Source organism: Paractinoplanes polyasparticus (genome assembly GCF_019710575.1).
In the GTDB taxonomy this organism is placed as follows: Bacteria; Actinomycetota; Actinomycetes; order Mycobacteriales; family Micromonosporaceae; genus Actinoplanes; species Actinoplanes polyasparticus.
In genome coordinates this window covers 390687-447402 of the sequence record NZ_JAHWFK010000001.1, presented here as the reverse complement: position 1 = coordinate 447402, position 56716 = coordinate 390687, and the positions used below count along the sequence as shown (strand labels likewise).

General features: G+C 70.7%; 54 protein-coding genes and 1 pseudogene (2 of these 55 only partly in view). 22 read left to right on the top strand and 33 right to left on the bottom strand.

From position 1 onward, the window contains the following. The 9 genes from KXC43_RS02105 to KXC43_RS02065 all read right to left on the bottom strand — a co-directional run. Nucleotides 1-1220, bottom strand: the 5' portion of a protein-coding gene (locus KXC43_RS02105; RefSeq protein ID WP_221374126.1) for a Na+/H+ antiporter subunit D. 289 nt of this gene lie to the left of the window's left edge; 1220 of the gene's 1509 nt are visible here — the first part of the coding sequence; it begins with the start codon at nt 1218-1220; the stop codon falls past the left edge of the window. Then, a complete protein-coding gene (locus KXC43_RS02100; RefSeq protein WP_221374125.1) occupies nt 1217-1621 on the bottom strand; it encodes a Na(+)/H(+) antiporter subunit C in 405 nt (134 codons plus the stop codon). Before KXC43_RS02100 ends, KXC43_RS02105 begins: the two co-directional genes overlap by 4 nt. A gap of 64 nt (nt 1622-1685) precedes the next feature. Then, nucleotides 1686-4508, bottom strand: coding sequence for a Na+/H+ antiporter subunit A (locus KXC43_RS02095; RefSeq protein WP_221374726.1), 2823 nt, complete (start codon nt 4506-4508; stop codon nt 1686-1688). 2 nt (nt 4509-4510) lie between these two features. Further along, entirely contained in the window at nt 4511-5155 is a 645-nt protein-coding gene (locus KXC43_RS02090; RefSeq protein WP_221374124.1) for a response regulator, read from the bottom strand. Continuing rightward, nucleotides 5152-6090, bottom strand: a complete 939-nt coding sequence (locus KXC43_RS02085) for a sensor histidine kinase (RefSeq protein WP_221374123.1) — start codon at nt 6088-6090, stop codon at nt 5152-5154. The genes KXC43_RS02090 and KXC43_RS02085 overlap by 4 nt, the downstream gene beginning before the upstream one ends. A 101-nt stretch (nt 6091-6191) precedes the next feature. Further along, entirely contained in the window at nt 6192-7169 is a 978-nt protein-coding gene (locus KXC43_RS02080) for an AraC family transcriptional regulator (RefSeq protein WP_221374122.1), read from the bottom strand. Between the two features lie 4 nt (nt 7170-7173). Further along, nucleotides 7174-7989, bottom strand: coding sequence for an NmrA family NAD(P)-binding protein (locus KXC43_RS02075; RefSeq protein ID WP_221374121.1), 816 nt, complete (start codon nt 7987-7989; stop codon nt 7174-7176). A gap of 96 nt (nt 7990-8085) precedes the next feature. Continuing rightward, nucleotides 8086-8745, bottom strand: coding sequence for an alpha/beta fold hydrolase (locus KXC43_RS02070; RefSeq protein ID WP_221374120.1), 660 nt, complete (start codon nt 8743-8745; stop codon nt 8086-8088). Next, the gene (locus tag KXC43_RS02065) at nt 8742-9143 is read right to left on the bottom strand and encodes a cupin domain-containing protein (RefSeq protein WP_221374119.1); all 402 of its coding nucleotides are present in this window, start codon (nt 9141-9143) and stop codon (nt 8742-8744) included. The genes KXC43_RS02070 and KXC43_RS02065 overlap by 4 nt, the downstream gene beginning before the upstream one ends. A gap of 178 nt (nt 9144-9321) precedes the next feature. On the opposite strand from KXC43_RS02065, the gene KXC43_RS02060 reads away from it, so the two are divergent. Next, entirely contained in the window at nt 9322-10098 is a 777-nt protein-coding gene (locus KXC43_RS02060; protein WP_308128931.1) for a (2Fe-2S)-binding protein, read from the top strand. Nucleotides 10099-10139: 41 nt separating this feature from the next. Here KXC43_RS02060 and KXC43_RS02055 read toward each other — a convergent pair whose 3' ends face one another. Next, a complete protein-coding gene (locus KXC43_RS02055) occupies nt 10140-10946 on the bottom strand; it encodes a Gfo/Idh/MocA family protein (protein WP_308128930.1) in 807 nt (268 codons plus the stop codon). A gap of 56 nt (nt 10947-11002) precedes the next feature. Here KXC43_RS02055 and KXC43_RS50440 point away from each other — a divergent pair. Further along, nucleotides 11003-11593 (top strand): annotated as a pseudogene (locus KXC43_RS50440) (substrate-binding domain-containing protein); the annotation flags it as partial. 189 nt (nt 11594-11782) lie between these two features. On the opposite strand, the gene KXC43_RS50435 reads toward KXC43_RS50440, so the two are convergent. Together KXC43_RS50435 and KXC43_RS02045 are read right to left on the bottom strand one after the other, a co-directional pair. Beyond that, nucleotides 11783-12544 carry a hypothetical protein gene (locus tag KXC43_RS50435; RefSeq protein ID WP_255643310.1) on the bottom strand — a complete coding sequence of 254 codons (762 nt, stop codon included), beginning with the start codon at nt 12542-12544 and terminating at the stop codon, nt 11783-11785. Between the two features lie 366 nt (nt 12545-12910). Beyond that, on the bottom strand, nt 12911-13117 hold the full coding sequence (locus KXC43_RS02045) for a hypothetical protein (RefSeq protein ID WP_221374118.1): 207 nt from the start codon (nt 13115-13117) through the stop codon (nt 12911-12913). A gap of 105 nt (nt 13118-13222) precedes the next feature. On the opposite strand from KXC43_RS02045, the gene KXC43_RS02040 reads away from it, so the two are divergent. The 3 genes from KXC43_RS02040 to KXC43_RS02030 all read left to right on the top strand — a co-directional run bounded on the left by KXC43_RS02040 (nt 13223) and on the right by KXC43_RS02030 (nt 17100). After that, on the top strand, nt 13223-13414 hold the full coding sequence (locus KXC43_RS02040; RefSeq protein ID WP_221374117.1) for a hypothetical protein: 192 nt from the start codon (nt 13223-13225) through the stop codon (nt 13412-13414). Further along, nucleotides 13411-14247, top strand: a complete 837-nt coding sequence (locus KXC43_RS02035) for a hypothetical protein (RefSeq protein WP_221374116.1) — start codon at nt 13411-13413, stop codon at nt 14245-14247. Before KXC43_RS02040 ends, KXC43_RS02035 begins: the two co-directional genes overlap by 4 nt. A gap of 102 nt (nt 14248-14349) precedes the next feature. Next, nucleotides 14350-17100 carry a peroxidase family protein gene (locus KXC43_RS02030; RefSeq protein WP_221374115.1) on the top strand — a complete coding sequence of 917 codons (2751 nt, stop codon included), beginning with the start codon at nt 14350-14352 and terminating at the stop codon, nt 17098-17100. A 108-nt stretch (nt 17101-17208) separates the two neighbouring features. Here KXC43_RS02030 and KXC43_RS02025 read toward each other — a convergent pair whose 3' ends face one another. After that, entirely contained in the window at nt 17209-18147 is a 939-nt protein-coding gene (locus KXC43_RS02025) for an LLM class F420-dependent oxidoreductase (protein ID WP_221374114.1), read from the bottom strand. A 78-nt stretch (nt 18148-18225) separates the two neighbouring features. Between KXC43_RS02025 and KXC43_RS02020 the strand changes: the two genes are divergently transcribed. The 6 genes from KXC43_RS02020 (at nt 18226) to KXC43_RS01995 (ending at nt 23343) form a co-directional block, all read left to right on the top strand. Then, nucleotides 18226-18759 (top strand): TetR/AcrR family transcriptional regulator, encoded by a 534-nt coding sequence (locus KXC43_RS02020; protein ID WP_221374113.1) that lies wholly within the window; start codon nt 18226-18228, stop codon nt 18757-18759. A 50-nt stretch (nt 18760-18809) separates the two neighbouring features. Further along, nucleotides 18810-19898 carry a M15 family metallopeptidase gene (locus KXC43_RS02015; protein WP_308128929.1) on the top strand — a complete coding sequence of 363 codons (1089 nt, stop codon included), beginning with the start codon at nt 18810-18812 and terminating at the stop codon, nt 19896-19898. Between the two features lie 122 nt (nt 19899-20020). Further along, nucleotides 20021-20386 (top strand): MBL fold metallo-hydrolase, encoded by a 366-nt coding sequence (locus KXC43_RS02010; RefSeq protein WP_221374112.1) that lies wholly within the window; start codon nt 20021-20023, stop codon nt 20384-20386. A 9-nt stretch (nt 20387-20395) separates the two neighbouring features. Next, nucleotides 20396-21610, top strand: coding sequence for an MFS transporter (locus KXC43_RS02005; RefSeq protein ID WP_221374111.1), 1215 nt, complete (start codon nt 20396-20398; stop codon nt 21608-21610). A gap of 60 nt (nt 21611-21670) precedes the next feature. Beyond that, on the top strand, nt 21671-22606 hold the full coding sequence (locus tag KXC43_RS02000; protein ID WP_221374110.1) for an ATP-binding cassette domain-containing protein: 936 nt from the start codon (nt 21671-21673) through the stop codon (nt 22604-22606). Next, complete coding sequence (locus tag KXC43_RS01995) at nt 22603-23343, top strand: ABC transporter permease (protein ID WP_221374109.1); 741 nt, start codon at nt 22603-22605, stop codon at nt 23341-23343. Before KXC43_RS02000 ends, KXC43_RS01995 begins: the two co-directional genes overlap by 4 nt. On the opposite strand, the gene KXC43_RS01990 is transcribed toward KXC43_RS01995, so the two are convergent. Beyond that, a complete protein-coding gene (locus KXC43_RS01990; RefSeq protein WP_221374108.1) occupies nt 23327-26332 on the bottom strand; it encodes an ATP-binding protein in 3006 nt (1001 codons plus the stop codon). The genes KXC43_RS01995 and KXC43_RS01990 overlap by 17 nt on opposite strands. A gap of 38 nt (nt 26333-26370) precedes the next feature. Further along, nucleotides 26371-27606 carry an aminotransferase class I/II-fold pyridoxal phosphate-dependent enzyme gene (locus KXC43_RS01985; RefSeq protein ID WP_308128928.1) on the bottom strand — a complete coding sequence of 412 codons (1236 nt, stop codon included), beginning with the start codon at nt 27604-27606 and terminating at the stop codon, nt 26371-26373. Nucleotides 27607-27851: 245 nt separating this feature from the next. Between KXC43_RS01985 and KXC43_RS01980 the strand changes: the two genes are divergently transcribed. Further along, complete coding sequence (locus KXC43_RS01980; protein WP_221374107.1) at nt 27852-28349, top strand: nuclear transport factor 2 family protein; 498 nt, start codon at nt 27852-27854, stop codon at nt 28347-28349. On the opposite strand, the gene KXC43_RS01975 is transcribed toward KXC43_RS01980, so the two are convergent. Both KXC43_RS01975 and KXC43_RS01970 read right to left on the bottom strand, forming a co-directional pair. Beyond that, nucleotides 28340-28816, bottom strand: a complete 477-nt coding sequence (locus KXC43_RS01975) for a macro domain-containing protein (protein ID WP_221374106.1) — start codon at nt 28814-28816, stop codon at nt 28340-28342. The two genes, KXC43_RS01980 and KXC43_RS01975, sit on opposite strands and share 10 nt — an antisense overlap. Further along, a complete protein-coding gene (locus tag KXC43_RS01970) occupies nt 28788-29042 on the bottom strand; it encodes a hypothetical protein (protein ID WP_221374105.1) in 255 nt (84 codons plus the stop codon). The genes KXC43_RS01975 and KXC43_RS01970 overlap by 29 nt, the downstream gene beginning before the upstream one ends. Nucleotides 29043-29114: 72 nt before the next feature. Here KXC43_RS01970 and KXC43_RS01965 point away from each other — a divergent pair, with 72 nt between their 5' ends. Further along, complete coding sequence (locus tag KXC43_RS01965; RefSeq protein WP_221374720.1) at nt 29115-29336, top strand: DUF6174 domain-containing protein; 222 nt, start codon at nt 29115-29117, stop codon at nt 29334-29336. Here KXC43_RS01965 and KXC43_RS01960 read toward each other — a convergent pair whose 3' ends face one another. From KXC43_RS01960 to KXC43_RS01950, 3 genes are read right to left on the bottom strand one after another with little or no spacing between them, the layout of a single operon-like run. After that, nucleotides 29337-30350 (bottom strand): glycoside hydrolase family 6 protein, encoded by a 1014-nt coding sequence (locus KXC43_RS01960; RefSeq protein ID WP_221374104.1) that lies wholly within the window; start codon nt 30348-30350, stop codon nt 29337-29339. It lies immediately after the preceding gene. Next, nucleotides 30350-32296, bottom strand: coding sequence for a radical copper oxidase GlxA (gene glxA / locus KXC43_RS01955; RefSeq protein ID WP_221374103.1), 1947 nt, complete (start codon nt 32294-32296; stop codon nt 30350-30352). The genes KXC43_RS01960 and glxA overlap by 1 nt, the downstream gene beginning before the upstream one ends. Further along, a complete protein-coding gene (locus tag KXC43_RS01950) occupies nt 32293-33972 on the bottom strand; it encodes a glycosyltransferase family 2 protein (RefSeq protein WP_308128927.1) in 1680 nt (559 codons plus the stop codon). Before KXC43_RS01950 ends, glxA begins: the two co-directional genes overlap by 4 nt. A gap of 281 nt (nt 33973-34253) precedes the next feature. On the opposite strand from KXC43_RS01950, the gene KXC43_RS01945 reads away from it, so the two are divergent. After that, nucleotides 34254-34508 (top strand): hypothetical protein, encoded by a 255-nt coding sequence (locus KXC43_RS01945; RefSeq protein WP_221374102.1) that lies wholly within the window; start codon nt 34254-34256, stop codon nt 34506-34508. Here KXC43_RS01945 and KXC43_RS01940 read toward each other — a convergent pair whose 3' ends face one another. Genes KXC43_RS01940 through KXC43_RS01930 form a run of 3 tightly spaced genes read right to left on the bottom strand, consistent with a single transcriptional unit; the run spans nt 34509 to nt 37307 of the window. Next, a complete protein-coding gene (locus KXC43_RS01940; RefSeq protein WP_221374101.1) occupies nt 34509-35492 on the bottom strand; it encodes a glycoside hydrolase family 6 protein in 984 nt (327 codons plus the stop codon). 34 nt (nt 35493-35526) lie between these two features. Next, nucleotides 35527-36807, bottom strand: a complete 1281-nt coding sequence (locus tag KXC43_RS01935) for a PQQ-dependent sugar dehydrogenase (RefSeq protein ID WP_221374100.1) — start codon at nt 36805-36807, stop codon at nt 35527-35529. Between the two features lie 59 nt (nt 36808-36866). Then, entirely contained in the window at nt 36867-37307 is a 441-nt protein-coding gene (locus KXC43_RS01930) for an Lrp/AsnC family transcriptional regulator (RefSeq protein ID WP_221374099.1), read from the bottom strand. Between the two features lie 53 nt (nt 37308-37360). On the opposite strand from KXC43_RS01930, the gene KXC43_RS01925 reads away from it, so the two are divergent. Genes KXC43_RS01925 through KXC43_RS01915 form a run of 3 tightly spaced genes read left to right on the top strand, consistent with a single transcriptional unit; the run spans nt 37361 to nt 40745 of the window. After that, nucleotides 37361-38512: a thiamine pyrophosphate-dependent enzyme gene (locus KXC43_RS01925; RefSeq protein WP_438870852.1), complete on the top strand. Its 1152-nt coding sequence runs from the start codon at nt 37361-37363 to the stop codon at nt 38510-38512. Next, nucleotides 38509-39498: an alpha-ketoacid dehydrogenase subunit beta gene (locus KXC43_RS01920; protein ID WP_221374097.1), complete on the top strand. Its 990-nt coding sequence runs from the start codon at nt 38509-38511 to the stop codon at nt 39496-39498. The genes KXC43_RS01925 and KXC43_RS01920 overlap by 4 nt, the downstream gene beginning before the upstream one ends. After that, entirely contained in the window at nt 39495-40745 is a 1251-nt protein-coding gene (locus KXC43_RS01915; protein WP_221374096.1) for a dihydrolipoamide acetyltransferase family protein, read from the top strand. Before KXC43_RS01920 ends, KXC43_RS01915 begins: the two co-directional genes overlap by 4 nt. An 18-nt stretch (nt 40746-40763) precedes the next feature. Here the strand turns inward: KXC43_RS01915 and KXC43_RS01910 are convergent, their stop codons facing one another. From KXC43_RS01910 to KXC43_RS01895, 4 genes are all read right to left on the bottom strand, one after another. Continuing rightward, on the bottom strand, nt 40764-41345 hold the full coding sequence (locus KXC43_RS01910) for a dihydrofolate reductase family protein (RefSeq protein WP_221374095.1): 582 nt from the start codon (nt 41343-41345) through the stop codon (nt 40764-40766). A 66-nt stretch (nt 41346-41411) separates the two neighbouring features. Then, nucleotides 41412-42251: a helix-turn-helix domain-containing protein gene (locus KXC43_RS01905; protein ID WP_255643308.1), complete on the bottom strand. Its 840-nt coding sequence runs from the start codon at nt 42249-42251 to the stop codon at nt 41412-41414. Between the two features lie 308 nt (nt 42252-42559). Then, nucleotides 42560-43162, bottom strand: a complete 603-nt coding sequence (locus KXC43_RS01900; RefSeq protein ID WP_221374093.1) for a Swt1 family HEPN domain-containing protein — start codon at nt 43160-43162, stop codon at nt 42560-42562. Further along, complete coding sequence (locus KXC43_RS01895; protein ID WP_221374092.1) at nt 43155-43814, bottom strand: DUF5343 domain-containing protein; 660 nt, start codon at nt 43812-43814, stop codon at nt 43155-43157. The genes KXC43_RS01900 and KXC43_RS01895 overlap by 8 nt, the downstream gene beginning before the upstream one ends. Before the next feature lie 597 nt (nt 43815-44411). On the opposite strand from KXC43_RS01895, the gene KXC43_RS01890 reads away from it, so the two are divergent. Next, on the top strand, nt 44412-44582 hold the full coding sequence (locus KXC43_RS01890) for a family 43 glycosylhydrolase (RefSeq protein ID WP_255643307.1): 171 nt from the start codon (nt 44412-44414) through the stop codon (nt 44580-44582). A gap of 28 nt (nt 44583-44610) precedes the next feature. Here KXC43_RS01890 and KXC43_RS01885 read toward each other — a convergent pair whose 3' ends face one another. The 6 genes from KXC43_RS01885 to KXC43_RS01860 form a co-directional block, all read right to left on the bottom strand. Then, nucleotides 44611-45366 (bottom strand): aminoglycoside phosphotransferase family protein, encoded by a 756-nt coding sequence (locus KXC43_RS01885; protein WP_221374718.1) that lies wholly within the window; start codon nt 45364-45366, stop codon nt 44611-44613. A gap of 57 nt (nt 45367-45423) precedes the next feature. Beyond that, nucleotides 45424-46245 carry a hypothetical protein gene (locus KXC43_RS01880; RefSeq protein ID WP_221374091.1) on the bottom strand — a complete coding sequence of 274 codons (822 nt, stop codon included), beginning with the start codon at nt 46243-46245 and terminating at the stop codon, nt 45424-45426. Next, nucleotides 46239-46592, bottom strand: coding sequence for an S-adenosylmethionine decarboxylase (locus KXC43_RS01875; RefSeq protein ID WP_308128926.1), 354 nt, complete (start codon nt 46590-46592; stop codon nt 46239-46241). Before KXC43_RS01875 ends, KXC43_RS01880 begins: the two co-directional genes overlap by 7 nt. 183 nt (nt 46593-46775) lie before the next feature. Continuing rightward, on the bottom strand, nt 46776-47729 hold the full coding sequence (locus KXC43_RS01870; protein WP_221374089.1) for a LacI family DNA-binding transcriptional regulator: 954 nt from the start codon (nt 47727-47729) through the stop codon (nt 46776-46778). Nucleotides 47730-47739: 10 nt separating this feature from the next. Further along, nucleotides 47740-50481: a glycoside hydrolase family 3 protein gene (locus KXC43_RS01865; protein WP_221374088.1), complete on the bottom strand. Its 2742-nt coding sequence runs from the start codon at nt 50479-50481 to the stop codon at nt 47740-47742. Nucleotides 50482-50642: 161 nt separating this feature from the next. Further along, on the bottom strand, nt 50643-51890 hold the full coding sequence (locus KXC43_RS01860; RefSeq protein WP_308128925.1) for an ROK family transcriptional regulator: 1248 nt from the start codon (nt 51888-51890) through the stop codon (nt 50643-50645). Between the two features lie 100 nt (nt 51891-51990). Between KXC43_RS01860 and KXC43_RS50430 the strand changes: the two genes are divergently transcribed. The 4 genes in view from KXC43_RS50430 to KXC43_RS50420 are tightly spaced (each overlapping or abutting the next) and all read left to right on the top strand, a layout consistent with a single transcriptional unit that may run on beyond the window. Further along, entirely contained in the window at nt 51991-53652 is a 1662-nt protein-coding gene (locus KXC43_RS50430) for a type 2 periplasmic-binding domain-containing protein (RefSeq protein ID WP_255643306.1), read from the top strand. Next, the gene (locus tag KXC43_RS50425; protein ID WP_308128924.1) at nt 53649-54608 is read left to right on the top strand and encodes an ABC transporter permease; all 960 of its coding nucleotides are present in this window, start codon (nt 53649-53651) and stop codon (nt 54606-54608) included. The genes KXC43_RS50430 and KXC43_RS50425 overlap by 4 nt, the downstream gene beginning before the upstream one ends. Next, complete coding sequence (locus tag KXC43_RS01850) at nt 54605-55546, top strand: carbohydrate ABC transporter permease (RefSeq protein ID WP_221374085.1); 942 nt, start codon at nt 54605-54607, stop codon at nt 55544-55546. The genes KXC43_RS50425 and KXC43_RS01850 overlap by 4 nt, the downstream gene beginning before the upstream one ends. Beyond that, nucleotides 55543-56716, top strand: partial view of a beta-galactosidase gene (locus tag KXC43_RS50420; protein WP_255643305.1) — the 5' portion only. 599 nt of this gene lie beyond the right edge of the window; only the first 1174 of its 1773 coding nucleotides appear in the window; the start codon lies at nt 55543-55545; the stop codon falls past the right edge of the window. Before KXC43_RS01850 ends, KXC43_RS50420 begins: the two co-directional genes overlap by 4 nt.

Here is a 56716-nt window from a genome sequence, read left to right as displayed (position 1 = left end):
AGCACGCCGCCGTCGGCCACGCCCGCCTGCACCAGCCCCAGCTTGCCGATGAAGCCGCTGAACGGCGGGATCCCGGCCAGGTTCAACGCCGGCACGAGGAACAGCACGGCGAGTACGGGGGACAGCTTGGCCAGCCCGCCCAGTTTGTCGAGGGCGGTGCTGCCGCCGCGCTTCTCGATGAGGCCGGCCGCCAGGAACAGCGTGGTCTGGATGGTGATGTGGTGGACCACGTAGAAGATCGCGCTGGCCAGCCCGAGCTGCGTGGCCAGACCCACCCCGAAGAGCAGATAGCCGATGTGGCTGACCAGAGTGAACGACAGCAGCCGCTTGATGTCCGACTGCGCCACCGCTCCCAGGATCCCGATGACCATGGTGAGCAGGCCCAGGACCAGCAGCACGGCGGCGGCCCGTCCGCCCGGGAACAGCAGCGTCTCGGTGCGGATGATCGCGTACACCCCGACCTTGGTCAGCAGGCCCGCGAACACCGCCGTGACGGGGGCGGGCGCGGTCGGATAGCTGTCCGGCAGCCACGAGGACAGCGGGAACACCGCGGCCTTGATGCCGAACGCGAGCAGGAGCATGCCCTGCAGGATCAGCCGCAGGCCGTCGGGCAGCGCGTCCAGCCGCTCGACCAGCTGCGCCAGGTTGAGCGTGCCGGTGGCCGCGTAGATGAGGCCGATCGCGGTCAGGAAGATGACCGACGAGAGCAACGAGACCACGACGTACGTCGAACCGGCGCGGATCCTGTTCTCGGTGCCCCCGATGGTCAGCAGCACGTAGCTGGCCACCAGCAGGATCTCGAACCCGACGTACAGGTTGAACAGGTCGCCGGCGAGGAACGCGTTGGTCACGCCGGCCGTCAGGATCAGGTAGGTCGGGTGGTAGACCGAGAGCGGCGTCTCCTCGTGGCCGTCGGCCATGCCCTGCCCGATCGAATAGACCAGCACGCACAGGGTCACCGCCGACGAGACCACGAGCATCAGCGCGGCCAGCTGATCGGCGATGAGCACGATCCCCAGCGGCGCCGACCAGCCGCCGACGGCGACGACCAGCGGTCCGTCCGTGGTCGAGATCCAGAGCAGGGCGCACGAGACGAGCACGGTGGCGGTCAGCACGGTGAGGCTGACCGTCCGCTGCGCGCGCGGCCTGCCCGCCATCATCAGCGTCAGCGCGGCTCCGAACAGGGGCATCACGACGGGCAGGGGAACCAGGAAGCTCATCGCGCGGCCTCGTGGTGGTCGGTGTCGTCCGTCCCGGAACCCTCGTCCCGCTCGGCCAGCCGCATGATCCGCTGGTCCTCGACGTCGTCCTGCACCTCGTCGTGGCCGGACATGGCCCAGCTGCGGTAGGCCAGGGCGAGCAGGAACGCGGTCATGCCGAGGGTGATGACGATGGCCGTGAGGATCATGATCTGGGGCAGCGGGTCGGCCATCTCCGCGTCGGACGCGCCGACGATCGGCGGGGCGCCGGCGTTGCCGCCCAGCAGGATCAACAAATTCACACCGTTGCCGAGCAGGATCATTCCCATCAGCACGCGGGTCAGGCTGCGTTCCAGCACCATCGAGACACCGGCCGCGAAGAGCACGCCGATCACCACGACGTAGACCAGATTCGGAGTCATGCTGAGCCTCCTGTGGTATGCCCTCCTGGCCCTACGAGCGCTCCGCTGACTCCGGTGCAGTCGCTCATACCGGCTCCCTCTGTCGTTCGATCGCCCGTCGTTCCGTCCGCGCCGCGACCTCGTGCTGGCGGTCCAGCTCGGCGCCGAGGCTGCGCAGGATCTCCAGCACCAGCGCCACCACGATCAGGTAGACGCCGATGTCGAAGAACGTCGACGTGGCGAAGTGGATGTGGCCGAGCACCGGCAGGTGGAAGTCGAGCAACGCGCTCTGCAGCACCTCGCCCCCGGCCACCAGGGCCGCCGCTCCGGTGCCGACCGCGGTCAGCAGGCCCGCCCCGAGCACCAGTCCGGCGTCGACCGGCGCCGCCGCGTTCAGCTCGCGCCGCCCGCCGGCCAGGTAGCGGGTGGTCAGCGCCAGCCCGGCCACCAGGCCGCCGGCGAAGCCGCCGCCGGGCGCGTTGTGCCCGCTGAAGAGCAGGTAGATCGAGAACAGCACGATCGTGTGGAACAACAGCCGGGCCACTACCTGCAGGATGATCGACTGGCGGCGGGCCTCGGGGTTGTCCCCGGCCCGCAGCCAGGGGCCGGGCTCCTGCACCTGCTGGTCGAGGTGGCCGTTGCCCTGTTCGGCCCGGCGGCGCTGCAAGGCCCCGGAGCGCCGGAAGATCAGCGACGCCACCCCGGTCGCGGCCACTACGAGCACCGAGATCTCGCCCATGGTGTCCCAGGCCCGGATGTCGACCAGCGCCACGTTCACGATGTTGTGGCCACCGCCGTACGAGACCGCGGGTTCCGCGAAGTCGACCGAGATCGGCATCGCGGTCCGGCCGCCGACCGCCACGTACGCCATCCCCGCGGCCACCAGACCGGTCGCCGCCGCGAGGGTCGTGCGCATGATGCGGCTGGCCCGCAGCGGCCGTGCCGAGAAGCGGACCGGCAGGCGGCGCAGCACCAGCACGAACATGACGATCGTGACCGTCTCGACCAGGAACTGGGTCAGCGCCAGGTCGGGCGCGCCGTGCAGCACGAACATGACGGCCACGCCGTAGCCGGACACCCCGAGCAGGATCATCGCCGTCAGCCGGCGCCGCGACCGGGCCGCGATCAGCGCCGAGCTGACCACCACGGCGCCCGCCACGAGTTGCAGCGGCGTGTCCCACAGCCGCAGACCGCTGGGCCAGGGCGCGACGAACACCAGTGTGCCCGCGCCGAACAGCACCAGGACGACCAGGATGATCCCGAGGGAGAAGGGCAGCGACCCGCGCTGGGTGGCCCCGGTGACCTCGACGGCGGCCCGGTCGACCGCGGACATCAGCCACTTGTAGACGGTTTCGGCGGCGGGCAGGCGCCGGCCCGGCCATGGGCGGCCCCGCAGCTGGACGGCGAACATGGTGCCGCCGGCCGCGAGGACGGCGCCCGAGAGCAGCAACGGCAGCCCGAACCCGTGCCACAGCGCGAGATGCTCCGTCTCGCCGGGAAATTGCGACGCGTACGGAGTGAGAACCCCGTCCAGCCATGAGGCGGCGACGCCCAGGCCGAGACCGGCCAGAGCCAGCAGCCCGGCCGGTGCGAGGAAGGCGAACCCGGGCCGCGGTGTCTGCAGTGGAGCGAACCCGGGCTTGGCCGCGAACGCGCCCCGGAGGAACCGCAACCCGTACGCCACGGTCAGCGCCGAGCCGGCGACGAGGGCCGGCAGCACCAACCGGTCCGTCGTGCCGCCGTGCTCGAACGCCGTGAACAGCGTCTCCTTGCCCACGAACCCGGCCAGCGGCGGCACACCCGCCATCGAGGCGACGGCCAGCCCGGCGATGACCGCGAGCACCGGCATCCGCCTGCCCAGCCCGCTCAGCTCGCGCAGATCGCGGGTGCCGGCCAGCCGGTCGACGATGCCGACGACCAGGAACAGGGCCGCCTTGAACAGAGCGTGCGCCAGCAGCAGGGCGGCTCCGGCGAGCGCGGCGGCCCGGCTCCCGGCCCCGAGCGCGATGGTCAGCAGGCCCAGCTGGCTCACCGTGCCGTACGCCAGAAGCAGTTTCAGATCGTGCTGGCGCATGGCGTTCCAGCCGCCCAGCAGCAGCGTGATGATCCCGGCCACGAGCGCGACCGGTCGCCAGGGCTCGGCCAGAGCCAGCAGCGGCCCGAGCAGACCCAGCAGGAAGACGCCGGCCTTCACCATCGAGGCCGCGTGCAGGTAGGCCGACGCGGGAGTGGGCGCGGCCATCGCGGCCGGCAGCCAGAAGCTGAACGGGAAGATGGCCGACTTGCTGAGCGCCCCGGCCAGGATCAGCACCGCCGCGGTGGCGCCGCCCGCTGGCAACGGGCCCTCGACGATCTCCGACCAGCGGTACGTGCCCGCACCGTGCCCGAGCAGGACGAAGCCGACCAGCATGGCCAGCCCGCCCGCGGTGGTCACGACCAGCGCCTGCATGGCCGCGCGGCGCCCGGCCGAGTGCTCGCCCGAGTGCCCGATCAGCAGGTACGAGAAGACGGTGGTGAGCTCCCAGAACACGTACAGCAGAACCAGGTCGTCCGAGACGACCAGGCCGGTCATCGCGGTGGCGAAACCGAGGAAGATGCCCGCGAACCGGCCCAGGCCCGGGTCGCCCTCGGTGAAGTAGCGGGCGCAGTACGCCAGCACGACTGCGCCGATGCCACTGACGATCAGCATCATCAGCCAGGACAGCGAGCCCATCCGCAGGGCCAGGTCCATGCCGAGATGCGGCACCCAGGGGTACGCCTCGGCGACCGGCGGCTTCTGCGTGGCGGTCCACACGAAGGTTCCGGCCGGCACGAGCGCCAGGCCGTAGAGAGCGCGGTTGCCGGCGTGACGGATCGCCACCGGGGCCAGCATCGCGGCCGCGGCGTGCAGAATCAGGACGACGAGCAGCATCACGGCTCGATCAGCCCGGCCCGGATCGCGTACCGGGTCAGTTCCTGCCGGTCCTTGAGGCCCAGCTTGGCCAGGATGTTGGAGCGGTGGCGCTCGACGGTCTTGACGCTGATGTAGAGCAGCTCGGCGATGTCCTTCGTCGAGTGGCCCTCCGCGACCAGCTTCAGCACTTCCTCCTCGCGTTCGGTGACGGGCCGCTCGGGGATCTCGGCGCCGGTGCGGGCGCGCTCCAGGTATTCGCGGATCAGCGCGGTCTCCGCCCCGGGGTACAGGAACGGCTCGTCGCGCATGGCGGCGTGGCAGGCCTCGACGAGGTCGCGGTCGGCGGCCGACTTGAGCACGTAACCGGCCGCTCCGACGCGCAGCGCCTCGAAGAAGAACTGCTCGTTGTCGTACATGGTCAGGATGAGGATGCGCAGCTCCGGATGGCTGCGGCTGAGCTCGCGGGCGGCCTGCAGGCCGGTCATCCGCGGCATCGCGATGTCGAGCACGGCCAGGTCGGGCGGGTCGGCGGCGGCCAGCGCCAGCGTCTCGGCGCCGTCGGCCGCCTCACCGATCACCTCGAGGTCGGGTTCGCTGTCGAGAATGAGGCGGACCCCGCGCCGCACGAGGGCGTGGTCGTCGGCCAGCAGGATGCGGATCATGCGGGCACCGTGAGCTGGACCGAGGTGCCACCGGGCGTCCCGGACTCCACGGACAGGTCGGCGCCGATCAGCAACGCGCGCTCGCGCATGCCGCGAATGCCCGCCCCCTCGGGCGCGCCCCGCAGTCCGCGGCCGTCGTCGCGCACGCACAGGCGGACGCCGCCGTCCTTCTGCCGGGCCAGCACCAGGTCGACGTGCTGGGCGGCCGCATGCCGGGCGGCGTTGGTCAGGCTTTCCTGGGCGACCCGGTAGAGCACCAGTTCGACCTCCTTCGGCAGGACGGGCAGATCGGAGCCGATCTGACGGCGCACGGCCAGGCCGGCCGTCGTGAACTCGCCGGCCAGCGCGCGCAGGGCACTGGCCAGGCCGAGTTCCTCGAGGACGCCGGGGCGCAGCCGGCGGGCGATGCGGCGGATCTCGTCGAGGCTGTTGCGGGTGCTCTCCTGAACCTGCAACAGCTGGTCACGCATGGGCTCGGGCGACGCCCGGGCGACCCGCTTCAGGTCGAGCAGCACGGCGGTCAGCGTCTGACCGATCTCGTCGTGCAGTTCCTGGGCGATGCGGTGACGTTCCGCCTCCTGGGCCGAGAGCGCGCGCCCGGCGCTGGACGCCCGTTCCGTCTCCAGTCGTTCCAGCATCGCGTTGAACGCCGTGATCAGCTGGGCGATCTCGCCCTGGCCGCGGGCCACCAGCCGGGTGCCCGGCCGCAGCAGGTCGATCGTGGTCATCACGCGGGTGAGCCGGGCCAGCGGCGACAGGCCCACGCGCAGCATCACCGCGTTGGCCACCAGCGTCACCGCCGTGCCGGCCAGGATGACGAGCGCCTCGGCCAGCCGGGCCGTCGCCGAGACGGTCACCGGGGCGAAGAGCAGCACGAGGGCCGCGACGGTGAGAACCGCCGCGTTCAACGAGAAGATGCGCCGGAACAGCGACACGCAGGCTCACCCGATCCCTGGAAGGAAAACGCTTCCTCCCGACCCTGCCTGGCCCGGGCCGGGTCTGCCATCGGGTCTGACACCCACATCGGGTGTTCAGGTCACGTGAGCCGCACCACGCGGGGCAGGGGTGACGGGTGGGGCGCGAGGGCGGGGCGGCGGCGGTACTCCTGCGGGCTGACGCCCCGTTCGCGCTTGAACGCCGTGCTCAGCGCGAAGGCACTGCCGTAGCCGACGCGCCGGGCCACCGCCTCCAGCGTCGCGTCACCCTGGCGCAGCAGGTCGGCGGCCAGGGTGAGCCGCCAGCCGGTGAGATAGGCCATCGGGGACTCGCCCACCACGTCGGTGAACCGTCGCGCCAGCGAGGCCCGGGAGACCCCCGTGCGGGCGGCCAGGGAGGCGACGGTCCACGCGTACGAGGGGTCGTCGTGGATGAGGCGCAGGGCCGGCCCGACCACGGTGTCGGTCTGTGCCCGCTGCCAGCCCGGGGCGTCGTCGTCCGGAGTGGCCAGCCACGAGCGCAGCACCGAGACCAGCACCAGGTCGAGCAGCCGGTCGAGCACCAGGTCCTGCGCGGGTTCGGTGCCGCTCATCTCGCGCACGAGCAGCTCGATCAGCGCCCGGTCGCCGGCCTCGGCCGGGCGGATCAGCAGGCCGGGCAGCGCGTCGAGCAGGCGCCGGCTGACCTCGCTGTGCATCTGGTAGGTGCCGCTGATCATCACGGTCGCGCCGTCCGGGGCCGCGCCCCACGTGCGGACGCCCTGCCCGGTCATCGTCATCTCGGTGCCGTCGGCCGACTCGCAGCGCTGGCCGGGGTGAATGATGATCTGGGGCGCGGTGCCGGGGGAGTCGGCCACCGCGTACGGCTCGGTACCGGTCACGACGGCCACGTCGCCCGGCTCGACGCGGACCGGGGTCGCGTGCTGCTTGAGGATCCAGGCCTCGCCGCGGACCAGCGTGATGAGCGACAGCGGCGAGCCGTCCTGAATCCGCAGCGACCACGGCGGATCCAGGACCGAGCGCAGCAGGAACGCCCCGCGGGCGCGAGGCCCGTCGAGCAGTCCGGTCAGCGCGTCCATCCGCTCACCGTACCTGCGGCACGCTCCACACTCCGGTTTCCGCGGCCCGCGCCGCGTACTCGGCGAAGTCGCGCGCCGGTCGGCCGAGCGCCTGCCGCACCCCGTCGGCCGGGGCGGCGTTGCGGCCGTCGAGGATGCCGCGGAACATGTCGCCCAGCTCCACCGGCAGCCCGGCGTCGCGCAGGATGCCCTCGTACTCCTCGTGGCTGATCGCCGTGTAGCGGATCTCGCGGCCCGAGGCCCGGCTGAGCTCGGCCGCGACCTCGGCGAACGTCAGCGCGCGAGGACCGGTCAGCTCGTAGTGCCGGCCCCGGTGCCGGTCCGGGTCGGTCAGCGCGGCCGCGACCACGTCGGCGATGTCGTCGGCGTCGACGAACGGCTCGGCCACGTCGCCCGCGGGCAGCCGGATGTCGCCGCCGGCGGCCGCACCGGCCAGGAAGTCCTCGCTGAAGTTCTGCGCGAACCAGCTGCACGTGACGATCGTCCAGCCCGTGCCCGAGTCCTTCACGCGCTGCTCGGCCGCCCGCGCGACGGGCTCGCCCCGGCCCGAGAGCAGCACCAGGTGCTCGACCCCGTTCGTGGCGGCCAGGTCGGCGAGGGCGCCCACCTTGCCGGCGGCGCCCGGCAGCCCGAGGTCGGGGTAGAAGGTGATGTAGACGGCCCGCTGCCCGTCCAGGGCGGCCGGCCAGCTGGACTCGTCTTCCCAGTCGAACCGGGTGTCGCTGTGGCGCGAGGCCACCCGTATGTCGGTGCCTTGCTGGATCAGGCGGTCGGCGACCCGCCGTCCGGTCTTGCCGGTTCCACCGATGAGAAGTGTCATGTGTCCAGTACAGCGGCGTTCGATGAGAGCCTGAATGGCTCAGAAGCGCACTACCATAAGCAAGACGCTCAGCGCCGTTCAGCGAACGCGTGACAATCACGTGACGATCAGCGACGCGACCTCCCGGACGGCGTCGGTGAACGCGGCAGGCGCCTCCTGTGGCAGGTTGTGACCGGCGTCGGGGACCTGCCGGTGCACCCGCGGGCCGGTGAAGCGGGCCGCGGTGGGGCTGCCGTCGGTGGCCGGGAAGTTGCCGTCGGCCGTGCCGTCCAGCGTCACCGCGGGCACGGTGATTGCCGGCAGGCGGCTGAGCGCGCCCTCGGCCCGCTCGTAGGCGGGAGCCCCGGCGGCGCGGCCCAGGCGGTGCCGGTACGAGTGGATGACGACATCGACGTAGTCCGGGTTCGCGAAGGCCTCGGCCGCCCGGTCGAGCTCACCCGCGCCGAACGTCCACTTCGGTGAGTTGCGGCGCCAGATCACCTCGGCGATGCCGCGGGCGTCCGCTCCCAGCGCGGCCTGCTGCCCCGAGCGGGGCGTCTCCGCGCTCAGGAACCGGGTCGGCCCGTGCCCGCGCAGGTAGGGCACGATCACCCGGTGACCCGCGGCGGCCAGCAGCGGCGCCACCTCGACACAGCTGTGGATGTCGTACGGGAAACCGTGCAACAGCAGGACCGGCGGCCCGTCCGAAGGCCCGGCCTCGTGATACGCGACCTCGAGCACATCGGTGGTGACGTGCCGCACCGGCAGCCCCGTCACCGGACGCGCCGGTCCCTGCGGGCGGCCAGCTCGTCGTCGTCGACCAGCACCAGCATCGGCTTCCCGGGGTCGCACAGCATCGTCACCGTGAACCGCACCGGCCCGTCGTCGCGGGCGTTGCCGTCCGAGTAGTGGATGACGTCGCCGCCCGGCTCCCAGAACGCCTCGCCCGCCTTGACCACCCGCGGCGCCTCGCCCTCCAGCTCGAAGAGCATCTCGCCCTCGAGCACGACCCCGAACGCCGGACCGGGGTGCCGGTGCGGCGGCGTGCCCGGGTCACCCGCCGGGTATTCGATGACGATGGTCATGGCGTGTGCGCCCGCCGGGATGAAGGGCGGCTGCGCCTCCTGCAGCACGGTCACCGCCGTCTGCCACGCGTCCGATCGCTTGTCACCCATCTTGGGACCTCCCAGCAGATTGCCGTTGTCCTCTGCTAGGACCGCGGTGCCGCGCTCGTTGTGACATCCGCCGGCCTACCGGGGGTGGCGCCGAGCCCGCGATCTCGGACTCGGCGTGCTTCCGTTGTCCACAGGCCGGCCTCGCGTCGGAACGGGACGGGCGGGTATAGGTCGTGGTGTGGAAGACGACGCCGCGCCGGTTCTCGCTGCGATCAGGGGCGCCTTCGGGACCAGCACGCGGCTGCCCGGCCTGGCATCCGACCTGGTAGTGGCCGATCCGGCGGGCTGGACGGCGGCCGATGGCGACGTCGAGCCGCTGCTTGCGGCTGCCCGGCGTCACTGGCACGCCCAGCCGCACGTGGCGGCCGCCCTCATGTGGAAGGCGTACTCCTACTGGCTGGCCGTCCCGGTCGCCTTCAGCTGGGTGGCGGCCCGCCGGGTCCCGCGCGTCGCCGCGTCCGACGTCCTGATCCGGCTCGACGCGCAACAGGCCCCGATCCGCCTCGGCCTGCGCACCGCCGTCCCGGCCGCGGTGCTGGCCTCCGACCCGCTCGCGTCCGGCCCGCTCGTCCCCGGCCCGGCGGTCTCGGTGGTGGCGGACGAGGCGGCGCTGCTGGAAGAGGTGCGGCGGGTGCTGCTGGACGAGCATGCCGAGCCCCTGATCGAAGCCGTTCAGCGGGTGGTCCGGGTCGGTCGACGGCCGCTGCTCGGGTCGCTGGCTTCGAACCTCGCGCACGCCACCCGGCACGCTGTCCGGGCCGTGCCGGGCGCCTCGGCCCGTGAAGTCGGGACGCTGCTGGACGGGCTCGGCCTGGACAGCCTGGTCGAATGGACCGCCGATCCGGCCGGGCTGGTCACGGTGCGGCGGCGGACGTGCTGCCTGGCCTTCACGCTGCCGCAGCCGCGACTATGCACGGACTGCTGCTTCTCGCCGGAGAAGATGGCCAGAGCCTGACCGGAAGCTCGAGGAAACCATCTCCGCGCTGACGGCCGACCTCACTTCGCCACCTCGACGACCCTTCCCGTACGGGCGGACTCGGCGGCGGCGAGGGCGACGGCCAAAGCGGCGCGGGCGTCCTCGCCGGTCACAGTGGACGGTGAGCCGGTCCGTACGGCGCCGGTGAAGGCGGCCAGTTCGGCCACATAAGCCCCGGCGAACAGTTCCTGGTCGCCCCGGGCGGTGTCGACCAGCCGGCCGGCCGGGCCCGGGAACGTCATCCCGGTGCGTCGCCCGTCGCCCATCGTGACCATGCCGCCCGAGCCCAGCACCTCGCCGCGGACGTCGTAGCCGTAGCTCGCCTCGAAGCAGGCCTCGGCCGTGCCGACCGCGCCGTTGCCGAACCGTGCGGTGACCACGGCGGTGCCGAGCAGCCCCTGGTCGCGCCAGGCCGGCTCGACCAGCGCGTCGGCGAAAGCGTGGACGTGCGTGACCTCCGACCCGGGGTTGAGGAACCGCAGCGTGTCGAAGTCGTGGATCAGCGTCTCCAGGAAGATCGTGCCGGGCGCGACCCGGGCCGGGTCGAAGCCGCCGGGATCGCGGGTCAGAGAGCGCAGCAGCCGCGGCGTGCCGACCCGCCCGTCCTCGACGAGCACCCGGGCCGCGACCCAGTCGGGCGCGAACCGGCGGTTGAACCCGACCTGGAGCACCACCCCGGCGGCCCGGGCGGTGTCGATGACCCGGTCGGCGTCGGCCAGGCTCAGCGCCATCGGCTTCTCGCAGAAGATGTGCTTGCCGGCGCGGGCCGCCGCGACCGCGAGATCGGCGTGGAAGCGGGCCGGCGCCGCGATGACAACAGCGTCCACTTCGGAGTCCGGCCACACCTGCTCCGGATCCGTGTACTCGCGGTGAATCCGAGGCGATCACCGGCCTGCTCCAGGACCGCTGCGAGGCTCTCATCCTGCTCGGCCCGCAGTCGTCGACCGCGAGCCTGATCCGGCTCGCGAGCCGGCTGCCGGTGGTCGCGCTGGCCCGGCCCGTACGCGACGCTGCCGTCGACGTCATCCGCAGCGCCGATGCCGACGGGCTGGCTCTCGCCGTCGACCACCTGGTGGGGCTGGGACACCGGGCGATCGCGCACATCGACGGTGGCCGGGCGCCCGGCGCCGCCGACCGCCGCCGCGGCTACCGGGAGGCGATGCGCCGCCACGGCCTCACCGGCCAGGTGCGGATCGTCCCGGGTGGGCTCACCGAGTCCGATGGGGCCGCCGCGGCGCGCACGCTGCTCGGCGACCCACCGACCGCGGTCACTGTCTTCAACGACCGCTGCGCCACCGGTGTCCTCGACGTGCTGTCGCGGGCCGGGATCGCCGTACCCGGCAGGCTCAGCGTCGTCGGCTACGACGACAGCAGCCTGGCCCGGCTGGCCCACGTCGACCTGACCACGATCGCCCAGGACGTCGCCGTTCTGACCCGCCTCGCGGTGGCCCGTGCGATCGCCCGCGTCGAGGGCGAGGCGGTCGACCGGCGAGAGGTCGTCGTCCCGCCGCACCTGGTCATCCGTGGCACTACCGCGCCTCTGGGGCCCCGAGGCGCAGAGCACGCCGCCCGGCTGATTCCGGCCGTTGACGCCGAGCCGGGGGAAGGCCCGGCCGTGGTGCCGAGGCGGCCAGGCACGTGCGAGGGCCGGCGCCGCGGCGCGTCACATGGCGGGTACGGCGACGGTGTGGCGGTGGGGGCGGGCGGTTGCGCGGCCCTGGGGGGCGGGCACGACGAGCGATGCGGCGAGGGCTGCCTCGCGGCGCAGGCTGCTGCTCGCGCGGCGGGCCGAGTCGGCGTCGTGCCAGGCGGCGCGCTCGGCGGCGACGGCCTGCTCGTAGCGCTGCCGCAGCCACGCCGCCGAGGCGCGGGTGATGACCAGCTGCTGCTCGACCGGGTGCAGACGGGCGTCCCAACCGGCCCGCTCGGCCACGGCGTCGGCCACCGCGGCGGCCGGCAGCTCGCCCCGACCGGCTGCGGCGGTCACCTCGCGGTGCAGGTAGCGCTGCCGGGCCGCGTACTCGTCGCAGGTCCGCACCGACCACGGTGTGCCCCAGGCCGCCGCCGAGGTGGCGGTGCGCAGCCGGGCGTCGGCTTCCAGCCAGGCGGTGTACGCGTCGTTCAGCTCGCCCTCGGACCGCTCCCACGCCTCCTGCCACCGCTGCGCATGGGCCTCGGCCCGCTCGGCCGCCACCCGTACCTCGTCGGCGAAGCGTGCCGTCTGCGCCGCCTCCTCGGCCTGTCGCCGCACGGCGGCGCCGTTGCCCCGTAGCGCCGCTACGAACTCCTGTGCCGCGTGCCGGGGACGGCGCATCGCCTCGGGGCTGCCCAGCAGCAGCAGGGCGGGGAAGGTGAGCAGCATCAGCGTGGCCCAGATGGCCATCGGCGCCGGCTCGGTCAGCAGCATTTCCGCAACCATGTTCATGGGAATCCGTCCTTCGGTGAAACAGGTCCAGGTGGTGCGCGGCCGTCCTGGTGGCGACGGCCGCCCGGTGCCGGCCGGCGGTGTCCGGCCGGCGGGGAGAGATCGGCGACCGTCGTCCCGACGGTCGACTGGGGCGGATGTTCGACCGCCGTTGTGCTCCGAGCTGTCGCTCCTCCGCCGGCCGCCGTCGTCGTCGATCTGACGATCCGGCAGGAGAGCGCCTTGGCGACCGGGCCGGGTAGGCGGCAACCGTCCTGCTTCGACGATCGGGCCGCACAGCCGGCTGTGCCGGAAGTCAGACCGGTGCGGCGAACGTCAGGGACGGGACGGCCGTGCCGGAGGCGGCGATCGCCGGAAGAGCGGCGGTCAGACGAATGCGGCCGGAGGCGCGCGGCAACCGCGGGCGCCCGCGGTGAACTGCGGCTGCCGGCCGGTCGGCCGATCGGCCGGCAGCGGCCGGGCCTCGACGGTGCTCAGCGGCGGCTCGAGCGGCCCGCGACGGCTGAGAACCGTGGCGACGGCGAGGACAGCGACGACGATCAAGATCGCCGTCAGCACTGCCACCGTCACCATGCGTACACCTTAGCCGCACTTTCCGGGGGTCGCTGGTCGCGCCTCGCCGGTGTTTCGGCTCCCGATCTTGAGGGTAGGGGGCAGAAACCGACAAAAGGAGCCGTCATGCCCGAGCTGAGCCTGTCGACCGACCCGGACAAGTACCCGCCCCTCGACCCGGGCGCACCGATCCCCGACGACCCCGGTGAGCTGGAGCCGGACAGCCCCGACCCGTTGCCCCCGGCGCCGGTCGAACCGATCGTGGAGCCGGACGTCGAGCCCGCGCCGGAGCCGGGTGGGGTACCCGAACCGGCTTGAGCCGCGCTGATATCTTCGTCGCCGTCACCGATCGGCACGAGTCGATCAGGGCGACTCAATTCGGGGGAAACATCATCATGAAGGTCAACTTCACCGGCGCGGTGGTCGTGCTCGCGTCAACCGCCCTGCTGGCCACCGGTTGCGCAGGTCAGAACGATGACAAGGGCGCCGCGGCACCGCCCGCCGCCCAGGCCACCTCGGCCGCGCCCGCCACCAACGGGGTCGAGGCGCTCGAGGCCGAGCAGATCCTGGACAAGGCCAAGGCCGCTCTCAAGAAGGCCGGCTCATTCCACATGAAGGGTGACATCGTCACCGACGGCGACAAGATGGGCCTCGACTTCAAGACCGACGGCACCAAGATCAAGGGCAAGCTGTCGATGGCCGGCCCGAGCGTCGAACTGCTCGAGGTCGGCGGCAAGCGCTACATCCGGCCCGACGCCGCGTTCTGGGGCATGAGCGGCGGCAAGGAGCAGGGCGAGCAGCTCGCGAAGCTCGTCGGCGACCGCTGGGTCGAGGTCAAGGCGGGCGACAAGGACACCGCCGACATGTTCGGCTTCTCCGACATCGACTCGATGCTCGACGCCGAGGGCAAGGTCACCAAGGGCCAGGTCAAGGACGTCAACGGCAAGCCCGCGATCGGCCTCGTCGACAACTCGAAGGACGGCGGCACGCTCTACATCGCCACCACCGGCGAGCCCTACCCGCTGCGCATCGAGAGCAAGGACGCGGCCGAGGGCGGCCTCGACTTCAGCGAGTTCGGCGCGGAGTTCGCCGACATCGTGGCCCCGGCCGCGAACGACGTCGTCGACCTCGAGAAGTTGATGGGTAAGTAAAACGACAGTTCCGCATGGCGCGGCGCCACTAGGGTTTCGGGTGGCCCGCGCGATCGGGAACCGCCCGTCGTCGCGGCCGCACTCCGAAGTGGAGGCGCGCGGATGTCGACGGTGACCAGGGCGCAGTGGCGCGAGGTTTATCTGGGTGGCTCGCCCGAGGCGGAACGGCGGATCTTCGACCGGGTGGCTCGGCAGATCATGCTGACCCAGCTGAAGAACCGCCCCACCCGGGACGCGCCGGTCGTGGCCGGTTTTCAGGCCAAGGGCACGTACGCGGTCGACGACGCCCACCTGCGTTTCGCCGACGACCTGCCGGCCGAGCTCCAGGTGGGATTCGCCCGGCCGGGCGCTGCCTATCGCACGTCGGTCCGGTTCAGCAACGCCGAGGGCCGCATCCTGGACGACCGCGAACCGGACCTACGCGGCGCCGCCCTGCGGATCACCGTCTCCGACGACGAGCAGCACGACCTGCTGATGACCAACGCGCCGGTGTCGCACGCCCGCGACGCCCGCCAGTTCGCCGAGTTCGCGGTGGCCACGGCGGGCGGCGGCGTGGGCCGCTACACCGGCCTGGCCAAGCTGGCCTTCGTGCTGGGGCCCGGCGAGACGGCCCGCATCGTGCGCAACGTGGTGGCGGCGCGCCGCCGCATCACCAGCGTGGCCACCGAGACGTACTGGAGCCGCACCCCGATCATGTGGGGCGGCCACCTCGCCGTCCAATATCTGCTGCGGCCGTTCCCCGACGCTCCCGAGGGCGGCGAGCGCGACGGGCCCGACTTCCTGACGTCCGAGATGGAAAACCGGCTGGCCGAGGGCGACGTCCGGTTCGAGCTGTGCGTGCAGCGCTACCGCAGTGACGACGAGACGCCGATCGAGGACGCGGCAGTCGATTGGCGTACGCCCGGAGCCCCGCCCGAACCGGTCGCCGTGCTCACCATCCGGGCCGGCTCGTGCGACAACCCGGTCGTGCACGGGCTGCGCTTCAACCCGTGGAACACCACGGACGACTTCCGGCCGCTGGGCAACCTCAACCGGGTGCGCAAGGCCGCGTACGACGCCAGCGCCGGCCACCGCGACCGGCAGCGCTGGCTCACCGAGGTGCCGGTTCGCAACCGCCTGGCGGGCGCGGCCATGCGTACGGTGTTCGGCGCGGTCAACCGTTTCCGTCCGTGGCACCGCCTGCCCGACGCCCTGGCCCTGCTGAATCTGGCGTCCCTGCGCGACGTGCTGCGCCGCGACAACCTGATCGACACCGGGGCGGTCGAGGCGCCTCCACGCGTACGGAGGGCGCCTCCGCCCATCACCGACGAGCAGCGAGAATTCCGTACGCACGAAGGCCGTTTCAACGATCTGGCCGAGCCGGACATGGGTGCGGTCGGAGCGGGATTCGGCCGCAACGTTCCCGCCGACCGCCGTGCCGACCTCGACAACGAACCGAATCCGGTGACGGTGAGCCGGGAACTGCTGCACCGTGAGACGTTCCGCCCGGCGACGACGCTGAACATCCTGGCCGCCGCGTGGATCCAGTTCCAGGTGCACGACTGGGTGGTCCACGCCCGCCACCCGCTCGGCGTCGACGACGTGCGCGTGCCGCTGCCGCCGGACGTGCCGGGCTGGGCGAACACGCCGGGCGGACAGCTCGAACCCGAGATGCGCATCGGCGGCAACGTCGACCCACCGGCCAACGTGGCATCACACTGGTGGGACGGCTCCGAGGTCTACGGCACGACTCCGAGCCTGCTGCTGCGCGACGGCCCCCGGATCCGGCTGAGCCCCGAGGGCTACCTGCCGGTCGACGTCAACGGTTCCGAGATCACCGGCTTCAACGAGGCCTGGTGGCTGGGGCTCGGCGGCATGCACACGCTCTTCGCCCGGGAACACAACCTGTTGTGCGACCACCTGAAGGACCGAAATCCCGGCTGGGACGACGAAAGGCTCTACCAGACGGCCCGGCTCATCGTGGCCGCCCTGATAGCGAAGATCCACACCGTCGAGTGGACCCCGGCCATGCTCGCCACCAACGTGCTCGAACGTGCCATGAACGTCAACTGGAACGGCGTGCCACCGCGGGACTGGCTGAGCCGGGCCGGCCTGTGGCTCACGGACGTGAACGCGTTGCGAGGCATCCCGAAGACGAACCCGGACCACCACGGGACGCCGTTCTCGTTGACGGAGGACTTCGTCACGGTCTATCGCATGCACCCGCTGATTCCCGACGACTACACGTTCCGCAGCGTGGACGGGGCCGAATTCGGCCACCGCAGCTTCACCGACCTGCAGGGCAGCCGCGCCGACGACGAATTGAGGGCGATGGGGCTGAGCAGCGTCCTCTATTCGTTCGGCACCGCCCATCCGGGAGCGATCACGCTGCACAACTACCCCCGGGCCCTGCTGAATCTGGAACGCGAGGGCGAGATGATCGATCTTTCCGTCGTCGACCTGGTGCGGAATCGTCGCCGCGGGGTGCCCCGCTACAACGACTTCCGCCAGGCCCTGCACCTGCCACGGATCAAGCGCTGGGAAGACCTGAACGAGGACCCCTCGACCGTGGCACGTCTGCGCGCCGTCTATCGCAGCATCGACGAGGTCGACACCATGGTCGGCCTGTTCGCGGAGACGCCGCCGCCGGGGTTCGCCTTCTCGGACACGGCGTTCCGGGTGTTCATCCTGATGGCTTCCCGGCGGCTGCAGAGCGACCGGTTCCTCACTGCCGATTATCGGGCTGAGGTCTATACGCAGTTCGGCCTTGATTGGATCGCTGAATCCACCATGGCCTCGGTGATTCGGCGGCACTGTCCTGATCTTGAGGGCGTTGTGCCGTCCAATGCTTTCAAGCCATGGTCGGGTTCTTGAAGGCCTCGGCTTTCCTGCGCTTGGGCGGCTGTGTGCGGCGGGCGCGCGGATCGTCCGCGCGCCCGGTCCGTGGTTGGTGCTGCCGACCCTGAGGCGGCTGTTGGAGCGTCAGCCCACCAGCGGCTTGAGGGCGGCACCGACTGCGGCGACCACGCCGGGGCGGTGGCCGTTGCGGATCAGGTTGATGCAGACGCCGTCGACGCCGGCGCCGAGGACGCGCTCCTGGATCTGCTCGGCCACCTGGTCGGGGGTGCCGAGGAAGGCGCGGTTGCGGCGGTCCTCGGGGATCGTCTCGCCGAGTTCCTTGGCCTCCTGCTCGGTCTCGCCGGCCATGCCCATGATCAGGAAGCTGGTGGCCAGCGTGGCCGGGTCGCGGCCGATCTCCTCGCAGCGCTGCCGCAGCACCGAGATCTTGTGGGGCAGCACGTCGAGGTCGCAGATGATGTTCATGTGGTCGGCGAACCGGGCGGCCAGCCGGAACGTCTTCTGCTCGCCCGAGCCGCCCAGCATGATCGGCACGGTGTCGCGTACGCGGGGATTGTTCATGGCGTTGCGGGCCTGGTACCACTGGCCGTCGAGGGACGCCTGCTCGCCGCGCAGCATCGGCGTGATGATCGTCAGGGCCTCCTCGAGCCGCTCGAAGCGTTGCCCGAACGTGCCGAACTCGAAGCCCATGTCGTGGTGCTCGCGCTCGAACCACCCGGCGCCGATGCCCAGCACGGCGCGGCCCTTCGAGACCACGTCGAGGGTGGTCACCGTCTTGGCCAGAAGCGCGGGATTCCGGTACGTGTTGCCGGTGACCAGGGTCGACAGCTGGACTGTCGAAGTGGCCGAGGCGAGCGCGCCCAGCGTCGTGTACGCCTCGAGCATGTTCGCCGACGGGTCGCCGATGCCCGGCAGTTGGTAGAAGTGGTCCATCACCAGCACGGTGTCGAAGCCGGCGCCCTCGGCCTCGCGGGCCTGCGCCGCGACCGTCTCGAACAGGTTCTCGTTCGGGACACCGGGATAGGTGAAGTTCGGGATCTGGTAGCCGAGCCGGATGGTCATTGTCTTCCCCGATGTAAGAGGTCTATCACTTCCGCTAATGTAAGAGCCTACTCACATGGACGCAAGGGGAGGGGGGATATGGGCTACCACCACGGCGATCTTCGAGCCGCGCTGATCAGAGCCAGCTTCGAGCTGCTCGCCGAGAGCGGTTTGTCGCGTTTTTCCGTGGCCGCTGTCGCCCGCCGCCTGAAGGTGAGCTCAGCCGCGCCCTACCGGCACTTCCCGGATCGTGCCCATCTGCTGAGCGCGGTCTCCGCCACGGCTGCCCACGATCTGCGAGAGGCAATGGTCGCGGCCGTCGCCCGGAACCCCGATGACGGCCTGGCCGCGGCCGCCGGGGCATACGTTCGTTACGTGGTCGGCACCGGCGCGGGCATCCACGTCATCTTCGCGGCGGAGCTGTACGAGGTGGCCGACGACTGCCGCCGCGAACAGACCCGGGCCCTGATGACCACCATGCTCGAGCTCACCGATTCCGACGTACGCCTGCTCGAGGCCACCCTCGCTGTCGCGCACGGCTACTCCTCCCTCGTCCTCGAGGGCTTCTTCACCAAGGACAGCGTCGACGACGTCGCCCAGCGGGCCGCCGACGCCGCGCGTGCACTTCAGTAGCAACCCGGCGGCACCCCGGCGGGCACCCGTCGGCCCGGAGTCTCTTCCGGGTGACGACACGACAGGAACTCCGACCGGATCCGCGGATTCGCTCCCGAGCCCGCCGGGCCATCACCGCACCGATCGTCGCGGCACTGGCCGTCGGCCTGGCGGTCACCGCCGGCCCGGTCCCGGTCCAGGCCGCTCCGCCCGTGGTGGCGCAGGAGTGGGGCTCGTTGATGTACCGCAGCCTCACCCGGCAGCAGACCCTGGCCACCCTCAAGTCGACCCTGACCATGCAGCAGACCGCCGCCGTGACCCGTACGAGGGAGGTCAGCCAGGCGACCGCGGCCCTCGCGGCGGCCCAGGCCCGGGTGACCCCTGCCGGCACTGCGGTCACGACCGCCCGGGCGCGGCAGGCCGCCGCGCAGACCGCACTGACCACCGCCAAGCAGAACCTGACCAAGGCGCAGAAGAAGCGGCCCGTCAGCAAGACGGCTGTGACCAAGGCCAGGAACACCGTGACCGCGGTGACCAAGGTTCTGACGGTGCGCCGGACCGAGACCCAGAAGGCGACCACCACGCTGGTCACCGCGCGGACGACCGTGCGTACGGCCGAAACGACCCTGACCAACGCGACCAACACCCGCGCGGCGCTGGCGGCGGCGCTCGCCGTCACCCGGAACCGGATCGCGACCCTGCCCACGGCCGGCGCCTACGCCGACAAGGCCGCCACGATCAGCCGGGACGTCGTCACTCAGACCCGCACCGGGTTCGTGGTCGCCGACACCATGACGGTCTACGGCACGACCGTGCACCGGAGCGTCGCGTACGCCTTCAAGCGCATGGTCGACGACGCCCGCGCCAACGGCATCGCCATCTCGGGCGGCGGCTTCCGCACGAGGGAGCGCCAGATCGAGCTGCGGAAGATCAACGGCTGCCCGGACGTGTGGAGCGCGCCGTCCTCGTCCTGCCGGGTGCCCACGGCCATTCCGGGGCGGTCGTTGCACGAGCTCGGCATGGCGGTCGACATCACCTCGGGCGGGAAGACCCTCACGCGGACCAGCCCGGCCTTCAAGTGGCTGGTGCTGCACGCCAAGGCGTACGGCTTCGTGAACCTGCCGTCCGAGCCGTGGCACTGGAGCATCACCGGCGGCTGAACACCGGTGTGACCCACGACTCCCGGGTGCCTCGCGTACCCGGGAGTTCGCCGGGCGCGAGCCGCACGCGAGCGCGACGAGTATCGGTGGTGCCCGATCCACGATCGTCACCTGGGGGAACCATGTCCACGACTGTTCGACGACGCCCTGACCATCGGGCCGGCGAGCACACCGTGCGGCTGGAGTATCCGGGCCCCAACCACGCCGAGGGCAACAGCTTCATCCACGCGCCCGGCCGGCGCGTCCTGATGCTGGTGGACGTCATCTTCGCCGGCTGGGTGCCGTTCTCGAACCTGTCGCTGTCGGCCTTCGTGCCCGGCGTGCTGCGGGCCCACGAGCAGGCGCTGTCCTACGACTTCGACCACTTCGTCGGCGGTCACGTGCGTCTCGGCGGCGCCGACGTCTTCACCCTGCCCAACGCCTGGGCCATGGCCGAGTCCCTGCGCCTCGACCTCAACTCGCTGGGCCCGTTCAGCACTGTCCCGTAGCCTGCCCCGGTGACGGAAGTCGTTCGGCGGACGGACTTCAGGCGGCGCTGGGCGGCCTACGCGACGAGCGAGTTCGGCAGCGCCCTCGGCTACTCGGCGCTGCCGATCGTCGCCGTGCTGGTGCTGGGCGTCGCCGACTTCCAGGTGTCGCTGCTGACCGTGCTGGCCGGCGTGGTCAGCGCGGTGGTGGCGCTGCCGCTCGGGCCGTGGATCGAGCACCACCGGAAGCTGCCCGTGATGGTCGCGGCCGACCTGGTGCGCTTCGCGGCGGTGGCGTCGGTGCCGGTGGCCGCCCTCGCCGGAGTGCTCAGCTACTGGCAGCTGTGCGTGGTCGCGGTGGCCCAGATGGCGGCCCGGCTGGCCTTCGACTCGGCCGGGGTGGCCCAGCTGCGTACGCTCGTGCCGGCACCCCACCGGGCCGAGGCGAACGGCAGGTTCGAGACGACGATGTGGGCGGCCAACGCGACCGGTCCACCCGTCGGGGGAGTGCTGATCTCGTGGCTGGGCGCCACCGCCACGATGGTCCTCGACGCGGTCAGCTTCCTGGCGTCGGCACTGATGCTGCGCGGCCTGCGCGACGCGGAGCCGGCGCCGCCACCACGCTCCGCCGAGCACCACTGGCGGCGGGAGATCACCGGTGGCTGGCGCTACATCTTCGGCCACCGCGGCCTGGCTCTGCTGTTCTGGAACTCGATGATCTTCGGGGGCTGCATCATGGCCCTCGTCCCGCTGCTGGCCGTCTTCGTGCTGCGTGACCTGGGCCTGCCGGCCTGGCAGTACGGCCTGATCAGCGGCGTCTCCGGGGTGGCCGGCGTCCTCGGTTCGCTGCTGGCCGGGCCCATCCGCCGGCGTCTGGGTGAGCACCGCCTGCTGCTGGTGGGCGGCGTCGGCCGCAACCTCTGGCTCGGCCTGATCGCGCTGGCGCCGGCCGCTCACACCGCGGGCTTCGTCCTGGTCGCCGCGGCCGAGTTCCTGATGGTGCTGTTCGCGGGCATGTTCAGCCCCACCTTCGCCACGTACCGCATGAACGCCACCGACGACGCCCACATGTCCCGCGTGGTGATGGCCTGGTCCATCACCAACAAGGTCGTGCAGCCGCTGTGCATCGCCGCCGCCGGCGCGCTGGCCGCCGTCACGAGCGCCCGAACCGCCATCGCCGTGCTGGCCGCGATCCTGCTGACGGGCATCCTCCTGCTCCCGTGGCGGGCCCCGGTCTCGCCGTGACAGGGGGCGTGTCAGAGGCGTGTCAGGACGGTGACAGGGCGGGCCGCGATCGTCTGACGCATGAGTTCAGCCATTGAGGTTTCGGGACTGCGCAAGGCCTTCGGGGACAAGGTGGTTCTCGACGGCATCGATCTGGTGGTGGAGGCGGGCACGGTCTTCTCGCTGCTCGGGCCGAACGGGGCCGGCAAGACGACAACCGTGAACGTGCTGGCCACTTTGATGGCGGCGGACGGCGGTTCGGTTCGGGTGGCCGGGCACGACGTGGCCGCCGAGACCAAGGCGGTGCGGGCGACCATCGGGGTCACCGGGCAGTTCGCCGCGGTGGACGAGCTGCTCACCGGGCAGGAGAACCTGCAGCTCATGGCCGACCTGCACCGGGTGGCCGACGGCAGGCAGGTCATCGGCCGGCTGCTCGAACGCTTCGACCTGGTGGAGGCGGGACCCAAGCTGGTCAACAGCTACTCGGGAGGGATGCGCCGCAAGCTGGACCTGGCCATGACGCTGGTCGGCGACCCGAGCATCATCTTCCTGGACGAGCCGACGACCGGGCTGGACCCGCGCAGCCGGCGCACGATGTGGGACATCATCCGGGAGCTGCTGGCCGAGGGCGTCACCATCTTCCTCACCACCCAGTACCTGGAGGAGGCGGACCAGCTGGCCGACCGGGTCGCCGTGCTCGACCAGGGCCGCATCGTGGCCCAGGGCACGCCGGACGAGCTGAAGCGCCAGGCGCCGGGCAGCCACGTCCGGTTGCGGTTCGCCGGCCCGGGCGACCTGGAGGCGGCGGCCCGGCTGTTCGCCGGCTCGACGCGGGACGACGAGGCCCTCACCCTGCGGGTGCCCGGCGACGGCGGCACGGAGCCGGTGCGGATCCTGCTCAATCAGTTGCACGACAACGCCCTGCACGCCGAGGACTTCTCCGTGCACACGCCGGACCTCGACGACGTGTTCCTTGCCCTGACCGGACGTCCGAACGCGGAGGTAGTGACCAAATGACCGACTCGGTGATCATGCTGCGACGCAACGTCAAGCACGTGGTGCGCAATCCCACGACCGTTTTCAACGCCGTCCTGTTCCCGGTCGTCATCATGCTGATGTTCGTGTACGTGCTGGGCGACGCGTTCAACGTCGGTGAGGACTATGTGGACTATGCGACGCCGGGGCTCATGCTGCTGGCCATCTGTTACGGGCTGTCCGGCACGTCGACGGCCGTCGCGTCCGACATGACCAAGGGAATCATCAACCGGTTCAAGGCGATGGACGTCTCGCGTGGCGCGGTGCTGTCCGGGCACGTGAGCACCACCGTCGCCACCAACCTGATCGCCGTCGCGGCGATCGTCGGAGTGGCGTTCGCACTGGGTTTCCGCTCGGCCGGCGGGTTCCTCGACTGGCTCGGGGTGCTCGGTCTGGTGCTGCTGACCAGCTTCGCCGCCGCCTGGCTCACGGTCGCCCTCGGGCTGGCGGCCAAGTCGGTGGAGGGGGCGGGCATCGCCACCGTGCCGCTGATCATGCTGCCGTTCTTCAGCAGCGCCATCGTGCCGGCCGACAAGATGGGCCCGGGCATCAAGCAGTTCGCGGAGTACCAGCCGTTCACCCCGATCATCGAGACGATGCGCGGCCTGCTGAACGGCACGCCGTCGGCGGGCACAGCCATCGCCGCCGTCGCCTGGTGCGTCGGCATCGCCCTGGTCGGCTACCTGTGGTCGACTGCCACGTTCAAGAAGCGAGCGTGACCTCGGCCAGCTGACGCCAGTCGGTCAGCCGGCCCTCCGCAGCCGCCTCGGCGAACCCCTTGTCGCCGAGGCGGCTGCGCGCTGCCCGCTCGATCCGGGCCACGTCCGGGTGGGAGCGATCCTCCAGACCGCGTACGCCGGAACTCGCCGCGAGCAGACGCGCGGCCTGCGCCGCATCGTCCTGCCGCAGGGCCAGGTCGGCGACACCGACGAGGACGTGCGCGACCATCGGCGCGTAGCCGGCCGCGGCCATCGCCCGGAAGGACGCCTCCCGGTGCGTCCGCGCCTCGTCCAGATCCTCGGCCAGGTAGGCGAGCTGGTCGTCGGCCACCGCCTGCGCGTTCGCGCCCAGCATGGCCATCGCGGCGCCCAGGTGTTCCCGCGCCGCGGCTGCGTCGCCGCGCCAGCGGGCCAGTTCCGCCTTCGAGAGGGCCAGCTCGCCCAGCGAGTCCTGCCAGTTCACCCGTTCCGCGTGGCGCTCGGCGTCGGCCAGCGCGGACGCGCTCGCTACCTCGTCGCCGAGCAACCACCACAGCTGGGCCTGCCGTCCGCGCATGCGGATGACGTCCTCGATCGACCCGAGCTCGGTGACGGCCCCGATGGCCTCCTCCACCAGCCGGCACGCGCCGGTCAGGTCTCCGCGTACGGCGAGCCGCTCCGACAGTTCGGTCAGGGCGAACCAGATGCCGAACCGCTCGCCCAGCGCGCGGAATTCGGCGAGCGCCGCCTCGAGGTAGTCGTCGGCGACCCGGCCGGTGTGCCCGAGAATGATGCGCGACTTGCCGAGGTGCAGCCGGGCGAGCGCCCGCACCCACGGATCGGGGTCGTCCAACAGCGGTTCCCACGCGGCGAGCAGGTCGTCCGGCGCCCGTTCCATCCGCTCCAGCGCGGCCACGATGCCCAGCCGCGGGTCGCTCGACCCGCTGCGCAGGCTTGTCTCGTACGCCCGGTGGATCCACTCGGACAGCCGGGGCTCGACGCTGCGGCCCGAGCTGACGAAGTGCACGGCCAGCGCGTACGCGATGGCCCGGACGTCGTCGGTCACCGCGCCGGGCGTTTCCGTGGCCGCGGTGAGCAGCTCGAGGCCCTCGGCCTTGTGCCCGGCCAGCCACCAGTACCAGCCGGCGCCGGCCGCGAGCCGCATCGCCGCCTGCGCCTCGCCGGCCGTGACCGCGCCCCGCATGGCGGCGGTGAGGTTGTCGTGCTCGACCGCCAGCGTCGCCAGCCACTCCAGCTGCCCGGCCCGGCGCAGGTGGGGATCGGCGGTCTCGGCGAGCTCGGTGAACCAGGCGAGATGAGCCTGCCGTGCCGTCTCGGTCTCGCCCGCCTCGGCGAGCCGCTGCACGGCGTACTCGTAGATCGTGCCGAGCATCCGGTAGCGAGGCGCGCGGTCGCCGGTGGTCACCAGCAACGACTTCTCGGTCAGGGACGTGAGCAGATCGAACACGTCCGGGTCGGCGCACACGCGCTCGGCCGCCTCCAGGGTGGCGCCCCCGGCGAAGACCGACAGCCGGCGCAGCACCCGGCGTTCCGCGTCGGTGAGCAGCTCCCAGCTCCAGTCGACGACCGCCCGCAGCGTCCGGTGGTGCGGCAGCGCTGTGCGGCTGCCCCCGGTGAGCAGGCGGAACCGGTCGTCGAGCCCGTGTGCGAGCTGGTCGAGTGTCATCGTGCGCAGCCGGGCCGCGGCCAGCTCGATGGCCAGCGGCATGCCGTCGAGCGCCTGGCAGACGCGGGCCATGGTGGCCTCGTCGTCGACGAAGTCCTTCCGTACGGCGCTCGCCCGGTCGCGCAGCAGCTCGATCGCCGGGACCGAGGCCAGCGGCTCGACCGTCCACAGCGCCTCGCCGGTGATACCCAGCGGTTCCCGGCTGGTGGCCAGGATCCGCAGCCCCCGGCACTCACCGAGCACCCGGTGGGCGAACGTCGCAGCCGACTCGATCACATGCTCGCAGTTGTCCAGGATCAGCAGCGCCTCCCGGTCGCGGACGGCGGTGATGAGCCGTTCCGTCAGGTCGGCCGCCGTCGAACCGCCGAGCATGGCGTCGCGCAGCCCGAGTCCCGCGATCGTCGCCTGGGCCACGTCCCCGTCGGCGCCGAGCGGGGCCAGCTCGACCAGCCAAACCCCGTCCGGCAGCTCGTCGACCAGGGCGCGGCCCGTCTCGCCGGCCAGCCGCGTCTTGCCCGTGCCGCCCGGCCCGATCAGGGTGGTCAGGCGATGCGCAGCCACGAGCGCGCGGACCGCCGCGACGTCCTCGTCCTTGCCGACGTACGAGGTCAGCTCGGCCCGCAGATTGGTCTTCCGTTCCGGTTCCCGCCGCCGGCCCTCACCCCGCAACAGAGCGACGTGCAGCTTCGACAGCTCCGGCGAGGGGTCGGCGCCGAGTTCGTCGGCCAGGGCTTCCCTCGTACGCTGATAGACCTGCAGAGCCTCACTGCCGCGCCCCGCCGCCGCCAGCGCCCGCATCAGCGCCCCGGCCAGCCGCTCGCGCAACGGATGCGTGGCCACGAGGTCGGTCAGCTCGGGAATCAGCTCCACGCCGCCGTCCTCGAGGGCGGTGAGCCGCAGCTCCTCGAACCGGGCGACGGCCGAGTCGAACGCCGCGCTGCCGGTCAACCCGACGTCGTGGAGCACCGGACCGCGCCACAGCGCCAAGGCTTCCCGCGCCTGCCCCTCGGCCACCAGCCGCTCGAACCGCACGGCGTCGACCGCCTCGGGCGCCACCACCAGCCGGTAGCCGGCCGGATGCCCCTCGACCACCCCGTCCGGCAACGCCTTGCGCAGCCGCGAGACCAGCCGTTGCAACGCGTTGGCGGCATCGGCGGGCGGCTGCTCACCCCAGATCCAGTCGACCAGCGTCGCCTTGGAGACCACCCGCCCCGGCTCCAGCGCGAGCGCCACGAGCAGCGCACGCAGCCTCGCGCCCGGCACGTCGGCGAGCCCGCCGTCGTCCGTGCGAACCTCGAACGGCCCGAGCACCCCGATCTGCACCCGCCAGATCTTGCCATGGGGGCCCGGGGCCGCGGGGCTCAGGCGATGGGGCGGCGCTGGTGGGGGAGTGCCGGGCGCAGGGCACCGTCCCGGGCCAGGCCGGTCAGGACGGCGTTCAGGTCGTCGACCTGGGCCTCGGTGTGGGCGGCGGTGAGCTGGACGCGGAAGCCGATCTCGTCGCGCGGGACGCCGGGGTAGGGGGCGAGCGTGACGTACTGGCCGGCGTCCCACAAGCGTTCCGAGACGGCGATGAGGTCGTGGTCGGGCGAGATGGGGATCTCGACGACCGGGGTGTCGTGCACGTTCAAGGTGTGGACGTTCATTCCCCGTACGTGGGACAGCAGTTTCGCGGTCAGGCGGTAGAGATGGCCGCGCAGTTCGTCGCCGCGCTTCTCGTTCACGTCGAGGCCGGCCATGACGGTCGCCAGCGAGGCCACGGGGGACGGACCGGAGTACAGGTAGGTCGGCGCGGCCACCTTGAGCTGGTTCTTCACCGCGGTCGGCAGGGCCAGGAAGGCCAGCAGCGACGAGTACGCCTTGGAGAAGCCGCCGACCAGGATGATGTTGTCGTACGTCTCGCCGGCGTGCTTGACGATCGCGTTGCCGCGCATGCCGTACGGGGAGGTCTCGACGGCGCTGCGCTCGCCGATGACGCCCATGCCGTGCGCGTCGTCGACATAGAGCAGGGCGTCGTGCTCGCGGCACAGCTTGGCGTACTTCTGCAGATCGGGGATGTCGCCGGTCATGCTGTTGACGCCGTCCATGCAGACCATGACCGGGCGTTCCGTGGCCTCGCCGAGCAGGCGCTCGAGCTCGTCCAGGTCGCCGCTGCGGAACCGCTTCATGGTGGCGCCCTGGCCGCGGGCGAACACGCACCCGTCGTAGATGGTCCGGTGGGCGCGGCTCTCCATGATGACCGTGCCCTTGCCGATCAGCGCCGGGATCACCCCGAGGTGGATCTGCGAGATGGTCGGCAGCAGCAGCACGTCCTCGGCGCCGAGCAGGTCGCTCAGGCGCTCCTCGAGCTGCGGATAGAGTCGCGGGCTGCCGAGCATGCGCGACCAGCTGGGGTGCGTGCCCCATCGGCGCAGCTGCGGCTCGACCGTCTCGATGACCTCCTCGTCGAGGTCGAAGCCCAGATAATTGCAGGACGCCCAGTCCACCAGCCAGTCCTGGCCGATGCGGATCCGGCGGCCGTCGATCTCCTCGATGACAGCGTCGTACATCCGGCTGTTGACCCGAAGGTCCTCGATGTCATGGGTTTGCGCCGGCACGGCGTACTCCTCTTTCGCGTTTCAGGATCGTTTCTGGCCCTACCCAGCAGACCATCGATCAACCGAAAACGTCAGATCGATCGTTTGCTCCTCGGAAACCATTTCGCGCGCGTCGCCGGCTTCGCAAAACGACCACTTTCCTGTACGTGGGGCCGGAACCCGCCCGTCCTGAAGCGCCCGGCCGGCCCGCGATGTGTCGGACGACACGTCCGGCCCGGTCGACGCCGTTTCGTAGAGTCGGGGTCATGTCGCAGCCGTATGAAGCTGTCGCCGCTTGGCGGTCCGCCGGGGAAGCCGGGGATGCGGCGGCTGCGATCGCCGCGCTCAGTCCGGACGTCACGCTGATCTCGCCGATCACCGACCAGTTCGTGTTCCGCGGTCACCGGCAGCTGCGCGATCTGCTCGAGGTGGCCCTGGCCGCGATCGACGGCATCACCTACACCGATCAGGTGGCCGAGGGCCGTACGGTCGCGTTGTTCTACGAGGCGAACGTCGGGGGCACCCGGCTGCACGAGGCGCAGCGGTTGCGGCTGGGCGACGACGGGCTGATCACCGAGATCACCCTGTTCATCCGGCCGTTGCCCGCGCTCACCAGGCTGATGAACCGGCTCGGCCCCGATCTGGCCCGCCGCAACGGCCAACCGGGTCTGGCCCGCCTGATCCCGCTGGCCGGTGGCGTGTTGCACGCGATGGCCGAGAGCGGCGAGCGACGGATCATGCCGAGGGCCGCGCCTCAGTCGTAGTCGTAGATCGTGGTGTCGAGGCCGCGGGCGCACAGCTCGGCGACGATGAGCGGTTCGACGCGCTCCCAGCGGCCGCCGGCCAGGCCGCAGCCGATGCGCGGCATGTGGACCGAGGCGTTCAGCCGGGCGGCGTGCCCGGCCAGCGTGGCCAGGCAGCGCTCGACGGCGTCGTACCGGATGGGTGGGCCGTTGCTGCCGGTGCGGGTGCCGCGCTGGCCCACCATGTTGGCCACCCAGATGTCGGGCCTCACCGGCACCAGCTGGGTGGCGCCGAGCCCGAAGTCGTTGCCGGCCCGGCCACGGTGCCACTGGCGGTAGGCGCGCTCGGGCTCGGGCCAGCGGCGCGAGACGGCCAGCACGAAACCCTTGCCCCAGCCGCCGCTGTCGTTGCAGACGTGCGCGATCAGCTTCGGCCCCTTGGCCTGCGGGCTGGTCGCGTCACCCTTGAGGATCCGCAGCGGTCGCACCGGGCGATGCTGTCACGGCCGCCGAGGCCTCGTCGACCCGATTCCAGGCCTTCTCGACCAGCGCCCACGCCAGCAGGCCGGCCACGGCCAGCGGAACCATCACGTACCACTCGCCGAGCGTCCCGAACTCGTCGGACCGGCCCATCGTGTGCAGGACGCTGATGGCGGCGAGCGGCAGGCAGGCCAGGCCGAGAACCAGGCGGCGGAGCCAAAGACTGTTCATCATGCCGGAAATCCTGTCAGCGGCCGGCGGCGCGCGGATCCGGCGCGAGCGGGAGATCGGCCTATGCCCTGAGGTATAGCCCGGAACCGGGGATGGGTCCTGCGCACGCCGGACACGATCCCGACGCTGGCCCAGCTGGTCACCGAGCTGAACGAGGCCCGCCGCACCCGAGCCGGCGTGGCCGACCTGGAGACCGACCCCGCCCCCGGCCACCCCACCCGCATCACCATCGATCCCGAGCCCAACGCCGTCGACGACGAGTCCTGCTACGCCATCTCCCTGGTGACGACGTCGTAGTCAGCCCCGGGCCAGTTCCAGGGCGTACTTCGGCCACCACTGGCCCGCGGGCGGGGCGTCGGCGCCGCACGCGCCGTCGGATTCGCCGGGGCGTTTGATCCAGAGGTACGCGTCCACGCGGGGGTGGCCGGTGGTGAGGGTGGGTGCGTCGCCCAGGGCGCGGCCGGACGGGTTGCACCAGTGGGTCTGGCCGGCCGACCTGCGGGCCGGGCCGTTGCCGTTGCGGCTGGTGTCGATGACGAAGTGGGCGTCCTGCAGGTGGCCGGACACCTCGGTGCCGTAGGCGACGTTCGATGCGGTGGTCTCGAAGTTGGCCACGTTGAGGGCGAAACCGTCGGCGCCGGCCACGCCGGCCTGGCGCAGCGCGGTGGCCATCCGGGCCGGGTCGGTGATCCAGGTGGGGTTGCCGCCGTCGAGGTACACGCTGAGCTGCGGGTTGTCGGTCAGCGTCCGGATGGCCTCGGTGAGCAGGCGGTAGCGCTCGTCGCGCTGCGCGGGGGTCAGGCAGTCCTCGGCGGCCTGCGCGACCGCGTCCGGCTCGAGGATCACGATGGCGCGATGGCCGGTCAGGGCCTGGGCGACAGCGGCGACCCAGGCTGTGTACGCGGCCGCGGACGGGGCGCCGCCGGCTGAGTGGCCGCCCGAGCAGTCACGGTGGGGGATGTAGTAGAGCGTCAGCACCGGGATCTGGGCGGCGGCCGTGGCGGCCGCGGCCACCTGACCGGCCCGGGTCGTGTCGGGGTCGGCGAACCAGGCCGCAACCGGGCGGTCGGCTATCCGGCGGATGAGGGCGGCGTCGGCCGTGCGGCCCTCGGCCTCGTACGCCCGCACCTGGTCGATCGCCGGGCCCGACGGCTCGACGTACAGGGACGGTGGCGGGGCGGCCACCGGGGCGGGGGAGTCGGCGGGGCCGCTGTCGGGCCGGGCCAGCCAGATCGCGGTGAGCACGCCGGCCACCGCGGCCGCGGACAGCGCCAGCAGCTTGCGCCGGCGGGAGGCACGATGCCGGGCCACTAGGCGACCTGCACCCAGCGGCCCTCCGAGGGCACGCCGGCGCTGTCGACCAGGAAGAGCATGTACCAGCCGGACGGCAGCAGGCCCTTCTCGCCGGGAACGCTGATCGCCAATCCGCCCTCCACCGGTTCGATGCCGACGGCCACCGAGCGCTGGTCGACGTCGACGACGTGGGTCACCGCGCTGGGCCGCATCAGTCGGGCGCGAGTCACGTCGGTGCTGCCGGTCGTGAAGGTTACCGTGGTTCCGCGCTCGATCCGAGTCGGCCCGCCGGTGATGACCGGACGTTCTCCCCGGAAGAGGTAGGGCGGGCTGTAGACCTCGATCCGCTTCTCGAAGGCGCCGGGGTTCTTGCCGGTCTCGTCGTAGAGGGGGTCGCTGCCGAGGGTGATCACCCGGCCGTCGGGCAGCAGGATCGCCTCGGAGTGGTAGTTGCGGCCGACCGTCGACTCGGCCGCGGTGGCGAACGTGTCGGCCTCGGGCCGGTAGATCTGCGAATTGAACAGGTCGCTGCGGGGCCGGCCTCGGTACGGGCCGCCGCGGTAGCCGGAGCTGCCGCCGGTGGTGAAGACAGTGTCGTCGGGGAGCAGCACCGTGCTCAGGTAGCGGGCCGGCTGCGGCAGATCCGGGCCGGGCAGGTAGACCGGATTGTTGGTGTCCAGGTCGGCGATCGCCGTGCGGGTGGTCGAGACCGGGGACTCGCCCACCTCGCCCCCGCCGAACAGCATCACCTTCTGCTCCTGCGCGGGCGCCAGCAGCACCGACGAGCTGGTCTCGGTCAGCCGGGGCTGAGCCAGCCCGGGCACGACCTCGAAGCTGTTGTCCTCGAGGTTCCAGAGCCCGGGCGTACGGCCTTCGGTGTCGGAGCCGTAGCCGGAGTTCGACCCCGAGTAGAAGAGCCTGTCGTCCGCCATCAGGTGCAGCGCCGGGTAGGTGGGGAAGTAGCGCTTCAGCTCGGGCGCGTCGACCCAGCGCCGCGCGGAGCGGTCGTAGCGCTCGTTGTCGCCGGGCAGGATGCGGCCGAACTCGTCGAGGCCGGAGACGGCCAGCACGTCGCCGTCGGGCAACTCGGCCAGGGTGGGGTACCAGCGGCTCTTCACCATGTCGCCGGTGCGGACGTATCGCTCGGCGACGGGGTCGAACTCGTACGAGGTGTCGTCGCCGCCGTACTCCTGCTTCTCCCGCGTGATCTTGTCGGAGACGCCGTACAGGTTGTTGCGGTCGGCCCCGGTGAGGCCTTCGATCGCGTACTGGCCGGGCTGCTCGACGACGGGCGCGTTGCCCGGCAGCACGGCGTCGACCCAGACCTCGGCCTCGCCCGCGTGCTGCATCCCGATGCCGTCGTGCACCATCTGCGTGGCGGCCGGCACGGTGACGTCGGCCCGGGTCTCGTACTCGAAACCGCTCCTGGACGTCAGCCGGGTGCCCTTGGCGAAGAAGCGCGGGCCGGTCGTGGCCGACTCGTTCTTGAGCTTCATGACGCCGGCCGCGTTGGCGATGTCGCCCTCGAGCACCTCGTAGCTCTTGGTGCCGCCGGCGATCAGCAGGTTGCCGTTGGGCAGGAACGTGTGCCCGGCACAGAACACGTCGGTCGGCGTGGGCACCTCGGAGAACGCGTCGGCCGCGGGGTCGTAGAGAACCGTGCGGAACGTGCCCGCCTCGAAGTTCTCGCGGTTGTTGCCGCTGCCCGCGATGATGAGCACCTTGCCCGTGCTGAGCAGGGCGGCGTGGATCGCGTTGACCTGGAAGCCGGCCGGCACGGGCAGGCGCGACCAGTGGCCGAACTGCTCCTTGTACGACTGCCGGTTGATGCTGAAGGTGTGCAGCGCCTCCGAGCCGAAGGCGACGACCGGCCGGTTGACGACCGCGACCACGGTCAGCACCAGCAGGGCGACCAGGCCGCTGCCCAGGCGCCGGGCGGGGGTCGGACGAGGTCGAGGGGTCATGCGTACGTCTCCACGGGCTCTTCGATCGACAGGGTGCGCTTCTTGGCGGCGAGCAACCCGACGGCCGGGGGCGTCAGGCAGATGACGAGGTTGAGGGCGGGCCACAGCCACATCCAGCCGTCCACGTGCCCGATGCCGGGCGCGACGACCAGCAGGACGGCGTAGAAGGCGGCCCACCGCAGGCCGTGCTTGAAGGTGGCGGGCCGGTCAGCCGTGGCCGCCTCACCCTTCGGCGTGACCACGAAACGGGCCGGGCGCCGCAGCACCGCCGAGACAAAGGCGGACACGTAGACCGGCGTCGACAGCGTGGACACCAGCATGCCGGCCAGGCCCGACGAGCCGGCCACCTCGTGCGGGCTGACGTTGTGCCGCCGGTTCCACAGGTACAGCAGGAATTGGAAGAGCGCCGCGTCCACATAGAGCATCAGCCACACCTGCTGCGGCACCTGCACGCCCTTGGCGCCGAGCACCAGGTAGCCGACCGCGTTGACGGCACCGAGCAGCCACGCCATCGCGGTCAGCGGGTAGTACGACATCAGCAGGCCGTAGAACAGGGACCGGCTGGGGCCGAGCCGCCGCGCGGTACGCCAGAACGAGGTGACGGCGACCTCGTCGGTGCCGCGCGACCACCGGTACTGCTGGCTGAAGTAGTCGGTCCAGGTGGACGGGCCCTCGCCGACCGCCAGCACGTCGGGGGTGTAGACCGAGCGCCACCCGGCGGCGTGCAGCGCGAGGCTGGTCGCCATGTCCTCGGTGATCGAGTCCTGGATGCCGCCGATCTCGCGCAGCGCCGAGATGCGGACGGCGTTGTTCGTGCCCACCAGCATCGCCGCGCCGAACCGGTTGCCGGCCCGCTGCAGCAGCGAATGGAAGAGGTACTGCTGCGACTCGGCCCAGCGGGTGACGAGGTTGTCGTAGTTGCCGTAGATCTGCGGGCCGACGACGAAGGCGACCCTCGGGTCGTGGAAGTAGCCGAGCAGCCGTTCGCAGAAATTGGGCAGCGGCACGTGATCGGGGTCGACCGAGACGAACACGTCGTAGTCGTCGCCGTGCTCGGCGACCCACGAGTTGTAGTTGCCGTGCTTGGTCCGCGCCTTGAACTCGCCGGTGCGCGTGTTGAACTTGTCGATGCCGTGCCGGCTGAAGTGGCGGACCCCGATCCGCTCGCACATCTGCCTGACCTCGGCGTCGTCGCCCTCGTCGAGGAGCCAGACGGCGTACGGGCCCTCGTGGCGCACCTTCAGGGCGGCGCGCAGGGTGCGCTCGACCATGGCGATCGGCTCCTTGCCGGGCACGATCGTGGTCAGGAAGGCCACCCGCAGCCCGGGGGCGGGCGTGAGCGGCTCGGGGTCGCGGGCCCAGATGGTGGCCAGGCAGAGCGTCACCACGTTGACCAGCCGGAACACCTCGATGAGGAGCGTCGCGCCGATCATGAACCAGGTGGCGAAGTGCAGCACGGGGTGCAGGGCCCGGTCCGGCACCGCCACCGAGGACAGCAGCCACCCGACGAACGTCGCCTCGAAGACGAACGCGAACAGCGTGATGGCCACGTTCCCGATCGGGCGGCGGCCGGCCAGGCGGCGCAGGCCGATCGGCCCCGGCGTGGACGGCGCGGGAGCGGCCGGGCCGGCCAGTCCGCTGTAGGCGTGGTAGTCGTACCGGGGCGCGGGGATCACAAGCTTCCTCGTCCTCTCGACCAGCGGTGACTTTACGTTACGACGATCGAATTCGAAGTAACCGGATCGTCATCACGAGGAGTCATCGCCGTAACGTGCTTTTGCGCTTCTGAACTGCGTATTTGCCTGGCGGTAAGTAACTGAACGTGGAGATTAGTGGCCGCTCCACGGGCGCCTGATCCTTTGTGATCAACTTCACCGGTCACATAAAGTAATGACAGGCAGAATTCGGGCCTTTGGTGCCGGAGGGGTCCGCCGGGCCGGGGTCGCGGCCATGCGCGGTGCGGTGGCAGGCTGCGGGCGGGAGGTTCTTCGAGCAGTTCCCGCCGCCGGATCGGGACGAGACCGAGCCGATGCAGGACGGCGGCGGCGGGGGCGGACGGCGGTACGACATGGGCTACTGGGTCTGGCCGCTACCGCCGCCGGGGCCGGTGACGTTTGTCTGCGAGTGGCCGGCGTACGGCATCCCGGAGAACCACGTCGTGGTGGAGGGCGCGCTCTTCCTCGCCGCCGCCGGGCGGGCCATCACGCTGTGATCAGGCGCCCGACGCCAGTTCCCGGGCGTACGCCGGCCACCAGCGTCCGGCCGGTGGGGCGCCGCGGCCGCACGCGCCGTCGGATTCGCCGGGGCGTTTGATCCAGAGGTAGGCGTCGACCAGGTCGCGGCCGGTCTTCAGGGTGGGCGGGTTGCCGAGGGCGCGGCCCGGGGGATTGCACCAGTGGCGGTCGCCCGAGGACTTGCGGGCCGGGCCGTTGCCGTTGCGGCTGGTGTCGATGACGAAGTGCGCCCCGCCGAGCCGCTGGGAAAGCCTGGCGCCGTAACGGATGTTGGCGGACGTGGTCTCGAAGTTGGCCACGTTCAGGGCGAAACCGCGGGCCCGCGCGACACCGGCCTTCCTCAGGGCTCTGGCCATCGTGGCGGCGTCGGCGATCCAGGCCGGATTGCCGCCGTCGAGATAGACGGTCAGGCCGCGGTTCGCGGTCAGCGTGGTGATCGCCCGGGTGAGCAGGCGGTAGCGCTCGGCGCGCTGGGTGGTGCTGAGGCATCCCTGCAGGGACTGGGCCGCCGCGTCGGGCTCGAGGATCACGATGGCGCGGTGGCCGGTCAGCGCGGCGGCGACGGCGTCGATCCAGGCCGAGTACGCGGCGCCGGTCGCGGCGCCTCCGGCCGAGTGACTCGCGCAGTCCCGGTGCGGGATGTAGTAGAGCGTGAGCACGGGGATGAAACCCCGGGCGGCCACCATGACGCGGCCGACCCGGGTCGTGTCGCTGTCGGCGAACCACGTTGCCACCGGCCGGTCGGCGATCTTCCGGATGAGCGCGGCCTCGGCTGTCCGGCCCTCTTTCTCGTACGCCGTGAGTTGCTCGACGGCCGGACCGGTGCGCTCGACGTAGAGCTCGGTCGGTGGTGGCGGCGGCGACCAGGTCTCGTGACCCAACCGGGACGGCCAGCCGGCCGCGAGCGCCGCGGCCAGCCCGGCGGCGACGACCCGTTGGCCCGGGCTGAGCAGGAAGGCCACGTACGGGACGTTACCGCCGGAACCGGCGGCAGACTCAGGAAGCGGACACCCGGTAGACGGCGCCCGCGTAGTCGTCGCTCACGTAGATGGCCTTGTCCGGGCCCTGAACGGCCATGACGGGCCGGCCCCAGCGCGAGCCGTCCTCGCGCTGGAAGCCGGACAGCAGAGTCTGCTGGGGGCCGAGCTTGTTGTCCCGCCAGGCGAAGAAAGACACCTCCGGCGGACGCGGCGGCTTGCGGTTCCAGGACCCGTGGACGCCGACGAGTGCGCCCGCCCCGTACACGCCCGGCAGCTGGGCCGCGAAGCTGAGGCCCAGCGGCGCCGAGTGCGCGCCCATGCCCTGCTCGACCGGTCGCAGCGTGGCGCAGTCGAGCTTCGAGCCGTCGCGGTTGGTGTCGAAGTCGCGGACGAAGGGCCGGTCGGAGTAGCTGAGCGGGGACTCCTCGTCGCCCGGTTGCAGGTCGGGGTCGGGGTTGCAGTACGGCCAGCCCAGGTCGCGGCCCTTCTCGAGCCGGGCCAGCGGCTCGAGCGGGTGGTCGTTGACGTACGAGGTCTCGACCTTGCCCTGGTCGTCACCCTCGTACGGGAAAGGGATGTTGTCGCGGTTGTTGACGGCCGTCCAGACGCCGCCGTCGGGCGCCACCGCCAGCCCGGTGCCGTTGCGGACGCCGCGCGCGAACGTCTCGAGCCGGCCGTCCGCGAACCGCAGGATGGTCGCGCGCTCGGGCTTGGCCGCGCGGTCCTCGGCCGAGATGTTGCCGGTCGAGCCGATCGAGATGTAGAGCGACTTGTCCGGGCCGACGGCCACGCTCTTGAGCGCGTGCGCGTACTTGCCACCCAGCTCGGGGCTCTTGTCGTCGGGCAGCCCGTCGACGACGACCCGCCGGCCCGAGACCGCGCCGTTCGCGTAGGCGTACGCGTCGACCTGGTCGCTCTCGGCCACGTAGAGCGTGTCGCCGTCGAAGGCCAGGCCGTGCGGCTGGTTGAGGCCTTCGACCAGGGTCTGCTGCCTGCCGTCGCTGAGCGCCACCACATCGCCGGACTCGGGGCGGGACACCAGCAGCTTGCCGTCCGGGGCGAAGGCCAGCAGCCGCGCGCCGGGCACCCGCGCCCACAGGCTGACCGTCCAGCCCGGTGGCGCCAGCATCGACTGCCCGGAGCCGCCCTGCACCTCGGTCGGGACCAGCGTCGAGGCGGCGATGGCGGCCGACGGTGGCACGGTCTTTCTCGCCCCGTCGGCCGGCGCGTCCTGGGAGCACGCCGCCGCGCCGAGCAGTAGTCCACCGGCCATGACCACGCGCACGATCGATCTCATCGGACCATTGTTCACCCCGGGCTCGGCCTCCTCTTGTCACCCGGCTCGGCGTCCTCACCTCACCCCGGCTCGGCCTCCTCGAATACCAACAGGGTGCGTGTGTTGACCACGCCCGGCATGCCCTGGATGGCGTCGAGCACCAGGCGGCCCAGGGCGGCGTTGTCCTCGGCCCGCACCAGCATGATGACGTCGAACTCGCCGCCGACCAGCGCGATGTGGACGACGCCGGGCAGCGAGCGCAGCCTCTCGGCAACGTCGCGCCACTCGGCCTGATTGAGGTTCACCGTCACGTACGCCGTGGTGCCCAGGCCGGCCGCGACCGGATCCACGTCGGCCCGGAAACCCCTGATCACACCGGTCGTGCGGAGGCGCTCGACCCGGGCGTAGGCGTTGGCCCGCGAGATGTGCAGGCGCTCGGCGAGCGTCCGCATCGACAGCCGGCCGTCGCGGGTCAGCTCGGCCAGGATCTGGCGGTCGATGTCGTCGAGCGGCCCGGCCACTTGTCTCAGCCTCCCGCTGTCGAGGTCGCGCTCCCTGGACGATTGGCGTCGTCCTGGGCCCTCCGAACGTACATCTTCTCGGTTCCGACCCAGTAGTGGAATCCAGATGGCACCGCGACGAGCATGGGCCCATGACAGGTGACGCAGACCACCTTCTGCCCTCCGACACCCCGGTGACCCTCATCGACGCGCACGGCCACCCCGTCGCCGATGCCGGTCGCGCCCTTCCCGACGACGCCGCCCTGCGCCGGGCGCTGGCCTCGCTGATCACCGCGCGCAGGCTCAACGATCAGGCGTACGCCCTGGTCCGCCAGGGCCGGCTGGCGGTCTACCCGTCGTCGCACGGGCAGGAGGCGTGCCAGATCGCCGCCGCCCAGGTGCTCGACGAGGGCGACTGGCTGTTCCCGACCTACCGCGACACGGTGGCCGCCGTCGAGCGCGGGGTCGACCCGGTCGAGGCGCTGACCCTGCTCAAGGGCGACTGGCACTGCGGCTGGGACCCGTACGAGCACCGCGTCGCCCCGCACGCCACCCCGCTGGCGACCCAGTTGCCGCACGCCGTCGGGGTGGCCCACGCCGCCCGTCTGCGTGGCGAGCCGACCGTCGTGATGGCGCTCTGCGGCGACGGCGGCACCAGCGAGGGCGACTTCCACGAGGCGCTCAACTTCGCCGCCGTGCTCCGGGCCCCGGTCGTGTTCCTCATTCAGAACAACGAGTACGCGATCAGCGTGCCCCTGGCCCGGCAGACCGCCGCGCCGTCGCTGGCGCACAAGGGTGTCGGCTACGGCATTCCCGGCGAGCGGGTCGACGGCAACGACGTGGCCGCGCTGCTGTCGGTGCTGGGCGAGGCGGTGGCGCGGGCCCGGGCCGGCGGGGGACCACAGCTGGTCGAGGCGCACACCTATCGCATGCAGGCGCACACGAACGCCGACGACGCCACGCGTTATCGCGCTTCCGCCGATGTCGAGGCATGGGTCGGTCGCGACCCCATCACGCGGCTGTCGGTCTACCTTCAGATCGACGAATCGGACTTCCGTGCTCGTGCCGAACGCGTGGCGGAGCACCTTCGGGACGGCCTGAACCGTGACGTCGAGCCTGATCCGGCCCGGCTTTTCGCCCACGTGTACGACCGTCCGACAACGCAGCTGCAGGAGCAGGCGGCTCGGCTGGCCGACGAACTTTCCCGGGAGGTGGCGTCGCGATGACCCGGCACGAGAAGCTCTCCATGGCGCAGGCGCTGAACCGGGCGCTGCGTGACGCGATGACCGACGACCCGTCCGTCGTCGTCTTCGGTGAGGACGTCGGGCCGCTGGGCGGCGTCTTCCGCGTCACCGACGGGCTGACCGCCGAGTTCGGCGAGGACCGCTGCTTCGACACACCCCTGGCCGAGTCCGGCATCGTGGGAGTGGCGGTCGGCATGGCCATGAACGGGATGCGGCCGGTGGTCGAGATGCAGTTCGACGCGTTCGCCTACCCCGCGTTCGAGCAGATCGTCAGCCACGTGGCCAAGATGCGGAACCGCACCCGCGGCCAGGTGGCGCTGCCGATGGTCATCCGGATCCCGTACGCGGGGGGCATCGGCGGCGTCGAGCACCACTGCGACTCGTCGGAGGCCTACTACGCCCACACGCCGGGCCTGCACGTGGTGACGCCGTCGACGGCGACCGACGCGTACGGGCTGCTGCGGGAGGCCATCGCCTCGCCCGACCCGGTCGTCTTCCTCGAACCGAAGAAGCTCTACTGGAGCAAGGAGGAGGTCGAACTCGGCCCGCAGCCGCCGGCGATCGGCCGGGCGGTGGTGCGGCGGGAGGGCACGGACGCCACGCTCATCGCGTACGGGCCCAGCGTGCCCGTCGCGCTCGAGGCGGCCGAGGTGGCCGACCGCGAGGGCCGCAGCCTGCAGGTGGTGGACCTGCGCTCGATCGTGCCGTTCGACGACGAGACGGTGTGCGCGGCGGTCCGCTCCACGGGCCGGGCAGTGGTGGTGGCCGAGGCTGCGGGCTTCGCCAGCGTCTCGTCCGAGATCGTGGCCCGGGTGACCGAGCGCTGCTTCCACTCGCTCGCCGCGCCGATCCGCCGGGTGACCGGCTTCGACATCCCCTACCCGCCGCCGAAGTACGAGCACCTGCACCTGCCCGGCGTCGACCGGGTGCTCGACGCCGTGGACGACCTGCAGTGGGAGGACTCGTGAGCGACCAGGTCTTCCGGCTGCCCGACCTGGGCGAGGGGCTGACCGAGGCCGAGGTGGTGCGGTGGCTCGTGGCCGAGGGCGACGTGGTGGAGGTCGACCAGCCGGTGGTCGAGGTGGAGACGGCCAAGTCGCTGGTCGAGGTGCCGACGCCGTACGCGGGAACGGTCGCCACCAGGCACGCGCCCGAGGGCGGCGTCCTCGAGGTCGGCAAGCCGCTGCTGACGGTGGCGCCGGCCCCGGCGGTCGCGTCGCCTGCTTCTGAGGTCGCTTCGGCCGAGACTTATCGCGAGGAGGAGCGTGCGGGTTCCGGCAACGTCCTGATCGGCTACGGCACCTCGGGCGCGGCCGCCGCGCCGGGGCGTCGCCGTCGTCCCCGTGCCGCAGTGGCGCACGCGGCTCCCGTCCGTGCCTCGCGGGTCCCGCTGGTCGTCTCGCCGCTGGTGCGCAAGCTTGCCCGCGAGGGCGGCGTCGACTTGCGCACGCTCGACGGCTCGGGCCCCGGCGGCCTGATCGTCCGGACCGACGTCGTGCGAGCGCTCGCCGTCCCCGCTCCGTCGTTGCCGTCCGCGCCGTCGTCGCCCGGTGAGCGCCGCATTCCGATGACCGGCTTCCGGCGCGCGGTGTCGGCCGCGCTGAGCCGCAGCCGAGCCGAGATCCCGGAGGCCACGGTCTGGGTCGACGTGGACGCCACCCGCCTGTGGGAGTTGCGCGAATCGACTCGTCCGGGCCCCGGACTGCTCGCCTACATCGCCCGCTTCGTGGTGGCCGCTCTGCGCGAGTACCCGGTCTTCAACTCCCGCGTGGACACGGAGCGCCAGGAGATCGTCGAGTTCGACCGCATCGACCTCGGCCTGGCTGTCCAGGGGTCCCGCGGCCTGGTGGTCCCCGCCGTCACCGACGCCGGCGCCCTGACCACGACCGGCCTCGACGAACAGATCCGCCGCGTCACGGAGGCCGCCCGCACCGGCACGGTGACCGGCACCGGCACGTTCACCCTGAACAACTACGGCCGCTTCAACGTCGACGGCAGCGCCGCGATCATCAATCACCCCCAGGTGGCCATCCTCGGCTTCGGCCGCATCATCGACCGCCCCTGGGTCGTCGACGGCCAACTGTGCGTCCGGAAGATCACCCAGATGAGCTTCGTCTTCGACCATCGTGTGGCCGACGGCGCCACCGCGGCCGGCTTCATGCGCAGCGTCGCCGACGCCGTCGAGAACCCGGCCTCGGTGATCGCGAGGCTCTGACCGTACGGAGCGGGTCGGTCAACGGCGTACCTGATAGCGCAGGTGAAGCACGCGGTTGCCCTGGATCACCACGTCCGGATCCGCCAACAGGTGCTGCGCGTCGACCGACCCGAAGTAACGCTTGCCGGACCCGAAAACGACGGGCACGACGTCCATGCGCACCTCGTCGACCAGGCCCGCGGCGAGCGCCTGGCCACCGACGTCGCCGGCCGCGACCTCGACCAGGCGGTCACCGGCAAGCTCCTGCGCCTTGGCCACGGCTGCCTCGACGCCGTCGACGAAGTGGAACGGCGCCGCGAGGTCCCAGCCCTCGGGCGCCGGCCGGTGGGTCACGACGACCACGTGGTCGATCCCGCCCGGCGGCTTCCCGTCCCAGCCGTCCGTCAGGTCGAAGACGTGGCGGCCGCAGATGGTCACGCCGATCTGGTCCCAGTACGGCCGGATGTAGTCGTAGGAGATCTGCGACACCTTCACCTGGCCGCTCTCGTCCAGCGGGACGTCACCGCCGGACAACCAGTCGAACAGCGGTCCGGGCTGGTCGTTCTCGTCCGCGACGAAGCCGTCCACCGACACCGAGCTGTACATGACCACCTTGCCCACGGGGCTCTCCTCTGGTTTGGGGTGCCGCCAAGTTAGCGTTTCCTGAGTGGTCGGTCTTGTAAGAAATCAATCGGCCGGCAGCGGCCAGCTGTCCAGCACGTGGCCGGGGTGCTCGCGCAGGAACCGCCGCCGGACCTCGACGTACCGGGTCGGTGTGAGCCCGGTGAACGACCGGAACTCGTGGCCGAAGTGGGCCTGGTCGTAATAGCCCGCGTCTCCGGCGAGGGCGCCCCAGTCGATCGGTCCGGCGGGGTTGATCGCGAACACGGTGGCGGTGAAGCGGTAGCTGCGGGCCAGCTGCTTCGGCGTGACGCCGATGAGCTCCTTGAACTGCTGTTCCAGATGAGTGCTGCTGACACCGGCGGCCACCCGCAGGTCGCCGATCGCCACCGCCCCGCTGCTCGCCGCGATGACATTGCTCGTATGGCGGACCAGCCCCAGGCCGGCCGCCTCGCCCAGCCGTCGCATCAGCTCGTCCTCGAGCAGCGTCAGCATCTCGTGCGGTCCGTCCGCCGTGGCCAGCCGGTCCCGCAGCTCAGCGACGGCGGGCCGGCCCCAGACCTGTTCCAGCGTCACCGGCCGGTCACGCAGCTCAGCCGCGGGCATCGGTACGAACAGCGCCGGCCCCCACGGCTTGAAGTGCACGCCGACGGACAGGGTCCGAGGTGGGTAGCCGAACTCCAACGCGCGGGTGGGCATGGTAACCACGCAGCCGTCGGCGTACTCGGCCGTCTCGATGTCGGCGCCGGCGCGGATGCGGAACGGCGCGCCGAGATTGACGATGAGCAACGCCGCCGGACTTGCCGGCAGGGTCAGCCGGGGGTACGGCGGCGCGCCCGCCAGGTAGTAAAGGTCGTCGATCAGCCCGTCCAGCGGCGGTCGCGGCACTCTGGACACGTACTCCATGCGCACAGCATCGCCGACGCCCTGCCGGCATCGCGTGCCGGGATGGCGCAGCCGGCCCGCCGCCAACATCCAGCCGGCGCCGATCCCGGACGAACGCCCGGCCGCTCCAGTTCAACCGATCCGGTGCCGGACGGGGGCCTGCTATCCGTCCGTCGACGGCAGTAGCTCCTGCAGCCCGTTATCGACAAATAACGCCTTGCTCACGACGATCAAGCGAGACGGACCTTCACTTCGTCGCAATGATCACATTGATTAAGCCAATCGTGTTACAGCTTTAAGGCTTCATGGTAAAGACAAGAAATGGTAATCTACTCCATCAGGCGGAACCAATCTCGGACGGCAAGCCTAAGGCGAACTACCTCATCCTCTGCAAGACGCGTGCAGTGGGCGATCGGTCCGCGAAGAGTATTTAGGTTCGCCATTACTCGTTCGACCGCCTTGGCGCTCTTAAAAAGGCTTCCGAAGATGTCCCAGTTTGCTTTGATGATTTCACTTAGCTCACCGAACGTCGCGAAGTCTAGCTCTTCGTCTGACCTGGGAGTATTTCCAGTGTCAATTTCTCGCTTTCGGCGGCTTTCGCACTCTGCCTTGATCCTCGGTGGTACCCGACTGCTAGCCCACCAGAGCTCCCCATCCTCGGCTTCGAGTGTTTGGGCGACTAGGCCGCGTATCGTCTTCTCGAGTGAGTAGAAAGTTTCGTAGTGAGGAGCCATGGCGGCAGCCTCGGCGCGAATGTCGCGTTCGATCTGAGGATAGTATTCCTGATCGTTCTCGGCTGGAGCTTCGTGTCTGAGCCTATCCGATCCAGCGCGACCAAGGTCGATATTCAACAGCGCCTCGACTTCGTCGAGATCATGTTCGATCAGCAGCGTCGTAAGCCCGAAGACCTTAAAAGCTTCATGGCTATTCATTGCGGGCCTGTGGCAGAAGGTGATCACGCAGGCTTTTGAATATTGCATTGAAAACTGCGACGTCACTGGTATTCGGCAGATTCAGATTGATCGTGTATCCAAGTCTTAGTTGGGGCGCGGAGAAGTGCTCGTTCTGGCTTTGAGGCTTTGGCTCAGGGTCGGCTACCGACCGGCCATTCGCCTTCTGTTCTTCTGCCTCGGAGGGCGGGCCTGCCTCGAAGTCGGCGTATGCGTTGAGAGCCTTGAAAGATGCGTGCATGGCTTTTAGTGTCGTCGACTCCGGTTCGAGTCCTGTCAGCTGAACAATGAGCCCTTTGACCTCGTTGTCCGAGGCGTCGTGAACATACTCATTGAGCTCGTAGAGCGCCGAGTATGCTTCCCTCATAGCGTTTGCAGCCGCTGAACCCGACGCTGATGAGTTCCTGAATTGGCGATAGCGGGCGGTTGGCGAGCCGTCCGGGCTCAAAAAACCTGCACGTTTGAGGAAGGGAATGATTGGTCGAGCGCCACCGCCGCTAAGTCCGAGCTTGGTTTGTAAAAAATCTACCGTGAAACGGTCGGGTACTGAAGCGGTTTTAATCTTGTCGAGCGCCCTTGTGATGTTTCCGTACGCTGATAGATAGGGAATTTTACCGGGTGATTCCGGAGCCATATTCCTCTCCAATCCGGGTCTGAGGCTCACTATTCAGCCTGAGTGGTTGACGAGCCCAGGCCGGTTTTTCTCGTGCGTCGGCCGGCCTGTTAACGGGCTTGCGCCAATTTCAGGATCGAGCAGTTGGCACCTCATGCGAGTCGTTCTTCGCGAACCGCGCCTCCGCCGAATGGGGAAGATTTCGAGAGTACGCTCGGGTGTCCAGTGTGGCAAGTGGTTTCTTGTGCGCTAGAAGTTACACCGCAGGTGCTACTTCTGGGTAGTCGCTTCCGCTGTGTCAGGTGCCGGAAGGTACGTTCAAAAGCATGCCTTCCTGTCGAACAGCCCGAATCGGTCGAGAGCGTCCGAGTGCTTCCTCGGCAAGGCCTTGGTGCGAACAAATGTTCGAGATGTTCGCATTGAATGCTGGCAACTGCTCTGCGTGTATAGACCAAAAGGGGTCGGGCGATGCAATTTGGAAGTAAGCCGTGCGGTTAGGCGCCAGCCCGTCCTGACTGTCGGGGTGAGCGTCGTCCTCGTGGGTGAGTCGTCGGTGCCGATCTTCCAACTACGCGGGCCGGCGTCTACGGCCGGGCCACAACGGCTTCACGTCTCCCGATGGCACCGAAGGATTGGATGGCCTACCACGCCACGACCAACCCGAACGGCAACTGCGACCTGAACCGCTCGACCAGAGCCCAGAAGTTCACCTGGAACGCCGACGGCACGCCCGACTTCGGCACCCCGGTCGGCCTGGGCGCCTCCCTCACCGCCCCGTCCGGCGAGTAACCGCAGCGGCGTCCGCCCGGCCTGCCAGTCAGGTCCGGGCGGACGCCGCCCGGAGCACGTCGAACTCGCAACCCGGCGAGTCCGGGTCGAAGCCGTGCTCGACCAGCCAACGGCCCGCCAGCAGGCTGCGCAGCGACCACCAGCCGCGGACCACGTCGATGTCGATGCCGGCGCCGTAGCCGGCGATCACGTCGCCGAGATGCTCCTCGTGGCCGAGTGTCAGGCTGGCGAGATCGCGCAGGGCGTCGCCCCGAGCCGCCTCGGACCAGTCGATGATGCCGGTGATCTCGTCACCCTCGGCGAACACATGGCTGACATGCAGATCGCCGTGCACGAACACCGGCTTCCAGGGCCGGAGCACAGCCCCGGCCACCTCCCGGTTCCTCTCGACGACAGCGGCCGGCAGGACGTTGTTGGCAAGCAGCCACGCGCACTCGTCCTCCAGCTCCGCGGCGTACTGCTCCAGGCCGGGCCCCGGCCACGGCGGCAGCGGCGCGTCGTGCAGCCGGCGGACGGCGGCCCCCGCGGCGACCCACGCGGCCGGCGAAGCAGTCGACGGCCGGCCGATGCGGCCCAGCTCCTTCCCCCGGACGGCGGCCAGCGCCAGCACGGGCGGCTTGCGCCACAACACCTCGGGAGTCGGCACCGGCGCCAGGGCCATCGCCTCGACCTCGACGTCGATGCGCCCCTGATCCGGGTCGACCTTCAGGAAGACGTCCCCGACCCGCAGGGTCGCCCGCTCCTCATGAGCGAGAACAATCTCGACCTTGTCCACACCGGCCATTCTCGCCGGGGCGAAGACCGCCGTCGCCGGATTTACCACGCCGGTGGCCGGCATCATCTACTGGGCCCAGATGATGTTCTCGTCGAGGCCGCGCCCGGTGCCGATCTGGTGGGCGACTCGGGCGGCGACCAGGCGGGTCAGCAGGGCGCGCAGGCCCCGGGCGCGGATCTGGCCGGCGTAGTGGTGGCCGGGGCGCAGCAGGTTGCGGGCCTGGCGGCGGATGTCGGGGAGATAGTCGGGCGGGCGGCTGTTGAGGGCTCGCGTGTCGGCCGAACCGAGGTAGGGGAACGGTGCGGAGCCGGCCAGCGGCTCCATGCGGACGCCGATCAGGGTCATGTTGCGGTGGGCGCGCTTGTCGAGCAGGGTGACGGCGTGGTCGACGCCGGATCGCAGGCAGGCCAGCGCGAACGTGCGGTAGAGCATCGAGCTGACGGTCAGGGTGCCGCGGTAGGCGGGGAGCACGGCGACCGTGGCGTAGTCCCAGACGGTCGCGTCGCGCATGTCGTGCGCGTCGAGGATCTCGTCGACGGAGCGGCCGATGTGGGCGGGGGCGTCGGCCAGCGTCTTCAGTTCGGCACCAGTGCCGGCGATGCTGCGGGCGGCCCCGGCCGGGCGCGCGGTGCGGCGGTCGATGACCAGATAGAAGGTGCTTCGAGCTTCGTACGGGCCGTATTCGGCGGTCATCACCTCTCCGGTGTTGCCGAAGGCGTCGTCGAAGACCGTGCACTCGACCGTGCGGGCCACGTCGGCCAGGGGGTGGTCGAAGCCGACCACGGCCGTCAGGAAGCGGGACCGGCGGGGCGGGACCGAACGGAGGAACTCGGTGACCACGGCCTCGGTCCGGGTGGGGCTCAGGTCGTACCGGAAGGAAGTCAGCACGGCTTGGCGACGATCTTCGTGGCGCCGAAGAACTCCTCGGTGAACGCGACGACCTGGTCGGGGTCGAAGGCCTTGCAGGTGTAGATGTCGACGCTGAAGAACTGGACCGGGCGCTCCCACGAATAGAAGTGGGCGCCGGAGGTCTCCCAGTGGATCCAGCCGGCCCAGCCGTAGAGGTCGCTGCAGTGGGTGACCGGCTCGATCAGCGTGATCATGTCGGTGACCACGGAGAGCTTGCTCAGGTACTCCTTGATGTGGTCGTCGGTGATGACGAAGCTCGGATAGCCCTCGACCACCAGTCGCTGGCGCAGGATCGTGGGGGCGAGGTCGTGGAACTCAACAGGCACGGGGCCGCACTTTCTGCACAGAAGAGCTGGGCGACGCAGCGGCACTGCTGAGCGGTCGCGAAAGGCCATCTCAGGATCGGGCCCGCCTGCCGCGGACGGCAATCGCCGCCTCAGCTCGCGACTTATCCCCTCAAATCGGGCAGTATCGGACCAATCGGCGAACGGCACCGGGCCGTTCGGCCATCAAATCGCCGGGGCCGTGCTGGCGCGCACGATCAGGTGCGTGCCGAGCTCCATGTTCTCCGAGTCCGGAGCCTCGCCGTGGGCGAGCCGCAGAACGGTGTCGGCCGCGAGCCTTCCCATGTCCCGCAACGGTTGCCGCACGGTGGTCAGCGGAGGCGACGCCCAGCGGGCGGCGGGCACGTCGTCGAAGCCGACCACGCTGATGTCGTCGGGGACGCGCAGACCCAGCCGGCGCGCCGCCTCGTAGACGCCGAGCGCCAGGTCGTCACTCGCGGCGAAGATCGCCGTCGGCCGGTCGGCCCGGTCGAGCAGGCGCAACCCGGCCGACAACCCCGAGGCGTACGTGAACTCGCCCCGCTCCACCACGGCGGAGTCCCCGGCCAGCGAGCGGAAGCCGTCGCACCGCATGCGGCTGCCCAGCAGCTCGAGCGATCCGGAGATCATCGCCAGACGCCGGTGCCCGAGTTCCAGCAGATGCGCGGTTGCGGCCCGTGCGCCCGACCAGTTGGCCGCGCCCACGGTCGGCGCGGAGAGCACCCGTGCCGTCGGATCGAGCGCCACCGCCGGAACTCCGCGCCGGTCGAGGTCGGCCGTGAGTCGCGGGCTGCCGCCGGTGGCGACGAGCACGACACCATCCGTCGGGCCCGGGATGTAGCGCGGGGCGGCCGTGACAACCAGGCCCACGCCCGCGTCGCGTGCGACCGGTTCCATCCCGCGCAGGTGCTCCAGCTCGACGGCGCAGTCGATCTCTTCGAAGACCACGTGGATAAGGCCCGCGGCGGTCCGCTTCCGCGCCTTCCGGGGCTGATAGGAGTGCTGCCGCAGCAGATCCTGGATCAGCTCCCGCTTCGGCGGCGACACGTGTCCCCGCCCGTTGAGCACCCGCGACACCATCGGCACGGAGACGCCCGCGGCTTGAGCGATCTCGTCCAGGGTCACTCGTCGAACCGGCATCACGTCATTCTCACGGTCGGAAGGTGAGCGCGCTGACCCGGCTGCCCGCGTCCAGGGCGAGGTAGAGGTCATGGACGCCGTCCGCCGCGGTCACGGCGCCCGGTGCGCCGGGTGTCACCGAGGCGAATTCCGGGCCCGCGTACGGGTCGTCGAGGCGCAGCCGGACGGGCGGCCCGTCCCCGTCGACGGCCACTTCGCGTACGCCGGAAAGGTCGGCGCCGTTGAAGCAGCACCAGGCGCCGTCCTCGGTGGCGCGCACCGCCTCGCCGCGGACCGGGTCGGCCGTGGCCACCAACGTGATCCCGCTGTACTCGTCGTGGTCGGCGGCGCGGACGGTGCGGTCGAGCACCCGCTGCGCCCCGATCCGGGTGCCCCGCACGGCCAGCGTGCCGGTGAGCCGGATGTCGCTGGCCGAGCGCCCGACCAGGATCTTGTGCCGGGCCGTCTCGACCACGAACCGGTTGGAGGTGACGTCCCAGAAGCACAGGTCGTCGATCCTCAGGGTGAAGCTGACCAGCCGCGACTCGCCGGGGGAGAGGCGCACCTTGTCGAAGGCGCGCAGGCGGCGCAACGGCTGCTTCACGCGCGAGACCTGCTGGTGGGTGTAGAGCTGCACGACCTCGGTGCCCGCCCGCTTCCCGATGTTGGTCACCCACACCGTGATCGTGACCTCGTCGCCGGCCGCCGCCGTGGGCTGCGAGACGTCGAGGTTCGAATAGTCGAAGGAGGCGTACGAAAGTCCGTGGCCGAACGGATAGAGCGGCGTCCCCCGGTAGTACTGGTAGGTCGCGTCGTTGGTGATGATGTCGTAGTCGAGAATGTCGGGCAGCTCGCACGCGCTGCGGTACCAGGTCTGCGTCAGCCGTCCGCCCGGGTCGGCCTGCCCGGTGAGCACGTCGGCCAGCGCGTGCCCGAGCTCCTGGCCGCCGTGCGACATCCACAGCACGGCCGGCAGGTGGGCGTCGGCCCAGCCGATGGCGTACGGATAACTCGAGACCAGCACGAGCGCGGTCTCCCGGTTGGCCGCGTGCACCTCGCGCACCAGCCGTTCCTGGGTGGGCGGCAGTTGCAGGTCGGTGCGGTCCTCGGTCTCGCGCCCGTTGACCAGCGGGTGGTTGCCGATCACGACGACCACCGCGTCGGCCGTGGCGGCCAGGTCGGCGGCGTCGGCGGCCCCGTCGACCAGCGTCTCGAGGGTGAAGCGGGCCGCGCGCGGACCCAGGCCGAGCTGGGCCGTGATCGTCTCTTTCCCGGGGTGAGTGTGCACAGTGGTCGAACCGTCGGGACGCTGCCCCAGCGTGAACATCTCGGTGACGACCCACTCGGAGGGGCCGGGGGAGTCGGCGGCGATCCGGTCGCCGGCCGCGCGCAGGAACCGGCCGTTGAGCGTCGACCGGAGCGTGACGACGTTGTTGCCCCAGTCGAAGACGTCGAACGCGGCCGGTTCGACGGTCAGCCGGACGCCGTCGGCGTCGGCGGCCAGGTAGAGCCCGCCCAGGCGCAGCGCTATCCGGTCGACGCCCTCGGCGTGCACGACCGTTTCGACGGTCTCGCTCAAGCCGTCGCGAACGGTGACGGCGTACGCCAGGGAACCGCTGTACCAGTCGGTGAAGACGCGGTCGGCGTGCGTGCCGACGACGGCCACGGTGCGGTGCCGGGCCGGATCGAGCGGCAGCAGGCAGCACTCCGACTTGAGCAGCGTGATCGACGCCCGGGCGGCCTCGCGGGCGAGCTCCCGGTGGGCCGGCGAGTTCACCACGTCGGCGCCGATTTTCCCGTACGGGTTCTCGCCGGCCGGATCGAACTCGCCGAGCCGCACCCGCGTGGTCAGGGCGCGCCGCACCGCCCGGTCGACGTCCTCCTCCTTGATCAGTTCGCGCCGCATCGCCTCGGTGATCCGCTCGACGGTGACCTCGCTGCGCCGATCGGCGTCGGTGAAGCTGTCGATGCCGGCCCGCAGCGCCGCCGCATGACTCTCCGCGTGGTCGGCGAAGAAGGCCTGCTGCATCGGGTCGGCCAGGTTCGTCGGCGCGTAGGCGTCGGACACCACGAAGATCTCGTCGCCGGTCCAGCTGCGCAGCTCGTCCTCCAGGTACGGCGAGACGTGCGCCGGGCGGCCGTTCACGAGGTTGTACGCGGCCATCACGGCCACGGCGGAGCCGCGCTCGATGGCCGGGCGGTAGGCGGGCAGCTCGTACTCGCGCAGCACCCGCGGGCTGAGGTTGCTCGACGTGAGGCAGCGGTCGGTCTCGTTGTTGTAGCCGAGGAAGTGCTTGAGCGTCGGCGCCGTCCGCAGCACCCGCGGGTCGTCGCCGGCCAGTCCCCGGGCGTACGCGTCCCCCATGAGCCCGGTGAGCAACGGGTCCTCGGCGTAGCCCTCCTCGTTGCGCCCCCAGCGCGGGTCGCGCAACGGGTTGACCACCGGCGCCCAGACGTTGAGGCCGCACTTGCCCTCGCTGTGCAGGCCGCGCACCTCGTCGCCGACGGCCGCTCCGACCCTCGTCACGAGGCCGAGATCCCAGCTCGTGGCCAGCCCGACCGCCTGCGGGAAGACGGTGGCCTCACCCAGCCAGGCGACGCCGTGCAACGCTTCGGTGCCGGTGGTGAAGGCGGCGAGGCCGAGGCGGTCGATCGCGGGCTGGTGCTGGTGCAGCAGGGCGATCTTCTCGGGCAGCGTGAGCCGACCCAGCAGATCCTCCACACGTTCCGCGAGGGGCGCGGCGACCTGACGGAACAGCGGTGTGTCGCTCATGGGTTTCACATCCGTGGCGGTTCATCGGCGAGACGCCTGTGTCGAAGCGCTTCGACACAGGCGGGCAAGCGTGTCGTCCATGTTTCGGCGATTTGACGATCTGTCTACCCGAGCCGATGGGGACCGTCAAGAGATCGACATCGATGCGGAGTCATCGGAAGTCACCGCGGGGTGGGTAGCGCTCCCGAGTCGATGGCGTCGAGGACTCGGGTGGCGCCGCCGGCGGCGGCCGCGCTGGAATCCAGGGCTGAGGCGACGATGACCGTGCCTCCGCTGTCGGCGGCGGCGGAGCGGGCGGCCAGCTCGAGGGAGGCGGACGGGATCAGCCAGGGGGCTATGCCGGTGAAGTAGCCGCCCAGCACCACGCACGCCGGGTTGATGAGGTTGGCCAGGATGGCAAGGCCGTGGCCCAGGCGGGCGCCGGTCTCGGTCAGGGCTTCCAGCACGTGCGCGTCGCCGGATTTGGCGAGGCGGTGGATCTCGTCCATGTGGGGGCCGAACTCCGAGGGGGAGAGCGCCGTCTCGATGCCCACCTCGGGGAGCGCGCGGCGAATGACGGCGCCCAGTCCGGCGTACGCCTCCAGGCAGCCCCGGCGTCCGCAGCCGCAAGCCGGACCGGCGGGGTCGAGCGGCAGGTGGCCGAACTCGCCGGCGAAGCCGCGGGCGCCGCGCAGCAGCCGGAAGTCGCTGATGATCCCCGCGCCGATGCTGGCGCCGCCGGTCAGATAGACGAGGTCGCCCGTGCCGGACTGGTCGCCCAGCCGTTGCTCGGCCAGCACCGCCAGGTTCGCGTCGTTCTCGACGAGCAGTGGGTAGCCCGGTTCGCCCAGCGCCGCCAGCAACGACTTGCGTACGTCGACCCGCTGCCACCCCAGGCCGGCCGCGAGTTCGACCACCCCGTTCGCGTCGACCAGCCCGGGCACGGCGACCGTCAGCCCCAGGACGCGCCGTCCGTCATGGGACAGCTTCGACACCGTGCGCCGGGCCAGGGCCGCCAGCGCCGCGATCGCCTGCCCCGGCTGTCCCGCGGTTCCGGTGAAGGCGCGTCGCCACGACAGCAGCCGTTCGCCGGCCAGGTCGAGCGCTACCGCCGTCAGGTAGTCGGTGTTGATCTCCAACCCGACTGCCGCGTAGGGGGAGCCGTCGAGCACGAGCATCACCGCGGGGCGGCCGATGCGGTTCTCGGTCATGCCGACCTCGCGCACCAGGCGGCGGTCGATGAGGTCGGTGACCAGGCTGGACACGGTGGCCTTGTTGAGGCCGGTGGTGGCCGCGATGTCGGCCCGGGAGCACGGCGCGTGGGTGCGCAGATGGCGCAGCACGACGGCCAGATTGGTCGCCCGGACGTCGGCGAAATCGGCCGGTTGCGGCCCGTTCTCCCTGGTGAGCACCGACGACCCCCGCCCCACGAACATTCCCTCCGGCAGCGTACGGCACCGATCCCCGGCAGGCCTTGCCGGGCCGCACTTAGTTCGTTTACCGTCCCAACTAAAGACGGAGGAGTCAACGATGAAACTCGATAGAAGGCAACTGCTCGCGCTGACCGGTCTGGGTGCGGCGTCGGGGCTTCTGGCGGCCTGTGGCGACGCCAAGACGTCCAGCGGCCCGGGCACGACCACTCAGGACCAACTGGCCAAGCTCCTGCCTGCCTATACGCCGAACGAGCTGGTGAAGGCCGACATACCCAGTGTTCAGGGCGCCAACGGCTTCTTCAGCAACCCGGCGTTCCTCAAGTACCCGGCCAACCCCGTCACCAGCTCGACCGGGGTGCCGGGCAAGGGCGGCAGCTACACGACCATGACCCCGCTGTGGGGCGCCATCCCGTCGGCGAGCGGCAACGCCTACTACGCCGCGGTCAACAAGGCGATCGGCGCGACGCTCAAGCTCCAACCGGCCGACGGCAACAACTACGACAAGGTGCTGCCGACGCTGTTCGCCGGCGACAAGCTGCCCGACTGGGTGCAGATCCCGGGCTGGAACATGGGCAACCTCGGCTTCGCGGACGCGGTCAACAAGTTCGCCGATCTGGGGCCCTACCTGTCCGGGGACGCCATCAAGGCGTACCCCAATCTCGCGGCCATCCCCACCAGCGCCTGGCAATGCTGCATCTGGAACGGCAAGCTGTTCGGCCTGCCCGTCTACTACAGCGGCGCGACGATCGCGGGCACGCTCTTCCACCGCAAGGACATCCTGGCCAAGGAGGGCATCAACCCCGACGACATCAAGACCCCGGACGATCTGGCCGCGCTGGGTCAGCAGCTCACCAGCGCCGCGGCGGGCCGGTGGGCGTTCGACGACGTCTTCGACACGCTCGGCCAGATCTACAAGTTCCCGGTCGACCCCAACCGCTGGGTCATCGACGAGAGCGGCAAGATTCTGCACCGCTACGAGACGCCGGGCATCCTCGAGGCGCTGAACTGGTACCAGACGCAGGCCAAGGCCGGGCACGTCCACCCGGACGCGCTGGCCGACAAGACCCAGGAGGCCAAGCAGCGCTTCTGGAGCGGCAAGGTGGCCATCACCGGCGACGGGCCCGGCGCCTGGAAGGGTGACGACGCCAAGAGCGGCAAGGCGGCCAATCCCTCGTACGAGCGGCAGGCCTTCAAACTGCTGTCCACCGACGGTAAGCCGCAGATCTGGATGAACCCCAGCGCCGGCATGTACAGCTTCCTCAACGCGAAGCTGAGCGCCGACGAGATCAAGGAATGCCTGTCGATCGCCAACTACCTGGCCGCGCCGTACGGGTCGAAGGAGTACCTGACGGTCAACTTCGGCGTCGAGGGCATCGACTACACGATGGTCGACGGCAACCCGGTGCTCACCGAGCGCGGCAGCAAGGAGGTGGCGACCACCTACCAGTTCCTCATCACGCCGATCAGCCCGACCACCGTCATCGCCGGGCAGACCCAGGTCGTCAAGGACTACGCCGCGTGGGAGGCCGACATGGTGAAGTACGCGGTCAAGCCCGCGTTCTACGGCATGAACGTCACCGAGCCCGCGCAGTACGCGAGCATCAACCAGCCGATGGTCGACCTCGTCAAGGACATCCGGTTCGGGCGCAAGCCGATCTCGGCGTACCAGGAGGGTCTGAAGACCTGGAAGGCGCAGGGAGGCGACCAGTTGCGCGCGTTCTACGAAGACATCCGCAGCAAGTACGGCACGGGCCAGTGACAGCGCTCCACGAGGCGCCGCCCGCTCAGCAGAAACCGGACGAGGCGGCGCCGGTCAGGAAGAACCGTTTCCGGCGCGACCGTTCCCTGCTCCTGATGGTGATCCCGGCCCTCGTGCTGCTGATCGTCTTCAACTACGTGCCCATGTTCGGCACGGCGACAGCGTTCCAGCGCTACAGCATCTATGCCGGCTTCTGGCACAGCCCGTGGGTCGGTCTCGAGACGTTCCGGCAGCTGTTCTCCGATTCCCTGTTCTGGAGCGCCCTCGGCAACACGCTCCTGCTCAGCCTCGTGCAGCTGGTGTTCTACTTCCCGATCCCGATCGCGCTGGCCCTGTTGCTGCACTCCATCATGAGCTCCAAGGTCCGTACGATCGTGCAGTCGGTCGTCTACCTGCCGCACTTCTTCTCATGGGTGCTGGCCGTGACCATCTTCCAGCAGATGCTGGGCGGGGCCGGCGCGCTCAACCAGTTCCTGCGCGAGCACGACCTCGGCACCTTCGACGTCATGACCAACCCGGACACCTTCGCGCTCCTGGTGACCTCGCAGGTGATCTGGAAGGAGGCCGGCTGGGGCATCATCGTCTTCCTCGCCGCGCTGGCCGCCATCGACACCCAGCTGTACGAGGCGGCCGCGGCCGACGGCGCCGGGCGCTGGCGCCGCCTGTGGCACATCACGCTGCCCGGCATCCGCGGCGTCATCGTGCTCATGCTGGTGCTGCGCCTGGGCAACGTGCTCACCGTCGGCTTCGAGCAGATGCTCATCCAGCGCGGGGCCGTCGGGCGTGACGCGGCCGAGGTGCTCGACACGTACGCCTACTTCTACGGCGTCGTCAACGCGAACTTCAGCCTCGGCGCGGCCGCCTCGCTGTTCAAGGGCGTGCTGTCGCTGCTCTTCCTCTTGGCCGCCAACAAGATCGCGCACCTGCTGGGCGAGGACGGACTGTATCGGCGATGACTGTCGTGACCCCCCTGGCGGATCCGAACCGCCGCAACCGCAACCGGCCGAACTGGGAGGAGCCGCCGACCGCAGCCGGCCAGACCGGCAAGGGCGTGGTGCTCCTCGTGGTGGTGGCCGTCGTCGCCATTCCGCTGTGGATGGTGGTGCTGACGAGTCTCTCCACCCAGAGCGCGGTCAACGAGGCCGGCGGCATGGTGCTCGTGCCGGACGGCATCACCTTCGCGGCGTACCGGCAGATCTTCACCAACCAGTTGGTGATGCACTCGCTGGCGGTCAGCCTCGGCATCACGATCGTCGGCACGCTCGTGTCGATGGTGGTGACGATCCTCTGCGCGTACGGGCTGTCGCGGCACAACTCGTGGGCCCACCGCCCGATCCTGTTGCTGCTGGTGGCCACCATGTTCTTCAGCGGCGGCATCATCCCGACGTTCCTGGTCGTCTCGGCCCTCGGCGGCTACGACAGCTACTGGTCGATGATCCTGCCGACCGCGGTGAGCGTCTTCAACATCCTGGTCGTGCGCGCGTTCTTCTCGAACACCGCGCAGGACCTCATCGACGCCGCGGCCATCGACGGCGCGGGGGAGTGGCGCACCCTGTGGTCGGTGGTGCTGCCGACGTCGCGCGCGGTCACCGCCGTCGTGGCGCTGTTCTACGCGGTCGGCTACTGGAACACGTTCTTCAACGCGTTGCTCTTCCTGCCCGACAACCAGAAGTGGCCCCTGCAGATGGTCATCTACACGTACACGTTGCAGGGCAACGCGATGCCCGGCTCCGGTCAGAACACGACCGGCCAGTACTTCGGCACCCAGGAGATCACGCCGCTGGCCATCCAGATGGCCGTGGTGACGCTGACGCTGATCCCGATCCTGCTGGTGTACCCCTTCGTGCAACGGCACTTCACCAAGGGCGTCCTGATCGGGGCCATCAAGGGATGATCTTCTTCGGCGGCGACTGGAACCCGGAACAGTGGCCCACCGAGGTGTGGCACGAGGACGTCGCCCTGATGCGTGAGGCCCACGTCAATCTCGTGACGGTCGGCGTGTTCTCGTGGTCCCGCCTGCAGCCGGCGCCGGACAGGTTCGACTTCGACTGGCTCGACGAGGCGCTCGACCTGTTGCGTGACAACGACATCGGCGCCTGTCTGGCCACCCCGACGGCGTCCCCGCCGCCGTGGTTCACCGACGGCCTGCCGGTCACGGCCGACGGGGTCCGGCTGACCTACGGTTCGCGGGACACGTACTGCGTGAACGCTCCGGCCTATCTCGCGGCCAGTTCGCGCATCGCGTCGGCGCTGGCGGAGCGCTACGCGCACCATCCCGCGCTGCGGATGTGGCATGTGCACAACGAGTACGGCACGACGTGCTATTGCGACCATTGCGCGGCCGCCTTCCGGCTGTGGCTCTCCCACGCGTACGGCGACCCGGACGCCCTCAACGCCGCCTGGAGCACCGACTTCTGGTCGCAGCGCTACGCGTCCTTCGACGAGGTGCGGCCACCCCGGGCAACCCAGTATCTGAACAACCCCGCCCACCTGCTGGACTACCGGCGCTTCGTCTCGGACGCGATGCTCGACCACTACGTCAGGCAGCGTGACATTGTCCGACCGTCGGGCAAACCGGTGACGACGAACTTCGCCCTCGGCGGCTGGGTGCCGGTCGACCATGCCCGCTGGTCCCGCGAGGTCGACGTGGTGGCGGTCGACGACTATCCGGCCTCGGTCGCCGGCCACCTCGACGACCGCGCCTTCGTGGCCGACCTGGCCCGGGGCTGGGCCACCTCGGCCGGTTGGTCAGGCGTGTCCGGCTCGGTCGGCGGCTCGAGCGCGTTGGGCTGGACGGGCGGGTCGAGCGTGTCGGGCTCGGTCGGCGGGTCGAGCGTGCCCGGCCGGGCCGGCGGCAAGCCGTGGCTGGTCATGGAACACGCGCCCGGCGCCGTGCTGGAGCAGGGCGTCGTCCGTGCGCTCGCGGAGGGCGAGGCGTTGGCGGCCGCCCAGACCTACACGGACCGCGGCGCCACCGGAGTCATGTACTTCCAATGGCGGGCCAGCCGCGGCGGCGCCGAGCAGTGGCACCCCGCGATCGTTCCGCACGAGGGTTCCGACACCC

Bases quoted from the DNA above. Each gene is read 5' to 3' on its own strand.
- KXC43_RS02100 (WP_221374125.1), bottom strand. From the start codon at position 1,621: ATGACTCCGAATCTGGTCTACGTCGTGGTGATCGGCGTGCTCTTCGCG.
- KXC43_RS02090 (WP_221374124.1), bottom strand. From the start codon at position 5,155: ATGATCCGCATCCTGCTGGCCGACGACCACGCCCTCGTGCGGCGCGGG.
- KXC43_RS02080 (WP_221374122.1), bottom strand. From the start codon at position 7,169: ATGGACGCGCTGACCGGACTGCTCGACGGGCCTCGCGCCCGCGGGGCG.
- KXC43_RS02075 (WP_221374121.1), bottom strand. From the start codon at position 7,989: ATGACACTTCTCATCGGTGGAACCGGCAAGACCGGACGGCGGGTCGCC.
- KXC43_RS02065 (WP_221374119.1), bottom strand. From the start codon at position 9,143: ATGGGTGACAAGCGATCGGACGCGTGGCAGACGGCGGTGACCGTGCTG.
- KXC43_RS50435 (WP_255643310.1), bottom strand. From the start codon at position 12,544: ATGAACATGGTTGCGGAAATGCTGCTGACCGAGCCGGCGCCGATGGCC.
- KXC43_RS02045 (WP_221374118.1), bottom strand. From the start codon at position 13,117: ATGGTGACGGTGGCAGTGCTGACGGCGATCTTGATCGTCGTCGCTGTC.
- KXC43_RS02040 (WP_221374117.1), top strand. From the start codon at position 13,223: ATGCCCGAGCTGAGCCTGTCGACCGACCCGGACAAGTACCCGCCCCTC.
- KXC43_RS02030 (WP_221374115.1), top strand. From the start codon at position 14,350: ATGTCGACGGTGACCAGGGCGCAGTGGCGCGAGGTTTATCTGGGTGGC.
- KXC43_RS02025 (WP_221374114.1), bottom strand. From the start codon at position 18,147: ATGACCATCCGGCTCGGCTACCAGATCCCGAACTTCACCTATCCCGGT.
- KXC43_RS02020 (WP_221374113.1), top strand. From the start codon at position 18,226: ATGGGCTACCACCACGGCGATCTTCGAGCCGCGCTGATCAGAGCCAGC.
- KXC43_RS02010 (WP_221374112.1), top strand. From the start codon at position 20,021: ATGTCCACGACTGTTCGACGACGCCCTGACCATCGGGCCGGCGAGCAC.
- KXC43_RS02000 (WP_221374110.1), top strand. From the start codon at position 21,671: ATGAGTTCAGCCATTGAGGTTTCGGGACTGCGCAAGGCCTTCGGGGAC.
- KXC43_RS01995 (WP_221374109.1), top strand. From the start codon at position 22,603: ATGACCGACTCGGTGATCATGCTGCGACGCAACGTCAAGCACGTGGTG.
- KXC43_RS01980 (WP_221374107.1), top strand. From the start codon at position 27,852: ATGTCGCAGCCGTATGAAGCTGTCGCCGCTTGGCGGTCCGCCGGGGAA.
- KXC43_RS01970 (WP_221374105.1), bottom strand. From the start codon at position 29,042: ATGATGAACAGTCTTTGGCTCCGCCGCCTGGTTCTCGGCCTGGCCTGC.
- glxA (WP_221374103.1), bottom strand. From the start codon at position 32,296: ATGACCCCTCGACCTCGTCCGACCCCCGCCCGGCGCCTGGGCAGCGGC.
- KXC43_RS01935 (WP_221374100.1), bottom strand. From the start codon at position 36,807: ATGAGATCGATCGTGCGCGTGGTCATGGCCGGTGGACTACTGCTCGGC.
- KXC43_RS01920 (WP_221374097.1), top strand. From the start codon at position 38,509: ATGACCCGGCACGAGAAGCTCTCCATGGCGCAGGCGCTGAACCGGGCG.
- KXC43_RS01905 (WP_255643308.1), bottom strand. From the start codon at position 42,251: ATGGAGTACGTGTCCAGAGTGCCGCGACCGCCGCTGGACGGGCTGATC.
- KXC43_RS01900 (WP_221374093.1), bottom strand. From the start codon at position 43,162: ATGAATAGCCATGAAGCTTTTAAGGTCTTCGGGCTTACGACGCTGCTG.
- KXC43_RS01895 (WP_221374092.1), bottom strand. From the start codon at position 43,814: ATGGCTCCGGAATCACCCGGTAAAATTCCCTATCTATCAGCGTACGGA.
- KXC43_RS01890 (WP_255643307.1), top strand. From the start codon at position 44,412: ATGGCACCGAAGGATTGGATGGCCTACCACGCCACGACCAACCCGAAC.
- KXC43_RS01885 (WP_221374718.1), bottom strand. From the start codon at position 45,366: ATGGCCGGTGTGGACAAGGTCGAGATTGTTCTCGCTCATGAGGAGCGG.
- KXC43_RS01870 (WP_221374089.1), bottom strand. From the start codon at position 47,729: ATGCCGGTTCGACGAGTGACCCTGGACGAGATCGCTCAAGCCGCGGGC.
- KXC43_RS01865 (WP_221374088.1), bottom strand. From the start codon at position 50,481: ATGAGCGACACACCGCTGTTCCGTCAGGTCGCCGCGCCCCTCGCGGAA.
- KXC43_RS50430 (WP_255643306.1), top strand. From the start codon at position 51,991: ATGAAACTCGATAGAAGGCAACTGCTCGCGCTGACCGGTCTGGGTGCG.
- KXC43_RS01850 (WP_221374085.1), top strand. From the start codon at position 54,605: ATGACTGTCGTGACCCCCCTGGCGGATCCGAACCGCCGCAACCGCAAC.